At 73.2% G+C, this 57,671-nt stretch carries 28 protein-coding genes and 1 riboswitch (2 of these 29 only partly in view); of the genes, 16 read left to right on the top strand and 12 right to left on the bottom strand.

Features of this window, described 5'->3' with window-relative positions:
* The 6 genes from D7044_RS10530 to D7044_RS10555 all read left to right on the top strand — a co-directional run.
* Positions 1-1,776: the 3' portion of an iron ABC transporter permease gene (locus tag D7044_RS10530; RefSeq protein WP_233564935.1), read on the top strand. Its footprint begins 330 nt before the window's first position; the window shows 1,776 of its 2,106 coding nt (coding positions 331-2,106); its start codon lies off the left edge, out of view; the stop codon is at positions 1,774-1,776.
* A gap of 142 nt (positions 1,777-1,918) precedes the next feature.
* Positions 1,919-2,731 (top strand): TIGR02452 family protein, encoded by an 813-nt coding sequence (locus tag D7044_RS10535; RefSeq protein WP_120674647.1) that lies wholly within the window; start codon positions 1,919-1,921, stop codon positions 2,729-2,731.
* A 229-nt stretch (positions 2,732-2,960) separates the two neighbouring features.
* Positions 2,961-4,151: a low temperature requirement protein A gene (locus tag D7044_RS10540; protein ID WP_120688706.1), complete on the top strand. Its 1,191-nt coding sequence runs from the start codon at positions 2,961-2,963 to the stop codon at positions 4,149-4,151.
* Positions 4,152-4,290: 139 nt separating this feature from the next.
* Positions 4,291-4,385: riboswitch (glycine riboswitch) on the top strand.
* Between the two features lie 266 nt (positions 4,386-4,651).
* The gene (locus tag D7044_RS10545) at positions 4,652-6,400 is read left to right on the top strand and encodes an amidohydrolase (protein WP_120674651.1); all 1,749 of its coding nucleotides are present in this window, start codon (positions 4,652-4,654) and stop codon (positions 6,398-6,400) included.
* Positions 6,401-6,650: 250 nt separating this feature from the next.
* Complete coding sequence (locus D7044_RS10550; RefSeq protein ID WP_120688707.1) at positions 6,651-7,607, top strand: alpha/beta fold hydrolase; 957 nt, start codon at positions 6,651-6,653, stop codon at positions 7,605-7,607.
* A 10-nt stretch (positions 7,608-7,617) separates the two neighbouring features.
* A complete protein-coding gene (locus D7044_RS10555) occupies positions 7,618-8,505 on the top strand; it encodes a thioredoxin family protein (RefSeq protein ID WP_233564936.1) in 888 nt (295 codons plus the stop codon).
* Between the two features lie 46 nt (positions 8,506-8,551).
* Here D7044_RS10555 and D7044_RS10560 read toward each other — a convergent pair whose 3' ends face one another.
* From D7044_RS10560 to D7044_RS10590, 6 genes are all read right to left on the bottom strand, one after another.
* A complete protein-coding gene (locus tag D7044_RS10560) occupies positions 8,552-9,367 on the bottom strand; it encodes an SAM-dependent methyltransferase (protein WP_120688709.1) in 816 nt (271 codons plus the stop codon).
* Positions 9,368-9,585: 218 nt separating this feature from the next.
* The gene (locus D7044_RS10565; protein WP_120674659.1) at positions 9,586-10,272 is read right to left on the bottom strand and encodes an SDR family NAD(P)-dependent oxidoreductase; all 687 of its coding nucleotides are present in this window, start codon (positions 10,270-10,272) and stop codon (positions 9,586-9,588) included.
* 337 nt (positions 10,273-10,609) lie between these two features.
* Entirely contained in the window at positions 10,610-11,281 is a 672-nt protein-coding gene (locus D7044_RS10575) for an acetoacetate decarboxylase family protein (protein WP_233564937.1), read from the bottom strand.
* 182 nt (positions 11,282-11,463) lie between these two features.
* The gene (locus tag D7044_RS10580; protein ID WP_120688710.1) at positions 11,464-12,429 is read right to left on the bottom strand and encodes an ROK family protein; all 966 of its coding nucleotides are present in this window, start codon (positions 12,427-12,429) and stop codon (positions 11,464-11,466) included.
* A 4-nt stretch (positions 12,430-12,433) separates the two neighbouring features.
* On the bottom strand, positions 12,434-13,903 hold the full coding sequence (locus D7044_RS10585; protein ID WP_120688711.1) for a M81 family metallopeptidase: 1,470 nt from the start codon (positions 13,901-13,903) through the stop codon (positions 12,434-12,436).
* A gap of 13 nt (positions 13,904-13,916) precedes the next feature.
* Positions 13,917-15,062, bottom strand: coding sequence for an ROK family transcriptional regulator (locus D7044_RS10590; protein WP_120674665.1), 1,146 nt, complete (start codon positions 15,060-15,062; stop codon positions 13,917-13,919).
* A gap of 295 nt (positions 15,063-15,357) precedes the next feature.
* Here D7044_RS10590 and D7044_RS10595 point away from each other — a divergent pair, with 295 nt between their 5' ends.
* The 5 genes from D7044_RS10595 to D7044_RS10615 all read left to right on the top strand — a co-directional run bounded on the left by D7044_RS10595 (position 15,358) and on the right by D7044_RS10615 (position 21,951).
* On the top strand, positions 15,358-17,157 hold the full coding sequence (locus D7044_RS10595; RefSeq protein ID WP_120688712.1) for a peptide ABC transporter substrate-binding protein: 1,800 nt from the start codon (positions 15,358-15,360) through the stop codon (positions 17,155-17,157).
* A 77-nt stretch (positions 17,158-17,234) separates the two neighbouring features.
* The gene (locus D7044_RS10600) at positions 17,235-18,194 is read left to right on the top strand and encodes an ABC transporter permease (protein ID WP_120674669.1); all 960 of its coding nucleotides are present in this window, start codon (positions 17,235-17,237) and stop codon (positions 18,192-18,194) included.
* Complete coding sequence (locus D7044_RS10605; protein WP_120688713.1) at positions 18,191-19,111, top strand: ABC transporter permease; 921 nt, start codon at positions 18,191-18,193, stop codon at positions 19,109-19,111. The genes D7044_RS10600 and D7044_RS10605 overlap by 4 nt, the downstream gene beginning before the upstream one ends.
* A gap of 12 nt (positions 19,112-19,123) precedes the next feature.
* On the top strand, positions 19,124-21,256 hold the full coding sequence (locus D7044_RS10610; protein ID WP_120688714.1) for an ABC transporter ATP-binding protein: 2,133 nt from the start codon (positions 19,124-19,126) through the stop codon (positions 21,254-21,256).
* Complete coding sequence (locus D7044_RS10615) at positions 21,253-21,951, top strand: copper homeostasis protein CutC (protein WP_120674675.1); 699 nt, start codon at positions 21,253-21,255, stop codon at positions 21,949-21,951. The genes D7044_RS10610 and D7044_RS10615 overlap by 4 nt, the downstream gene beginning before the upstream one ends.
* A 9-nt stretch (positions 21,952-21,960) precedes the next feature.
* On the opposite strand, the gene D7044_RS10620 is transcribed toward D7044_RS10615, so the two are convergent.
* Positions 21,961-24,102 (bottom strand): copper resistance CopC family protein, encoded by a 2,142-nt coding sequence (locus D7044_RS10620; RefSeq protein ID WP_233564938.1) that lies wholly within the window; start codon positions 24,100-24,102, stop codon positions 21,961-21,963.
* 216 nt (positions 24,103-24,318) lie between these two features.
* Between D7044_RS10620 and D7044_RS10625 the strand changes: the two genes are divergently transcribed.
* Entirely contained in the window at positions 24,319-24,888 is a 570-nt protein-coding gene (locus tag D7044_RS10625) for a sigma-70 family RNA polymerase sigma factor (RefSeq protein WP_120688781.1), read from the top strand.
* Positions 24,889-24,966: 78 nt separating this feature from the next.
* The gene (locus D7044_RS10630; protein ID WP_120688716.1) at positions 24,967-25,716 is read left to right on the top strand and encodes a zf-HC2 domain-containing protein; all 750 of its coding nucleotides are present in this window, start codon (positions 24,967-24,969) and stop codon (positions 25,714-25,716) included.
* A 79-nt stretch (positions 25,717-25,795) separates the two neighbouring features.
* Here the strand turns inward: D7044_RS10630 and D7044_RS10635 are convergent, their stop codons facing one another.
* Positions 25,796-26,344, bottom strand: coding sequence for a DUF5872 domain-containing protein (locus tag D7044_RS10635; RefSeq protein ID WP_120674681.1), 549 nt, complete (start codon positions 26,342-26,344; stop codon positions 25,796-25,798).
* Positions 26,345-26,523: 179 nt separating this feature from the next.
* Positions 26,524-28,440, bottom strand: coding sequence for a glycerophosphodiester phosphodiesterase (locus D7044_RS10640; RefSeq protein WP_120688717.1), 1,917 nt, complete (start codon positions 28,438-28,440; stop codon positions 26,524-26,526).
* 176 nt (positions 28,441-28,616) lie between these two features.
* Here D7044_RS10640 and D7044_RS10645 point away from each other — a divergent pair, with 176 nt between their 5' ends.
* Both D7044_RS10645 and D7044_RS10650 read left to right on the top strand, forming a co-directional pair.
* On the top strand, positions 28,617-28,985 hold the full coding sequence (locus D7044_RS10645) for a GntR family transcriptional regulator (RefSeq protein WP_120674684.1): 369 nt from the start codon (positions 28,617-28,619) through the stop codon (positions 28,983-28,985).
* Entirely contained in the window at positions 28,982-29,995 is a 1,014-nt protein-coding gene (locus tag D7044_RS10650) for a hypothetical protein (RefSeq protein WP_120688718.1), read from the top strand. Before D7044_RS10645 ends, D7044_RS10650 begins: the two co-directional genes overlap by 4 nt.
* A gap of 165 nt (positions 29,996-30,160) precedes the next feature.
* On the opposite strand, the gene D7044_RS10655 is transcribed toward D7044_RS10650, so the two are convergent.
* Positions 30,161-31,204: an OmpA family protein gene (locus tag D7044_RS10655; RefSeq protein WP_120688719.1), complete on the bottom strand. Its 1,044-nt coding sequence runs from the start codon at positions 31,202-31,204 to the stop codon at positions 30,161-30,163.
* On the bottom strand, positions 31,201-31,650 hold the full coding sequence (locus D7044_RS32945) for a helix-hairpin-helix domain-containing protein (protein ID WP_411710975.1): 450 nt from the start codon (positions 31,648-31,650) through the stop codon (positions 31,201-31,203). The genes D7044_RS10655 and D7044_RS32945 overlap by 4 nt, the downstream gene beginning before the upstream one ends.
* A gap of 410 nt (positions 31,651-32,060) precedes the next feature.
* On the opposite strand from D7044_RS32945, the gene D7044_RS10665 reads away from it, so the two are divergent.
* Positions 32,061-34,886: a M36 family metallopeptidase gene (locus D7044_RS10665; RefSeq protein WP_233564939.1), complete on the top strand. Its 2,826-nt coding sequence runs from the start codon at positions 32,061-32,063 to the stop codon at positions 34,884-34,886.
* Positions 34,887-34,966: 80 nt separating this feature from the next.
* Here the strand turns inward: D7044_RS10665 and D7044_RS10670 are convergent, their stop codons facing one another.
* Positions 34,967-57,671, bottom strand: the 3' portion of a protein-coding gene (locus tag D7044_RS10670) for a toxin glutamine deamidase domain-containing protein (RefSeq protein ID WP_120688722.1). 7,532 nt of this gene lie beyond the right edge of the window; the window shows 22,705 of its 30,237 coding nt (coding positions 7,533-30,237); its start codon lies off the right edge, out of view; its stop codon occupies positions 34,967-34,969.

The following is a 57,671-nucleotide window of genomic DNA, read 5'->3' on the forward strand; positions in this document are numbered from 1 at the left end:
ACCCTCGCCGTCAACGCCGGCGCCCACCTCGCCATCGTCGCCGTGGCCGCGTTCGGGATCGCGCTGCCCGCGCTGCCGGCTGGCGCCCTCGCCTTCGGTGGCGGCATCGCCGCGGCGGCGCTCGTGCTGGCCATGTCCGCCGGTGGACAGACCGGCACCACCCGGCTCGTGCTCGCCGGCTCGGCCACCGCCATGGCGCTCAGCTCGGTGACCACCCTGCTGCTGCTCCTCTTCGAACAGGCCACCATCGGCCTCTTCGCCTGGGGCAACGGCTCCCTGGTGCAGAGCGACCTGGTCGCGGTCCGCGAACTCGCGCCGGTGATCGGCCTCGCCGTCGTGGCGCTGATGCTGCTCGGGCACCGGCTGGACATTCTCGGCCTCGGCGACGACACGGCCACCGTCCTCGGTCTCGACGTGCGGCGCACCCGGGTGCTGGTGACCCTGCTCGCCGTCCTGCTCTCCGCCGCCGCGGTGACCCTGACCGGCCCGGTCGCCTTCGTCGGCCTCTGCGCGCCGGTGATCGTCCGCCTGCTCGGCCGGGTGGTGCCCGGCGTGCACCGGCACCGGATCCTGCTGCCGCTCTCCGGCATCACCGGGGTGCTCATCGTGCTCGGCTCCGACATCCTGCTGCGGGCCGTGATGGGCGGGCAGGCCGGCGTCGACATCCCCACCGGGGTCGTCACCACCCTCTTCGGAGCGGCCGTCCTGATCTGGCTCGCCCGACGGCACCGCGACGCCGGCCCGACCCGCCGCCCACCCGGCGGCCACGCGGCCGTCCGCAGCTCGACCTTCCACCGCTCGGTGGTCGCCGTGGCCGCGCTGCTCACCGTCGGGGCGGTGCTGGTCGGCATGCTCGCCGGGGACACCTGGGTGCTGCTCGGCGACATCGTCAACTGGCTGAACGGGAACACCGGGCCCGCGTACACCTTCGTGCTGGACCAGCGGTGGCCGCGGGTCGCGGCGGCGTTGCTCTCCGGTGCGGCCCTCGCGGTCGCCGGCACCACCGTGCAGGCGGTCTGCCGCAATCCGCTGGCCGAACCGGGCATCCTCGGCATCACCGCCGGTGCGGGCCTGGGTGCGGTCTCGCTGCTGACCTTCGTGCCGCTGGCCGGCGTCTGGGCCGTCTCCGGCGTCGCCGGGCTCGGCGCCCTCCTCGCCTTCGCCCTCGTCTACGGGCTCGCCTGGCGGGGCGGGCTCAGCTCGGACCGGCTGGTCCTGATCGGCTTCGGGGCCTGGCAGGGCGGCTTGGCCCTGATCACCTTCCTGATCGTCTCCTACGATCCGTGGAACACCGGCAAGGCCCTCACCTGGCTCTCCGGCTCCACCTACGGACGCACCGCCACCCAGGTGCTGCCGGTGGCGATCGCCCTGCTGGTCCTCACCCCGGCCGTGGTCGCGGCTCGGCGGGAATTCGATCTGCTCGCCCTCGACGACGACACCCCCCGGGTGCTCGGCGTCCGGCTGGAACGAACCCGGCTACTCGCCCTCGGGGCGGCGGCGCTGCTCACCTCGACAGCGGTCTCCGCCGTCGGCGTGATCGGATTCGTTGGACTGGTGGCGCCGCACCTCGCCCGGGCGCTCGTCGGTGGCCGGCACGCACGGGTCCTGCCGGTCGCGGCACTGCTCGGCGCGTTGCTGGTCAGCGTCGCCGACACACTCGGCCGTACCGTCATCGCGCCCGCGCAGATCCCCGCCGGCCTGGTCATCGCCATGATTGGTACGCCCTACTTCGTGTGGCTGCTCTGGCGCTCCCGCGCCACCGAGCGGTCCCGATGACGGCGGGGGCGCCTCGCCGGTGAACCGTCGCGGCTGCTCGACGGGGTCCGGGGTGGACGGAATACCGGTTGCCGGTGGGGGATCGCCTGCCTAGCCTGCTGGCTGTGCAGACCTCCACCCTCGCCCTGCGGCGGGCGCACCAGTGAGCAGTCGTCTCCGTGAGATCGCCCGGCATTCGGTGGCGATCGTCGAGTCGGGGCGGTACCGCTCGGGCTCCGGCGTGGAGGTCGACCTCGGCGAGGCGGTACCCGCCGCCATCGCCGGCACCCGGCACCATCTCCCGGACGATGTGCTCGTCCCGCCGAGCGCAGCGGTGGGCGCCGGTGTCGTCGAGGTGACGTACGAGACGACGTTGCAGGCCGCCCGGCGACTCGGGTCCGGCGCGGCAGCCCTGGTGTTCGCCTCGGCGAAGAACCCGGGCGGTGGGTTCCTCGGCGGGGCGAAGGCGCAGGAGGAGAGCATCGCCCGCTCGTCGGCGCTGTACCCGTGCCTGCTCGCCGCGCCGGATTTCTACGCCTTCCACCGGGCCCAGCGGGATCTGCGCTACAGCGACCGGGTGATCTACTCGCCGGGCGTGCCGGTGTTCCGCGACGACAAGGGTGTGCTGCTCGACGAGCCGTACGGCACGTCGTTCCTGACCGCCGCGGCCCCGAACCTCGGCGCGATCGTCCGCAACCAGCCCGAGCACGCCTCCGACGTGCCGGCGGTGCTGGCCCGGCGGGCCCGGCGGGTGCTGGAGGTGGCCGCCGCGCACGGACACCGGAGGATCGTGTTGGGCGCGTGGGGGTGCGGGGTGTTCCGCAACGACCCGGCCACGGTCGCCGGCGCGTTCGCCGAGGCGCTGCGGGCGGTGGGCCGGTTCGACCTCGTGGTCTTCGCCATCCGCGACGGTCTGGCCGGCACCCCGGTGTACCGCGCCTTCGCGGAACGTCTCCCGGGTGCCGCCGCGGGCTAGCCGACCGGCCACCCGGCGGCCCGTCCGTCGGCGGTGCGAGGGCGTCGGCGGGGCCGGCGGCTGCGGGTGGAGGTCCGGCAGCAGCGGACCTCGGGGGTGGGCGGAGGTTCGGACTTTCCGGACGTGCGGCCGTGGGGGAGGGCCTAGCCTGAAGGGCGCCACCGCTTCCTCGGCCGCAGGGAGCGGTTCGGCCGCGAATGGCCGCGACGAGGGCAGGAATGGCTGATCGATGACCGGGGCGAGACCGTCGGGGCTGATCCGGGATCCCCGGTCCTCGAGTCGATCGACGCTCCTGGAACTGCTCCTCGACGTCTTCTACATCGCCACGTTCGCGCAGTTGTCGATGCAGTTGGCCCGGGACCTCTCCTGGCGTGGGCTGGCGAATACGGTAATCCTGCTGCTGGCCGCCTGGTGGACGTGGTCGGTCATCGCGATCGCGACCGACTTCTTCGATCCCCGCGAGCGGGTCATCCAACGGGTTCTCGCCACCGGCATGCTCGGGGTGGGCCTCATGGCGGCGGCCATTCCGAGCGCCTTCGCCGAGCATGGTCTCCTCTTCGCCGGCGCGTACGTCGGCATCCACCTGGCCCGCGGGCTCATGCTGGTGCGGGCGTTGCGCGGGCACTTCGCGCAGCTCCGGGTGAAGCTGTTCCTGTTCTGGTTCGCCTTCTCCGGGCTGCTCTGGCTGGCCGGCGCGCTCACCGATCCGGAATTGCGTCGAGCGTTATGGGCTGCCGCCCTCGCAATCGAATACATCGTCGCCGCGCTGCGCTTTCCGACGCCCGGGCTGGGCCGGGTTCCACTCGAACAGTACGACCGGTTGACCCCGCATTTCGGCGAGCGATACCAGCAGATCGCCATTCTGGTGATCGGCGACCTGGTGCTGGCCTCCACGCTGGTGATCGGCGACCTGGTGCTGGCCTCCACGCTGAAACTCAGCATTCTGGGCTTCGCCACCGCGCGGGTCGTCATCTTCCTGGCGGCTATCGCCGCGGCGCTGCTGCTGTGGCAGATCTACGTGTTCCGGACCGAACTCCTCGTCGAGAGATCGGTGCGCCGGCACCCGCGTCGCGCGGTGCGCCTCGCGCCGTACGTCTACGTCGTTCTGGTGGCCGGGGTGATCGCGACGACCGCCGGAGTGGACCTCGCCCTCGCCGAGCCGTTCGGAAGCACGCACAGCGGTCTGGTCGCGCTCGTGGTCGGCGGCTCGTTCCTGTTCCTGCTCGGACGGGTGATCTTCGAGTACGAGCTCCTCGACCGGCTCTCCCGATCCCGGATCGGCTGGCTGGTGCTGATGATCGCGGTGATGCCGGCGCTGAAGCTGCTGGCCCCGATCTTCGTCGTGATCGTCAACGCCGGCATCCTGTTCGGCGTGACCCGTACGGATGCGTGGCGGGGTCGGCGCGACGCTGCCGCATAGTCCGGAGCCGATCCGCTGAGCGGTTTCATCGACCTGATTTCGTCGTGTCGACATCGAAGGCAGCCGAATCCTTGACTGAGCAACCATGGGACGAGGGTTGACATTCGGCCGCCTTCTGCGTTGGATCAAATAAGCCGTTTGAGGAGCTGCAGGAGAGTCCTCCCCCTGGCCAAGGGGGGCGCCGAAGGAGCAACCTCCCCGGAAACTCACAGGCCCAAGTACTGCAGTTCCGAGGCGCCACTGGAGAGCAGCGGCATGCGCCGCTCACCGAAGGGGGAAGCCGGCGAGAGCCGGGGACACTCTCAGGTACACAGACAGTGGGGACGGAGGGCGCCCGCCGCGTCCAATGGTCAGCCGGCTCATCGTCATGCCTCCGATCCCCCCTCCAGCCCTTCCTCCCGACGCGACTCCGTGACTCCGGGTCGCCGATCGTCCCTGGGCTTGTCGATGACCCGTCAGCGTGGCCGGTTGATCAGCTCTCAATCGAGGAGCGTTGCACCATGTGCGAAACCGATCATCTCGATCCGTCGGGTTACAGCCGTCGGGACCTGCTGGGGCTGCTCGGCATGGCCGGCGCCGGGTTGGCGATCGCCCCCGCGCTGGCGGCGGACCCGGCCCTGGCGGCCGCGTCGGACCTCGCGCTCGACCCGAAGACGATGCCGTCCGATCTCGTCAACTACGAGCCGCCGACGAACCTCGCCGTCGACTCGCAGGCCAAGGATGCCGCGATCTCGTGGATCGACCGCCAGTCGGAGCGGATCGCCGGTCTGAACGACCGGATCTGGGAGTACGCGGAACCCTCGCTGGCGGAGTGGAACTCCTCCTGGGCGGAGGCGCAGTTCCTGGCGGCCAACGGGTTCACGATCGAGTGGGGTGCGGGCGGCATGCCCACCGCGTTCGTGGCCACGTTCAGCCACGGCACCGGCAAGCCGGTGATCGGCTTCAGCGGCGAGTACGACGCGCTGCCCGGGTTGTCGCAGGAGAAGGGGAACCCGAAGCACAACCCGCTGGTCTACCACCATGACCCGTACGCCCCCACGTACGGCTTCGGCCACGGCTGCGGGCACTGCGCGCTGGGTGCCGCGGCTGCCGGCGCCGCGGCGGCGACGGCGGCGGCCATGAAGGCACGCAACCTCGACGGCACCATCAAGTTCTTCGGCTCCACGGCGGAGGAGCAGCTCGTCGGTAAGTCGGTCGCGGTGAAGGCGGGGGTCTACCGGGGGCTGGACGCCTTCGTCGACTGGCACCCGGCCACCAACAACAGCACCAGTTGGAGCTCGGGCAACGCGATGTACAGCGTCGCCTTCCACTTCCTCGGCACTGACGGTCACGGCGGCTCCCCGCTGGAGACCAGGTCCACCCAGGACGCGGTCACGGCGATGGCGATGCTCACCGAGTTCCTCCGCGAGAGCGACATGGCGCACACCGCCCGTATGCACCATGCGATCCGGCAGACGGGTCAGGCGCCGAACGTCTTCCCGACGCTGTCGAGCATCTGGTACTACGCGCGTGAGGGCAGTCCGGCCCGCTCGAAGGTCCTGATGGACAAGATCGTCAAGTGTGCGGAGGCAGCCGCCCTGGCGACCGGCACCCGGATGGAGCACCGCATCATGGGCGGCGTGTGGAACAAGCTCGGCAACAAGCGCGGCGCCGAGCTGATGTACGCCAACATGACGCAGGTCGGCCCGCCGACGTTCTCCGAGGCCGACCAGCGCTTCGGTAAGGCGCTGCAGCGGTCGAACGGTTCGGCGGAGACCGGCTTCTCGGGCACGATCAGTGAGCTTCGACCTCCGTCGCCGGTCTTCATGGGTGGCGGCTCGACCGATGTCGCCGACATCAGCTGGCAGGTGCCCACCATCTCCATGGGCACCGCGCACCAGCCCGGCGGTACGAAGAACCACTCGTGGCACCACACCGCCACCGCGGCAGCGAACCCGGGGCACGTCTCCATGCTGGCCGCCGCGAAGTACCTCGCGGCCACCACCGTCGACCTGCTGACCCAGCCGACCATCCTGGCCGAGATGAAGGAGGAGTTCGACCGACGCACTTCCAAGATCAAGTGGAAGAGCATGCTGCCGAACGACTATCAGCTCCCGCTCTACGAGCCGCCGAAGTGGTTCCTGCAGCGGACCGGACAGTCCTGGCCCCCGCGCGGGGTCAAGTGGCCGCCCCGGCGGATCGTCTCGACCGAGACCGCTCCGGACCTCGGGCCGGACCTGCCTCCGTCGAACCTTCCCCCGCTCGACTAGCGCAACCCGCGCCGCCGCCGAAGTTCACGTGAGCGGCTCGCGGCGGTGACACCTGGTCCGGTGTGGTGTCGGGTCGGCCCCGACACCACACCGGATCGGCCGTCTCCGCGCCGACGCCGGAAAGCCGCATATCGGCTCGCCCGCGCCCGCGCCCTGGTTAGGCTGACCCTGCCATGACCCTCGGTGGCCTGCGGCGTGAGGGGCCGGCGCCTTCGTCGCGCACCGGGTCGCGAGGCGAAAGGAGATCGTCGTGAGCTCGTCTTCGGCGCGGTACCCCGTCGCGGAGGGTCCCGGCACCGTCTCGCAGGCCCCGCAGCTCCCGGCGGGCTTCACCGACACCTTCGCCAGCCACTACGTGGAGGCCGGTGGAGTGCGTCAGCACGTGGTCGTCGGTGGTGCGGGGCCGCCGCTGCTGCTGGTGCACGGCTGGCCGGAGAGTTGGTACGCCTGGCGGCTGGTGATGCCGGCGCTCGCCCGGGACTTCGAGGTCATAGCGGTCGACCAGCGTGGCATCGGGCGTACCGACAAGCCCCGGGAGGGGTACGACAGCGCCACCCTCGCCAACGACCTGGTCGCGCTGATGGACGCGCTCGGCCACCAGCGGTTCGCCGTCGTCGGCCACGACACCGGCTACATCATCGCCTACGCGCTGGCGGCGGACCACCCGGACCGGGTCGAGCGCCTGGTCGTCGCCGAGATCCCCGGGCCGCCGGAGGTGGCCTCCGGACCGCCGCTGTTCCTTCCCGCACCGGTCAACAACAAGGTCTGGCACATCGCCTTCAACCGGGTCGACGACGAGCTGACCGAACAGCTGGTGAGCGGCCGGGAGGAGATCTTCTACGGCTACGAGTTCGCCATCCAGGGCGGGGAGCCGCTGCCGGACCACGCGCTGCGGTACTACTTCGACCTCTACTCCGACCCCGACGTCCGGCGCGGAAGCTTCGGGCTCTACCGCGCCTGGGACGCCACCCTCGCCCAGAACGCGCAGCGGAAGAGCCGACGGCTCGGGATGCCCGTGCTCGGAATCGGCGGAGAGCAGAGCTGGGGTGACCGCCCCGGGCAGGCCATGACGGCTCTCGCCGACGACGTGCAGACCGTGGTCATTCCCGGTGCCGGCCACTGGCTCGCCGAGCAGGCGCCCGAGGAGCTGCTCGCGGCGCTGACGACGTTCCTGGCTCCGTACCGGGGCGGGACGGCCGGCGGATGACGAGATCACGGTGACCGTGCGGCTGCCGCCCCTCGACGTCCGACGGTGGGTGAACTCGCCACCGCTGACACCCGACGCGCTCGCCGGCCGGGTCGTCCTCGTCGACATCTGGGAGTACACCTGCATCAACTGGATCCGCACCGCGCCCTACGTCAGGGCCTGGCACCGCGACTACGCCGACCGGGGCCTCACCGTGATCGGCCTGCACGCACCCGAGTTCGAATTCGGCAAGCACGCCGAGAACATCGACCGGGGCATCCGGGACCACCAGCTCAGCTATCCGATCGCGCTCGACGACGACTTCACGGTCTGGTCGGCCCTCGAAAACATCGCGTGGCCGGCCCGCTACCTCTTCGACGCGGACGGCAAGCGCGTGGCCCGGTGGATCGGGGAGGGCGAGTACGACCGGACGGAGGCGGTGCTCCGGCAGCTCCTGGTGGACCGGGACCCCGATGTCGAGCTGCCCTCGGTCACCCCGGAGGTGGCTACCTTCGCGGCGACCGAACAGCCCTCGTACGCGGGCGTGACCGAGGAGACGTACCTCGGCGTCGACCGGCGGCTGCCGGGCGCCTTCGAGCTGACCGGCGACTGGCGCGGCAGCGGGGACTACGTCGAACTCGTGCGCGGCGCCGGCGAGATCGCGCTGCCGTTCGACGCCGGTGAGGTGAACCTCGTCGTCGAACCCGGATCGTCCGGCCGGGCCGCGCTGCGGGTGCTGCTGGACGGGCGGCCGGTGGCGGACCGCGGTGGCGCCGACGTCGACGCGGACGGGGTGGTGCGCGTCGACCGGCCGGGCATGGTCCGGCTCGTCGCCGGCGCGGCGCGCGGAGACCACCTGCTCACCCTCGTCGCCGAGCAGCCCGGTTGCCGCGCATACGTCTTCACCTTCGGCCCCTGACCGCGAGAGCGGCCGAGGCGCTCAGGCGAGCCTCATGAAACAGACCTTAGGGGACCCGGCCGACGGCACCCAGGCCGGCGCTACGCCGGGGGTCGTCGGCGAAGTACTGCGGGTCGTCCGGGGCGGGCCGCCACAGCGGTAGCCACACCACGCCTGGTTCGACGAGTTCCAGCCCGGCGAAGAAGCGCTCGAACTGCGACCGGCTACGCAGACCGAGCGGGGTCGTGGTGCGCCGCCGGTAGATGTCGTGGGCGACGTCGAGCTCGTCCTGGTCGTGCCGTACCTCGTCGGTGGTCGCGTGCGACATCACGAGGTGGCTTCCCGGCGCGAGCGCCGCGCGCAGCCGGTCGACCGCGCCGTAGGCGACATCGTCGTCGGGCACGAAGTGCAGCACGGCCGCCAACAGCAGACCGACCGGCCGATCGAGGTCGAGCAGGGCGTTGACCTGCGGGTGCGCGAGGATGCTCGTCGGCTCGCGGAGGTCGCCGTGCACGGCGGCGGCCAGCTCGTTGCCCTTGAGGATCTCCTCGCTCTCCGCCACCGCCACCGGGTCGATGTCCACGTAGACCACCCGGGTCTCCGGCGCGATCTGCTGGACGATCTCGTGGACGTTGCCCACGGTGGGGATGCCGGAGCCGACGTCGAGGAACTGCCGTACGCCGGACTCGGCGAGGTGACGTACGGCGCGCCGCAGGAACGCTCGGTTGGTCCGGGCCAGCTGTGGTCCCAACGGAAGCACCCGCATCATCGCCTCGGCGGCTTCCCGGTCGGCCGGGAAGTTGTGCGTGCCGCCGAGGTAGTAGTCGTAGATCCGGGCCGCGGTCGCCGGCTTCGCCTCGTTCTCGTCGCTCGTACCGACCATGCCGGTCCCCTCCGTCGGTAGTGCGCGGTCCTCCGGGTCTCGCCCGCGCCGCCGGGCGTCAGGTCACCGGCCCCGCACGGACGTCCACAAGGGATGAACCGACACCCTACCGCCGGCTGCGTTCCGGCGCAGCCCCCCGGCGGCCGCTGCACCTGATACGCCGAACGGCCGCCGGGAATCCCCGGCGGCCGCTCGGCTCACGGCTGTGTCGACCGGGGTCAGCCGGCCAGGACCCCACCCTCGATGAAGAGTTCCTGCGCGTTGATGCCGCCGTTGCGCAGCAGGAAATCGGTCGCGTCGACGATCTCCGCCATCGTCACGAGCCGGCCGATCGGGGTGCGGGCGACGTGCGGGTGGTTGGGCATGTCGCGCCACTTCGGGCTGTCACCGACGATGCCGGAGTGCAGCGCGTTGATCCGGTACGGCGCGATCTCGACGGCGAGGGTCTTCACCAGGCCGGTGAGGCCGGCGTTGTGGGTGGTGACCATCGTGGAGCCGGGGTACGGGCGGTCCTTGGCGACGCCACCGAAGAGCACCACCGACGCGCCGGGGCGGAAGCGGTCGCGCAGGACCCGCACCGTCTCGGCGTAGCCGACCAGCTTGATGGTCACCGAGGTGATCGCCGCCTCCAGGTCGAACGCGCCGAGGCTGTTCGGGGTCTGGCTGGTGGCGGTGATGACCAGGTTGTCGACCTCGGTGACGTCGCCGAAGGCGGCGGCGATGGTCTCCGGTCGGGAGAGGTCGGCGCCCAGCCCTCGGGTCGCGCCGCCGATCTCCGCGGCGACCTCCTCGGCGCGCGCCTTGTCCCGGCTGGTGATGACGACGGTGTCCCCGCGGTCCGCGAAGTGCTGTGCGATGGCCCGGCCCAGCCCGTTGCTGCCGCCGACGATGATGGACGTGCTCATTGGCCCTTTTCCTCCCACCGGTCATCTCTTGATCGGCAATTACCGACAGTAGCGCGGCGGCGTTCGGGATCCGCTCCGGGATGCCGGGCGAGCGCGCGGTCCCGCGGCCGGTGGTGGCCGGGGTCACACCGACTTCTCGTGGCGCGGCGAGGAGACCCCGGCGCTGCTGGAGCCGCCGTACCACACGCCGGAGGACACCATCGCCAAGAACATCAGCCTCGAGCGGCTGCAGGTGTCGCTGGAGCTGATCGGTTGCGCCACCTACGCGACCGCCCGCTGAACGTTCCGCCCGTGGTGCCGGAGCTGGCGCCACGGGCGGAACCCGGGATTCCGGCGGTCAGTCGAGCACCGACTCTCCGCCGGGATAGGCGAACGACGAGCGCGGCGAGTAGAAGCCCCAGACGACCTCCAGCGGATCGGCCGGGCGCAGCGCGTACACCGGGTGCTCGGGCTCGAGGAACTCCAGCGACTCCACCTCGAAGGGGTCGACCGGCTCCGCCACGAAGGGGTAGTTGCCGCTGACGAAGGCGCCGTCGACCCGGGTGAGGTAGCGCAGCTGCCCCCGGTTCACCGCGTCACCGGTGCGCCCGACCCGGGCCGTCGCCCTGATCACGGGCACGCCGTCCGCCTCGGTCGTGGCGACCAGCCGCTTGCCCCGTACCTCGATGGTGGTGGTCCCCGCCGTCGCGGGCACGCCGCGGGCGGTGGCGTACGCGCGGACGACCGGGCTCGAGTTGAAGTAGTGCGTCCACCAGCGACCGGGAGTGATCCCGTCGGGGGCGTCGACCCCGGAGAGGTCCGGCCCGATGTACGTCAGCGAGTAGGCGCCGAAGCCGGAGGTCTGCCCCGGGTCGTCGACGACGTACTGGTTCATGAAGACCTGCCGGTTCGGTGCGGGCTTCAGCCCGTCGGGCACGAGCGCGGCCACGGCCTCGGGGTCGGCGGGCGTCCACCCGAAGTAGAGCATCCTGCTGTTCACGACGAGCTGCGGAGCGACGAGTTCGGTCACGAGGGGTCCCTTCCGCGTGGCATCGATCTGTAGTCGCGACGCTACGGAGGGGTCACCCGGCAGACAACGACGGATTGCCGACATGCGACGGTCCGGTGCGACGCCGTCCGGCGCGGCTCGACCGGTGTCCCGGCCGGGGCGACGAGCGACGCCCGCCCCGGCCCGGATCCGGTGATCCGCCGTCAGTCGGTGGGAGGCACCTGCTCGGGGGCGCCCCAGCCGTCCGGAACGGGCAGACCTGCCTCCCGTCGGGCCAGCACTGCCGCGCCGATCTGTGCGGCCTGGGCGCCGAAGGCGGAGCGCAGCACCGGTGGCGGCGTCCGCCAGGCGAGGGCCGCCCGGAGGGCGTCGCATACCGGGTCGAAGAAGAGCGCGCCCGCGTCGGCCAGCCCGCCACCGAGCACGATGCGAGCCGGGTCGATGGTCAGGGTGAGAGTGGCCAAGGCGGTCCCCAGGGCCCGGGTCGCGTCGTCCCACACGGTGCGGGCCACCGGATCGGTGGCCACCGCGTCGGCGATGGCCCGACTGTCCAGTCCGGACGTTCCGCCGGCCCGGGCGTAGCGGCGGGCCAGGCCGCCGGCGGAGGCGTACACCTCCAGGCACCCCCGCTGGCCGCAGGTGCAGGGCTCCCCACCCGGGTAGACCGGGATGTGGCCGACCTCGCCCGCCGAGGCGGTCGCGCCGGAGACCGGCACGCCGTGCACCACCACGGCCGCGGCGATGCCGGTGCCCAGCGGCAGCAGCAGGAAGTTGTCGAGTCCGCGGGCCGCCCCGCCCACCGCCTCGGCGACGCCGGCCGCGCGCGCGTCGTGCCCGACCGCGACCGGAAGTTCGAGGTCGTCGCCGATCAGGGCGCGCAGCGGCACGTTGCGGAATTGGAGGTTGGCGGCGTACCGCACCACCCCCTCGACCTCGTCGACGAGGCCCGGCGTGACCACCCCGATCGCGGCGGGGGTGACGCCGAGGGCGAGCGCGTCGTCGCGCAGCCGGCGGCAGAGCGACCGGACCGCCTTGACCGGGTCGTCGTCCGCCTGCGACGGCACGACCAGCGAGTGCCGGATCTGGCCGTCCTCGCCGACCACGGCGCCCTTGATGGTCGTCCCTCCGACGTCGACGGCGAGGACGCACTGCTCTTCGGGTCGGGTCACGCGATCACCCGGTCACCACGGTGAGGTCCGCGGTGAAGTCGCGGTCCAGCGGGAACATCGGCCGCAGCACGTTCTGGTACGGCAGCCGCAGGAGGTCCTGGTCGACGCCGCCCGGTGTGAGGGCCAGTCGCCAGTCGCCGGCCGCGTCGAAGAGTTCGGGCTCGAGATAGCCGATCTTCACCACGACGAGGTCGACCTGGTCGACCGCGATCCCCAGTCGTGCGTAGGAGCTCAGCAGGCGGTACTGCATCCGGCGGGACGTGACGAGGACACTGACACCGCCGACCCGTACGCTCGCGCACCGCCCGCCGTCGGGGTCGTCGGCGACCGCCTCCAGGATCCCGTCGAGGGGCAGCGGCCCCGGGTCGCGGGAGTCGATCCGCCCGCCCACCGTCACCCGGACCGGTGCGCCGAGCGGCTGGTCGGCGATCTGCGCCACCGCCTCCGGGTCGACCAGCGAGGCGAAGACGGCGCGGCGGGAGCCGTCGCGCAGCTCCGGGCGGGCCAGCATCCGTTCGAGGGCGAAGGTGACGTCGTCGGCGCCGCCCGCGCCGGGGTTGTCGCCCGAGTCGCTGATGAAGAAGGGTCGCCGGGCCGGGTCGGCGACCGCGGCCAGGGCGGTGTCGAGGCACTCGTCCATGGTGCCGGTGGGGGCGACGAAGGCGAACTCCTCGCGGGCCTCCCAGAAGTGGCCGCCGATCTCACGCGCCGCCTCGGCGGTGGCGTCGGCGTCGGTGCCGGTGACCACCACCGCACCCTGACAGCGCGGCTGGTCGGCCCAGGCGAACCCGATCCAGATCGCCGCGTCGACGATGCCGTCGCGCGCCTCGACCTCCGGGATCCGCGCGTAGAGTCCCCGGGCCGGCTCCTCGCGGGTGCTGGTCATCTCGCCCGGCAGCAGGATCGGCACGTGGACCAGAGCCTTGTGCGGGCGCTGCCGCCGGCGCAACGCCTCGACCAGGTTCCGGGCGGCGCGCTCGCGGGTCTCCCAGACGTCGACGTGCGGTGCCGTGCGGTAGCAGGTGAGCAGGTCGCAGGCGTCGAAGAGCACCTTCGAGACGTTGCCGTGCAGGTCCATCGCCGCGGAGACGAACGGCTCCGGCCCGATCGCCGAGCGGACGGCGGTGACCAGTTCGCCCTCCGCGTCGTCGAGCCCGACGACGCTCATCGCCCCGTGGATGTCGAGCAGCATGCCGTCGAGCGGGCCGGCGGCGGCGAGCTTCTCCACCAGCTCCGTGGCCCAGGCCTGGTACGTCGCCGGCTCCACCGCACCGCCGGGCAGGGCCCGGGCGTGCACGAGCGGGATCCACTCGACGTCGATCGCCCAGGGGCGGGCGGGGGAGAGCCAGTCGTATCGGGCCAGCAGCGCGCCGCCCCGAGTGACCTCGAAGTCGTCGGCGCTGCTCAGGTGGGGCGAGAAGGTGCTGGACTCGATGTGGATTCCGCCGATGGCGATGCGGAGTGGGCGTGGCACGGGTGGTGGCTCCTCAGGAGAGTCGTACGTCAGCGGTCGTGCGCAGCAGGTGCCCGAGGCCGACCAGGGCCGCGTCCGGGCCCGCGATGCTGGCTTCGATGGTCAGGGACTGGGTCATGGAGGGTAGGCAGCGTTCGTAGAGCATTCCGCGGGTCGCGGCTACGTAGACGTCGAGGCTGGAGAGGGCGCCGCCGATGACGACGCTGTCGGGGTTGAGGAAGTTGACCAGGCCGGAGAGGGCCACCCCGAGCAGCCTGCCGGCGTGGCGCACCATGGTCACCGCGGTCGGGTCGGCGTCGCCCACCGCCGTCACGATCTCGGCGACCGTGGTCGCCGACGACCCCTGCTCGGCCAGCTCGCGGGCGAGGGCCGCGCCGCTGGCGACGGTCTCCAGGCAGCCCCGGCTGCCGCAGGAGCAGTGCCGCTCGCCGCCCTCCGCCACGGGTACGTGGGTGACGTCGCCGCTGAGCCCACGACCGCCGCGGTAGATCTGCCCGCCGCTGACCAGGCAGGCGCCGATGCCGGTACCGGCCTTCACGTAGATCATGTCGCCGGCCACCCGGCTCCGGGTGACGTACTCGCCGATGGCCGCCGCCTTGGCGTCGTTGTCGACGACCACCGGCACCTGGAAGCGGGCGCTGAGGTCGGCCCGCGCGTCGACACCGCTCCAGCCGGGCATCCGGGCCGGTCCGACCAGGCGCCCGTGCGGGAACTCGACCGGGCCCGGCAGGGCGACGCCGACGCCGAGCAGCGGCTCGCCGGGCGCGGACGCCGACCGGAGTCGCGTGACCGTCGCCGCGACGACGTCGAAGACGTCGCCGGGGCCGGCGGCGATGTCGATCGCCACCTCCTCGGTGGCGCGGAGCCCGCCGCCGGGCGCGCACAACCCGACCCGGGCGTGCCGGCCGCCCAACTCCGCGACGGCGAGGAACCCCTCGGCCTCCCGCAGTCGCAGGATCCGGGGGCGACGCCCGCCGGTGGACCGACCCACGCCCTCCTCCAGGATCACGCCCTCCTCGAGCAGCCGGCGCACCACCGTCGTGACGGTCGAGGGGGCGACCTGGAGCGCCTCGATGAGGTCCGCGCGCGAGCTGGCCGCACCGCTGGCCAGCAGGTGAAGCGTCTGATCACGCAGAGTGGCGGAGATCGGTGCTTCCAAGATGTCTCTCCTTGCTCGGGCGGTCCTCCGGCGGCGCTGCCCAGTGTGTCGCAGGGCCAAAGCAAGGTTGCGCTCCGGAGTCCGCGCGGGAGAGCATCTTTCGATGCCTCGCCGACTTCGATCATAACCCGGCGAAAGTCAGCGAATAAAGAGGGAACTTTTCGTTGACTCAGAACTTCGGCATGGATAGATTCTCCGCGTTGATCGTCGAGGATCGGCACCAGGCGGCGGTACCTGTGGCAAAGCCGCCGGCGCCCGGAGACGCGGGGCACGTGCACATCAATCGAGGAGACTCATGAGGAGCAGAATTCCGGGGCGCGCCCTCCGCGGCGCCGTGGCGCTGGCGAGTGCGCTCGCCCTCGGGGCGGGCCTGGTCGCCTGCGGCGGCGGTTCGTCGAAGGACGGCGGCAGCCAGGGCAAGGACACCGTGACCGTCGCCCTCCGCACGCCGAACTGGATCCTGCCGATCTCGGCGCCCGGCTTCACGCAGGGTGAGAACGCCATCTTCGGCCAGGCGCTGTACCGGTCGCTCTACCAGTACAAGCTGGACGGCTCGGCGCACTACAACATCGACCCGAAGCGCTCCATGGCCGAGCCGCCCGCGGTCAGTGACGGCGGCAAGACGCTGACCATCACGCTCAAGGACAACACCTGGTCCGACGGCAAGCCGGTCACCACCAAGGACATCCAGTTCTGGTACGACCTGGTCACCGCGAACAAGGACAAGTGGGCGTCCTACCGGGCCGGCGGCTTCCCCGACAACATCGCGCAGTGGACGATCAAGGACGACAAGACCTTCTCGATCACCACGAAGCAGGCCTACAACACCGCGTGGTTCGTCGACAACCAGCTCAACCGCATCACGCCCCTGCCGCAGCACGCCTGGGACAAGGACTCCGCCACCGGCGCGGTGGGCGACCTGGCGAGCACTCCGCAGGGCGCCAAGAAGGTCTTCGACTTCCTCACCGCGGCCTCGAAGGACCTGAAGACGTACGACTCCAACGACCTGTGGAAGGTCAACAGCGGCCCGTGGCAGCTCGCGAAGTACGTGCCGAGCGGTGAGGTGACCCTAGCCGCCCAGCCGAAGTACTCGGGCGAGGACAAGCCGAAGCTGGCCAAGGTCGTGCTGCGGCCGTTCACCAGCGACGACAGCCAGTTCAACGTGCTGCGCGCCGGTGACGTCGACTACGGGTACGTACCCGCGGCGAACGTCTCCCAGGAGGGCTACCTCAAGTCCAAGGGCTACACGATCTCGCCCTGGTACGGCTGGTCCGTCACCTACCTGCAGCTGAACTTCAACAACCCGAAGACCGGGTCGCTGTTCAAGCAGCCGTACCTGCGGCAGGCCATGCAGATGCTCATCGACCAGCCGACCATCAGCAAGGTGGTCTGGTCCGGCACGGCGGCGCCGACCTGCGGCCCGGTGCCGGCCAAGCCGGGCGCCAACGGCACCGACGCCGCGGGCTGCGTCTACTCGTTCGACCCGGCCAAGGCCAAGGAGCTGCTGGAGGGCCACGGCTGGAAGGTGACGCCGGACGGGCAGACCACCTGCCAGACGCCGGGCACCGGGGCCAACCAGTGCGGCGAGGGTGTCGCCGCCGGCACCGCGCTGAACCTCACCGTCACCAGCCAGACCGGCTTCGCCGCCACCACCAAGATGTTCTCCGAGATCAAGTCGCAGATGTCCAAGCTCGGCATCCAGCTGACCATCAAGGAGGTCCCCGACTCGGTGGCCGTCACCCCGGCGTGCAAGCCGACCGAGGCGACCTGCTCGTGGGACATGTCCTTCTTCGGCTCGCAGGGCAGCTGGTACTACCCGGCCTTCGCCAGCGGTGAGCGGATCTTCGCCACCGACGCCCCGGTGAACCTGGGCAGCTACAGCAACGCGGAGGCCGACCGGCTCATCGAGGCCACCCAGTTCTCCGGCGACGAGAGCGCGCTCAAGGCGTACAACGACTTCCTCGCCAAGGACCTGCCGGTGCTCTGGATGCCGAACCCCGTCTACCAGAACTCGGCGTACCGCTCGGGCCTGCAGGGCGTCGAGCCGCAGGACCCGATGAACCTCATGTACTTCCAGGACTGGTCCTGGAAGTGACCGATCACTGATCGTCCCGGCCCCGGCGGCGCGCACCGCGCCGCCGGGGCCCCGACCGGGGAGGAGGAACCGACCAGGTGGTCCGGTACCTCATCACGCGCCTGGGCCAGGCCCTCGTCGTCGTCGTGCTCGTCACGGTGATCGCGTTCCTCATCCTGCACCTGCTGCCCGGCGGCGCGGCGCGCGCCACGCTGGGCAAGGAGGCGACGCTGGATCAGCTGGCGGCGTTCAACCACGAGATGGGCTACGACCGGCCCTGGATCCAGCAGTACCTGATGTACGTGCAGCGCCTGCTGCACGGCGACCTCGGGTACTCGTACCAGCTCAACCAGTCGGTCGTCGAGGCGATCACCCAGCGGCTGCCGAAGACCATGGTGCTGTCGCTGCTGTCGACCCTGCTCGCCATCGTGCTGGCGATCCCGCTCGGGGTGATCCAGGCCGTACGCCGCAACCGCTGGCCCGACTACACCATCACCTCGCTGTCGCTGCTGGCGTACGCCACGCCCATCTTCTTCATGGGCCTCATGATGATCATTCTCTTCTCGCAGGTGTGGCCGATCCTGCCGCCCGAGGCGCCGCAGGGCTTCACGGTGGGGGAGGTGCTCGCCGACCCGGCGGGGCTGGTGCTGCCCACGATCACGCTCGCCATCGTCACCATCGCGGTCTACTCGCGGTACGTCCGCTCCACGATGGTCGACAACCTGAACGAGAACTACGTCCGCACCGCCCGCAGCAAGGGCCTCTCCGAGCGGCGCGTCGTGCTGCGGCACACCCTGCGCAACGGGCTCTTCCCGGTCATCACCCTGCTCGGCATGTACCTGCCGGCGCTCTTCAGCGGGGCGCTGGTCGTCGAGTCCCTGTTCAACTTCCCCGGCATGGGGCAGCTGTTCTGGCAGGCGGCGTTGAAGCGTGACTTCCCGATCCTGCTCGGGGTCACCGTCATCATCTCGATCGCGACGGTCGTCGGCGCCCTCGTCGCCGACCTGCTCTACGCCGCCGTCGATCCCCGGGTCCGACTCCGCGGGAGTTCGTCATGACCACACTCTCCGAGGCGGGCCGCCCCGGCGCCGCCCCCGATCCGGCCGACGCCGCCGAGGCGCCGGTACGCGGCCTCTGGCGGCAGGGGTTCGTCGTCTTCTGCGAGAACCGGCTCGCCCTGGTGGGTCTGGGCCTGTTCATCCTGCTGGCCGGGCTCTGCTTCCTCGGCCCGCTCTTCTACCACACCGACCAGGTGCACACCGACCTCGCCGCCGTGCACCTGGCCCCCGGGGAGCAGGGGCATCCGCTCGGCACCGACGGGGTCGGTTACGACCAGCTGGGCCGGCTCATGCTCGGCGGTCAGACCTCGATCATCGTCGGGCTCGCGGCCGGGATCCTCGCCACCGCGGTCGGCACGATCTGGGGTGCCGTCGCCGGCTTCGTCGGCGGGTGGGCCGACACGGCGATGATGCGGGTGGTCGACGCGATGATGTCGATCCCGTCGCTCTTCCTCTTCATGCTGCTCGCCGCCATCGTCACCCCGAGCGTGCCGATGCTCATCGTCATCATCGGCGCCTTCGCCTGGTTGGGGCCGGCCCGGCTGGTCCGCGGTGAGGCGTTGACCCTGCGCTCCCGCGAGTACGTCCAGGCCATGCGGGGGATGGGCGGCACGGGCGGCCGGGCGGTGCGCCGGCACATCGTGCCGAACGCCATCGGAACGGTGATCGTCAACGCGACCTTCCAGGTCGCCGACGCGATCCTCTACGTCGCATACCTGTCCTTCCTCGGCCTCGGCGTCCCGCCGCCGGCGGCGAACTGGGGCGGGATGCTCTCCGACGGCCTCGCGGACACCTACAGCGGCCACTGGTGGCTGCTGTACCCGCCGGGAATCGCCATCATCCTCATCGTCCTCGCCTTCAACTTCATCGGCGACGGGCTGAGGGACGCCTTCGAGGTCCGCCTCCGTCGCCGCTAGCAGGAGCACGAAATGAGCGAATCGACCGAACCGAAGGTCCGGCAGCACCAGGCGGCCGGGGACGGGACCGCCGTCCAGCCCCTGCTGGAGCTGCGCGATCTCGACACCGACATCGCCCTGCGCCGCGGCACGGTGCACGCCCTCGACGGGGTCAGCCTCGAAGTCATGCCGGGGGAGACCCTCGGCGTCGTGGGCGAGTCGGGCAGCGGCAAGACGATGACCGCACTGTCGATCATGGGCTTACTGCCGCAGGGCGGCCAGGTGACCGGGGGACAGATCCTCTTCGAGGGTCGGGACCTGCGATCGCTGCCGGCCGACGAGGTACGCCGGACTCGTGGGGTCCGGATGGGCATGGTCTTCCAGGACCCGCTCACCTCGCTCAACCCGACGATGCGGATCGGGTACCAGGTCGCCGAACCGCTGCGGGTGCACGAGGGAGTCGGTAAGGCGGAGGCCCGCGAGCGGGCCGTCGAGATCCTGCGCCGGGTGGGAATGCCCCGCCCCGACCGGATCGTCGACAACTACCCGCACGAGCTCTCCGGCGGAATGCGGCAGCGGGTCGCCATCGCGATGGCGCTAGTCTGCTCCCCGCGCCTGCTCATCGCCGACGAGCCGACCACCGCGCTCGACGTCACCACCCAGCGGCAGATCCTCGAACTCATCGACGACCTGCGGGAAGAGTTCGGGATGGCGGTCATCCTGGTCACCCACGACCTGGGTGTCATCGCGGGCCGCGCCGACCGGGTCGCCGTCATGTACGCCGGACGGGTGGTGGAGACCGCCGCGACCGCGGAGCTGTTCCGGTCGCCTCGGCACCGCTACACCGAGGCGCTGATGGAGGCGCTGCCCGAGACCGCGGTCCGGGAGGCCGGCAAGGAGGCCCGGCTCTACAGCATCCCCGGCCTGCCGCCGGACCTGTCCCGGCCGCTCACCGGCTGCCGGTTCGCGCCGCGCTGCCGACACGTCACCGACGAGTGCCGGAGCACGGACGTCGCCCTCTCCGGCGGCGAGCACCAGTTCGCCTGCCTGCACCCGGTCAGCGGGACGCCGACCGGGCCGGTCACGCTGCCCGCCCCGGTGGTGCGCGAACCGGCGCCGGTGGAGGCGGCGGCCCCGGTACGCGTCGAGTCGACGGCGACGCCCGTCCTGTCGGTGCAGAACCTGGTGAAGAACTACGCCGCGCACGGCCGGGGCCTGCTGCGCCGGAACGCGGGCCAGGTCAGCGCCGTGGCGGACGTCTCCTTCGAGGTCGCCCCGGGGGAGACCTTCGGGCTGGTCGGCGAGTCCGGCTGCGGGAAGTCCACAGTGGGTCGGCTGGCCGTGGGGCTGGAGCGGCCGAGCGCCGGCCAGATCCTGCTCGACGGCACCGACCTCGCCGGGCTGGCCGGGCGGGAGCGCCGCCGGATGCACCGCCAGGTCCAGCTGATGTTCCAGGACAGCTACGCCGCGATGAACCCGCGGATGCGCGTCGACGCCATCCTCGCCGAACCGCTCGAGATCCAGAAGGTGGGCGACGGGGCGGCGCGGCGGGCGCGGATCACGAGCCTGCTCGACCAGGTCGGGCTCTCCCGGCGGGTCCTGGAGCGCTACCCGCACGAGTTCTCCGGCGGTCAGCTGCAGCGCATCGGGCTGGCCCGGTCGCTGGCCCTGCAGCCTCGGCTGATCGTCGGCGACGAGCCGGTGAGCGCGTTGGACGTGTCGATCCAGGCGCAGGTCCTCAACCTCATGCGGGACCTGCAGCGCGAACTCGGCCTGGCGTACGTCTTCATCAGCCACGACCTGTCGGTCGTCGACTACATGGCGGACCGCATCGGCGTGATGTACCTCGGCAAGCTCGTCGAGGTGGGGCCCGCCCGGGAGGTGGTCCGGGCCGCCCGCCACCCGTACACGCAGGCGCTCATCGACGCGGTACCGTCCATCACCCCGAGCGCCACGGCGGCCCGGGACGGTGTCACCATCCAGGGCGAGCTGCCCAGCGCGCTGAACCCGCCCACCGGGTGCCGGTTCCGGACCCGCTGTCCGCTGGCCCAGGAGATCTGCGAGACGGAGCCGCCGCTCGCCGGCGACCGGCACCAGGTGGCCTGCCACTTCCCGCTGCGCCCGGAGGCGGATGCGGTCTCCGCACAGACCGGGACCGCCGCATGACCACTGTGGAGATCTGCGTCAGCGACGTGCCGACGGCCCTGGTGGCCGAGACGGCCGGGGCCGACCGGCTGGAGCTCTGCGCCGACCTCGGCCAGGGCGGCACCACGCCCAGCCTCGGCACGGTCGAGGTCGCCCTGCGCACGTTGCGCAGCGCGGGGGTACGGATCATGGTCCGCCCCCGTGGTGGGAACTTCCGGGTGACCGAGGTCGAGGAGCAGGTCATGCTCGCCGACATCGCCGCGATCCGCCGGCTGCCGAACCCGCACGACCTTGCGGTCGGGGTGGTGGTCGGCGCGGTCGCCGCCGACGGCCGCCTCGACCTGCCCGTGCTGGGTCGGCTGATCGCGGCCGCCGGGCCGCTCCCGGTGACCGTGCACAAGGCCTTCGACGAGGTCGACGACCAGCTGCGGGCGATCGAGGAGATCATCGACCTCGGGGCGGACGCCGTGCTCACCTCCGGCGCGGCGCCCAGCGCGCTGGCCGGTGCCGCCCGGATCACCGAACTGCGGCAGCGCGCCGGCGACCGGTTGCGGGTGATCGCCGGCGGCGGCATCCGGTCGCACAACGTCCGGCAGGTGCTCGCGGAGACCGGGGCGCGGGAGGTGCACCTGCGGGCGCCGGTGCCGCGCGACGGGCGGGAGGCCACCGACGGCGACGAGGTCCGCCGGGTCGTCGCCGCCGTACGTACGGGCTGACCGGGGCGCTCAGCCCACGTCGATCGTGTACTGCGCCGTGTGCACCGCGCCGTCGACCTGGAAGTCGAGGAACGCCCGGTAGCGGCCCGGGCTCGGCGGCGTCAGCCAGAACTTGACCGCCCCGTCGACGAGTTCCGGCTCCGGATGGACGTGCACGTAGCCGAGGTCGCCCTCGCGGACGACGACCAGGTGCCCGTACGCGCCCAGGTAGCGCTCGACCGGGGCGGGCGTACCGGCGCGGGTGATCCGGAACGAGGTGGGGGACATCATCCCCACCGTGGGCGTCCCGTCCATCGACACCGTGAACGGCCCGGCGGTCGCCTGCGGCTGGGGCGGCGGCAGCGCGGTCGGGGTGTGCGCGCCCGGCACCTGGTGGTCGACGCCGAGGACGAGCGGCAGTTGGGTGCCGGCGGCGGTGGTGACCGAGAAGTCGGCGTAGACGCGGTAGCCGCCGGCCCGGGGCAGCGTCAGCGGGATGCTCCAGGTGCCGTCGGCCGCCATCGTGGGATGCAGGTGCTGGTATCCGGTCAGGTCCCGACCGACCACGATCAGGTGCAACGTCTTCTCGTGCACGACCGCGAAGCGGGTGGCGGCCCGCCGGTCGGCGCCGATGATCTGGAAGCGGTACTCGGCGGCGACGCCCGCCGGCTGGGACCGCTGTTCCGGCTGGAGGCGGTACCCGCCGGCGCTGACCGTCGTGCCGGACACCTGGGTCTGGCCGGCGCCGCCGTCGCCGGGATGGCTGTGCGGGCCGGTACCCGCCGGGTGCTGGTGTCCGTCCATCGCCGACATCGCCTGCCCCGCGACGACGGGCGCGCCGGCCGGGCTGGTGCCCGCCCGCGCGTCGGCGCCGGTCCGGGGGTCGCCCGCGCCGACGCGTCCCAGCCCGAACCCGGCGACGAGCGCCACCACCAGGCCGCCGACGAGCAGCGCGAGACGCGCGTTGCTCAGTCGGGGCCGGAGCGTCGCGGCGGCCGCCGCACCTTCGGGCGAGCCGCCGGGACCGGTTGCGGGTCGCGGGTCGTCGTCCGTCGCCGGGCCGGCCCCCTGCTGCCTCGGCACCACGGATCCGGTGGCGGTTCGCGGGCCGCTCTCCGTCGTGGCGCCGGCCCCGCGCTGCCTCGGCACGGCGGACCCGGTGGCGGTTCGCGGGTAGCTCTCCGTCGTGGCGCCGGCCTTGCGCTGCCTCGGCACCGCGGACCCGGTGGTGGCGGTGACGGTCGTGCCGCCCCTGCGTGCCGCGGGGACGGCAGCGGGCCGCCCCCGGTTGCCGGAGGCCGGCTTGGTGACCTTGGCACCGGTGCCGGTGCGACGTCCGGCGCCGCCGCCTGCTTGGGCCCGGGCGCTGCTGCCTGCTCGGGCCCGGGCGCCGGTGCCCCGCCGGGCGGCGGCCCCCGCGGCGCGGGCCCGACCCGCGGTGCGGTGCCGCCACACGGCGAGGAGGATCAGCGCCACCGCCGCCACCGCCGAGCCGGTCCACGCCATCCAACCGAGGCCGCCCTCGTCGTCGGCGCGGTCGGCCGCGGCGGCCGCCGGGGGCGGGGACGACGCGACGGCCGGCGCGGCCGAGGGGCTCTGCGGCGTCGCCGAGCCGGTCCCCGGGTTGCCGTGTTGTTCGGTGGCCGCGATCAGCGCCGGGTCGGGCTGGTCGGTGGGGGGCTGCCAGCCCCGCGGGGCCGCCGTCGTCGCTCCGGTGTAGCGGAAGGTCGTCGCGCCCCGGACGGTGTCGCCGTCGGAGGCCACCGTCAGGTAGCTGATCGAGTACTGCCCCGGCCGCGGCAGGTGGGCGATCCGGACCACCGCCGGAAACCCGGTCGAGTACTCGCGCGGCTCGAACTTCCCGTCTACCAGGAAGTACTCCCGTACCGGCTGCTCCAGTGGCTTCGGTTCGCCGTTCGTCCAGCCGTCGTCGACCCGGCCACCGCCCGGCGCGGTGATGGTGAAGTAGGCGTTGGCGGCGACCCGCTCGGTGAAGTAGAGCCGGACCTCCGCCGGCGGTCGGCTGACCGCCGAGCCGTCCGCCGGTGTGGCGGTCGCCAGGGTGCCGTGGGCAGCGGCGGGCGGGGTGGACGCGAGGACCGCGATCGCCGCCGCGAGGACGAGCGCGAGCAGGCCCGAGACGACGCGCCGGAGAGCCGGGGGGAGAGGCATCATCGCATTCTCACGACCGTCGAGCTTCAATCAAGACTTCGATAACTTTTTATACGTATGGCAAAAGTTCTGCCCCGACCGACTCCAACATCGAGTCGGACGGTACGAAACTTCCTACCTTGTACGGCGCGGCACCGGATGGGATACGCTGCCCCCGGGCTACTACAGCGCGTCGTAACTGCCCCGGGGGATCCGGCGGCGTGACCGGAGGTGGAGATGGCGGACGACGAGGCGGAGATCACCGGCTGGGCGCTCGCCGCCGCCAAGGGTGACCGGGCCGCCGCCGCGCGGTTCGTCCAGGCGACCCAGCCGCAGGTCCGGCGCTTCCTCGCCGCCCTGACCGCCCCCTCGGAGGCGGACGATCTGGCGCAGGAGACGTTCCTGCGGGCGGTCCGGTCCCTCCCGTCGTTCGCCGGCCGCTCCTCCGCCCGGACCTGGCTCTTCACCATCGCCCGCCGGGTGGCCGTCGACCACGTCCGCGCCACCGTCGCCCGTCCCCGCACGGTGCCCGTGCCGGACGGGTACGACACCCCGGACCTCCACCGCAGCGGGTTCGACCGGCAGGTGATCCTGGAGCGGCTGATCGCGGAGTTGCCGGCCGAGCGGCGCGAGGCGTTCGTCGCCACCCAGGTGCTGGGCCTCTCCTACGCCGAGGCCGCCGAGGTGTGCGACTGCCCGGTGGGCACGATCCGCTCCCGGGTGGCCCGCGCTCGGGAGGATCTCCTCGTCGCCATGGACGCTCGGCCGGGATCGGGGGCGCGTCGTGGCGGTCACGAGGTTGGCTGACGCCCGCGAAGCCGCTGTGACCTGCGTCGGGGCGAAATTCGCGGGAACCAACGCCGCCGCTGCCACGACTATCGGTACATGAGGTGTGAGCAGTGGCGCGAGGTCCTGTCGGCGCAGCTCGACGGCGAAGAGACCTCCGCCGAGCGGACGGCCGCCGAGGCTCATCTCGCCGGGTGTGACGACTGCCGGACGTGGTTCGACCGGGCAGCCGCGGTTTCCCGCCGGGCCCGCCTGTCGGTGCCGACGGCCGGACGCGATCTCACCGACGTGGTCCTGGCGGCGCTGCCCGCGCCCGAGAAGCGCCCTCGGCGCAACCGGTTGCTGCTCACGCTCCGCAGCGCGCTGGGCCTGGTCGGCGCCATGCAGCTCGTCCTGGGGCTGGTGCAGATCGCGCGCGGAGCCGCCGACGGGCACACCCATCCCGCCGGGGCGCTGGCGGCCGGCCACCTCTGGCACGAGTCCGCGGCGTGGAACGTCGCCGTCGGCGCCGGGTTCCTCTTCGTGGCGGCCCGGCGCACCCCGCCGACCGGTCTGGTGCCGATGCTGAGCGCGTTCGTCGGCACCCTGGTGCTGCTCTCGGCCAACGACGTGGTGACCGGTCGGGTGGAGGTCACCCGGCTGGTCAGCCACGGATTCCTGCTCGCGGGGTACGCGATGGTCATCGCGCTCTCCCGGCCACGACTGCACCCGGACGGCCCCGCCACCCGGGGTCGCGGCGACGAGACCCAGTGGCGGCTTCCGGTGGAGGAGGAGGCGGCCCCGCCGACCCTGCGACTGCTGCCACCGCACCCCGGCTCGGCGCACCATCGGGACCGTACCGCCGCCTGACCGACGCCCGGGGGCGGCTGTCCGGGTCGCCGGCCGTGCGGCGCTTCCCGAGGCCGGGTGCCCGGCCGGCGGGGGGCGGTCAGCGCCGGTCGAGCTCCGATTCCAGCCGCCGGACGAGCGTCTTGCGGCCCTTGCCGCCGCGCTCGCGTCGCAGCGCCGTCCTGAGCTGGCCCGTCTCGAGGTGGGGGACCTGCTTGACCGCCTCGGCCACGCGCAGGTCCAGCAGCCGGTCGACGGAGGTGGCGGCGCTACGCGCCCGTTTGGCCGGTCCGGTGTTCGGTACGAACTGCCTGCCGGAGCGCGACGCCTTCCGCTTCTTGACGTCGGTCGCGCGACGTTCCTCGGGGGAGAGCTTCTCCCAGGCCCGTTTGGGCAGGTAACGGCTGGTCTCGCCGTCCTTGCGCGCCCGCGTGCCGCCCTGCCTGGTCTGCCACTGCTCGTTACCCCAGCGCCGCAGGTTCCGTTGCCGCTCGTCCCGCGGACCCTGGTAACCCCCGCCGCGCTTCTGGTACTCCTTCGTCAGCAGCTGCGACTTACGCGCCGACCACTGTCCCGGCCGCCCGCCCTTGTCGGAGGCCTGGATCTCGTCCTTGAGCTTCTGTCGCAGCTCCGGATCCGTGTACCGCATGGCGAAGGGCTACCCGGGCCCGAGCGGCCTATGCGTGGCCGCGAATCGTCGACGGAGGGGCTCGCCGTGCCCGGTGCGGGGCGGCGGTCGCCAGGGCCGGCCGCTCCCGGGGTCAGCCGGGGGAGGTGACGAGGAGCCCCGCCGTCGGCCCGGACGGCGGGGGCTCCACAGTGCGGGGACTAGCGCAGGGCGAGGGTCCGGGCGTCGGCGGCGATGACGCTGGCGACCTCGGCGGGCACGGTCCTGCCGGCCTGCCGGTCGACCCAGCTGGCCAGCTGGGCGTACTGGCCGTGTGCCAGCTTGACGGCCATCGTGTCGACGGCGGACGGGTCGGCCCCCGAGGTGAGGATCAGGTAACCGAGCCCGGCCTGGCTGACCGTCACGGTGAAGGTGCTGGTCGCGGTCGCGGTGCCCTCCGGACCGGTCACCTCGGCGGTGACCGTGTGCCGGCCCGCCGTCAGCTTGGCCAGGTCGAGCTTGCGCCCGGCGGCCGACTTCTTGCCGTCGAGGGTGACGGTGACGGTCTCCGCGTTGGTCGCGGCGACCGCGATCACCGGGGACTGGGCGCGGTCGAGCCGGGCGCCCTCGGCCGGCGAGGCGATCTCCACGGTGGGCTCGGCGGAGGCGCGCTGCGTGAACGCCGAGTTCCAGCCGACCAGCTCGGCCGCGCGGTTGGTGATGATCGCGTCGGTGCCGATCCGCTCGAGCCGCTGCCAGAGGCCGGCAGAGTCCATCGTCCAGGCCATCACCGCGACTCCGGCGTCGTGCAGCGGTGCGATCACCTCCGGCTTGGCCAGCAGCGCGTTGCCGTCCGGGTTGTACGCGGTCAGGTGCAGCTCCTTGGAGATCGCCACCGGATCGGCGTCGAGGCTGCTGCGGAGCAGACCGAGCGGCAGCTCGGGGGCGAGTTCGTAGGTGTACCTGAGCGCGTCGACCTCGAAGCTCTGGACGAAGACCCGACCCATCATCTGCTCGTCGCGGATCACCTGGATGATCGTGGCGACCTCGTCCTTCGTGTGCTTGCCCTTGATCTCCAGCAGCAGGTTGCCGCCCCGGGTACGCAGGTCGGCGAGCTGCTCGGCCAGGGTCGGCACCCGCTCGCCGACGTACTGCGGAGCGAACCAGGAACCGGCGTCCAGGGCCTTGATCTGCGCGGCGGTCAGGCTGCGGATCTTCCCGGTTCCGTCGGTGGTCCGGTCGACGGTGTCGTCGTGCAGGATGAACGGGACGCCGTCCTTGCTGGGCTGGACGTCGTTCTCGATCCAGTCGGCGCCGCCCCTGCGGGCGATCTCCTGCGCGACCAGGGTGTTCTCCGGCGCGGCGGCGGAGGCGCCGCGGTGTGCGATCACCGTGAACGGGCTGCCCTCGGGGCGGATGTAGCCGTTCGGCGGCAGCTCGGTGACGACGACGTCGTCGTAGGAGACGGTGCCGCCGTTGACGAAGAGCGCCTGGACGCCGTCGGTGGACCGTTGGAGGCTGCTGGTGCGCATCATCTCCCGCCCGTCGAAGATCCAGCGGGCCTGGCTGCCGTGCACCTCGACGGCGACCCGCACGTCCCGGCCGGTGCCGGCGGCGTACGGGGCGGAGGCGGTGTTCGTCACCACCCAGGCGTTGGCCGTGGTCCGCTGGGCGAACTCGAGACCGTTGGCGGCCGTGGTGCCGCTGCGCATGGTGGCGATCCACCACGGAGTGGCGCCGTCGGCCGGGACGTCGATGCCGAGCGAGGCCCAGCGGGTGGCGGCGGAGACCGACTCGAAGCGCATGGTCGCCTCGAACCGGAAGTCGTTCAGGTGCCGACCAAAGGTGATCTTGTTGTTGGCGCTCGCGCTGGCGGAGGTCCCGTAGAGCCGGCCGTTCTCGACCTTCCAGGCGCCGTCGACCGCGTTCCAGCCGGCGGGCAGCGTGCCGGAGGAGAAGCTCTCCGAGACGACGACGTCGCCGGGCTCGGCGGCGGCGGGGGACGAGGTCGTGATGGCCACCGCGGCGACGCCGCCGGCGACGGTGAGCGCCGCAGCGGCGGCGACGGCCCGGGTACGCGTCAGCACGGACCCCGTGGCGGCGCGGCCGGACGGCGATGATGCGGAAGGGACAGTCATGGCCGGGACGGTACGAAGCGGCCCCGAATGCGTCCTCAATTGAGCGTGGCCGTCGCCGGAACGTCAGATGTACGTGCCCGGCCGTCGTTCATGGGGGCGGTCGAGCGACGGCCACTCTGGACGGCCGACTACGAATCGCCCGCCGCATGCTTCACTTGTTCTAGTAGTATGCGAACATGTTGTTCAGTGTGGTGCCGGAGAGCGGGATGCCGCTCGCCGAACAGATAGCGGCCAGTGTGCGCCGAGCGTTGGCCGACGGTGCGGTGCGGCGCGGCGACCGGCTGCCGGCCGCCCGGGAACTCGCCGACACCTTGAACGTCAACATGCACACGGTGCTCCGGGCGTACGCGGCGCTGCGCGACGACGGGCTGATCGAGCTGCGGCGCGGCCGTGGCGCCGTGGTGACCGGGGCGGTGCCCCGGGAGCAGGCGCAGGTGATCGAGTGGGTGCGGCGTCTGGTCGCCGATGCGAGCCGCGCCGGCGTCGGCCTGGAGGAGCTCGTCGGGATGGTACGTAAGCATTACGCGAAGGAGATGGGCGGATGAGGAGAGCACGGTGGATCGCCGGGATCGGGCTCCTGCCGGGCGCGTTGCTCGCGGGTGCCACGGCGACGACGCTCGCGTGGCGGGGACGCCTGCCGGACCGGCTGCCCAACCAGGGCGGCGTCGGCGGCCGACCGGTGGAGACGACGATCCCGGTCGACACCCTGGCCGCGCTCCTGATCGGAGTGGCCCTCGCCGCCTGGATCGCCGGGCTCGTCGCGTTCCTCGCGGCCGGTTGGCTGCCCCGTACGCCCCGGCACTGGCTGCGCGCGGGCATCCAGGTCGCGGTCGCCGCCGTCGCCGGCGCGGTGCTGACGATCCTGCTGATGGTGCTGAACGCCGCGCTCGACGCGGCCACCGCCGCCGACGTGCGGATCTCCTGGGCCTACTTCGCCGCGACGATGGCGACGCCGGCCGGGGTGGCCGTCGTGTCCGGTCTCGTGGCGCTGCTGCTGGCCGGCCGGGCACCGGCGCAGCGCCCCGATCCACGCCAGCCGACCGGCGTCGCCGCGACGGTGGCGACCGACCGGCCCGCCCCGGCGGGCGACGGTGAGCGGCTGCTCTGGTGGGAGTCGCGCTCGCTGCGGCCGGTGGTGTGGGCGGCGGCAGCGCTCGCGATCACCGGACCACTGCTCGCCGCCCTGCTGGTGCCCTTCGTGGGCGTCTCCGGCTGGGCGGGGCTGGCACCGACCGTCACCGCGCCCATCCTGCTTCCGTTCACCCGCTACCGGCTCGCCATCGACGCGCGCGAGGTCCGCCTCGCCTTCGGCCTGTACCGATGGCGCCTGCCGCTCACCGCCATCGCCTCCGCGGAGGAGGCCCGACTGGACGCGTCGACCTGGCTCGTCCGCGGCATGTTGCGCGGCGCGACCGACCCCACGCTGCCGCTGCTCCCCGGCCGGGTGCTGGCCCTCCGGCTGACCGACGGCACCCGACGGCTCGTCACCTGCCGGGACGTCGCCACGGCGGTCGAGGCCGTGAACACCCTGCGCGCCCGCGTCGCCGCCGGTTGAGCCACCCGCCGTCGGGAGCCCGCTGCCGGGCTCCCGACGGCCGACCGCGCTCACCGACCCCGCCCCCGCGCTCACCGACCGCGCTCACCGACCGCGCCGCCGACCGCGCGAACCGACCGCGCGAGCCGACCGCCCCCGCCGGGCGGTCGGCTCGCGCAGCCGGCCTCAGGTGCCGTCGTCCGTCGGTGGAGGCGTCGCGGTGACGACCAGTTCGACCCGCCGGTTCTGCGCCAGCCCGCCCGCGCTGGTCTCGGCGACCTTGGGACGGGTCTCGCCGTACCCTTCGGCGCTCAGCCGGTCGCCGGCCACGCCGTGCCCGGCCAGGAAGTCGTGCACCGCCTGAGCGCGGGCACGGCTGAGGACGAGGTTCGACTCGGCCGAGCCGGTGGAGTCGGTGTGGCCCTCGATCCGGATCCGCGCGCTCGGATTGGCCTTCAGGATCCGGGCCACCGTGACCAGGCTCCTTCGGGAGGCCGAGGTGAGCGAGTCGCCGCCGCTGTCGAACGTGAGCCGGGGCAGCTCGCCTAACCGCCGTCGTACGTCCGGGACCTCGATCCGGTCGTCGACCACCGCCCCGGTCCGCCGGGCGGCGCTGAGCACCGCTTCCCGGTACAGCTCGGAGGGGGCGGTTCCGGTCAGGGTGAGCGTTCCGCGGTGCAGCTCCACCCGGGCGTCGGGACCGTCGCCGCCGAACGCGCGGAGCACCCCCGGAAGGCCGGCCAGCGCCGCGTCGCCCACCTCCGGGTCGACCGTGAGGTCGTCGTCGACGGCCCCGGCGCCGTAGGTGGCCACCGCCGCGTCGACCAGCGCGGTCCGGGACTCCGCGGTGGGCACGGTGCCCCGCAGGGACGCGCCGCCGTGACCCAGGGCCACCGAGACGGTGGGCGGTACGCGGAGCGGCGCCGCGGGGATCTCGGACTCGACGGCCCGTACGCCCGCCAGGGCGCGGACGACGCCGCGGGCCCGGTCGGCCTCGGCGGCGGAGCCCGCCCTCAGCTTCCCGTCACGTCCGGTGAAGGTGACCCGTACGTCGGAGAGGCCGGCCGCGTGCAGCGCCACAGTGGAGCGCTGGGTCAGGTCGGCCTCCATCCGGTGCCGGTTCGGCAGCTGCTGGGCCGTGCCGAGTACGGCCAGACCGAGTATCGCCACGATCAGGGCGACCAGCGGGCTGAACCGGCGCTCTCGCCTCGGGGCAGGAGTCTTCGTCATCGGGTCCGCCCCACCGGCTGCGCCTGCGCCGCCGTCTCGACGTCCCGGCCGGCCACCAGCCGCTCGGTGAGTTCGCGGAATCCTGCTTCGTCGCCGTCGGCGAGCAGCCGGGCCTGGCGGCCCCAGGTCACGAGACTCGGCGCGAAGGTGAGCCCGGCCGCCTCGATGGCCGTGCGCCGGGTGTCGTCGTCGGCCTCGGCGAGCTGACCGAAGGTGTGGATGCCGGCGGCGCGCAGGGCGGCCGCCATCTTCGGGCCGATCCCCTCGATCCGCTCCAGGTCGTCGGGACCGGTGCGGACGGGCTCGGTGGGCAGGGGCGTGGCTGCGGCGGTGTCGGTCGCGGGCGGCGCCGGCCTCCGGCTGCCCCAGACGAGCCAACCGACGAGCAGCCCCAGCAGGAAGGCTGCCAGGATGATCAGGAGTGACTGGTTGATGAACCAGGCCATGCGAGGCCTCCGAGAAGAAGCGTACGGGGATGGGATGCCGCAGCTCGGACGGCATCGGACGCCTCGTTCGAGGTGAAGGATGGCGACCGGCGTGGACGTGGCCGCCAGGGCCCGTCCCGAGCGCGGACTGCGCGACATCCTATGTGGACGATCGACGGCGGGCGGCAGCCGGAAGCGGCGAGGCGGCGAGCGGTCGGGCGATTCCGGCCGCGACAGCCGTAGGAGTGATGAGTGTGAATGTTTCGCCACTCGTCGGATGAACGGCGCGGGGCGGCACCGTAGCGTCGATGCGTTTCGTGCCGGCACGGTCGCCGCACGTGACCGCCGGTTCGGCGCCGCGGGAGCTGGCGGCGCGGGGCTGCGGCCCTCGTGCGACGGCCACCCGGCCCCAACTCCCGAAGGGAGCATCGGTGCCCCGACAACTCTCCCGTGGGCGACGCCATGCGGCGTTGCTACTCTCCACGGCGCTAGTCGCGTCCCTGACCCCACTGGTCGCCCGACCCGCGTGGGCCGAGCCGGAGGGGGCCGGCCCGGCCGCACCGGCCTTCCTCACCGGGCCGAACGAGGGCGCGCCGAACGAGATCGCCCTCCGGTACCTGCGGGCGCACCCGGCCGAGTACGGCGTACTCGCCGCCGACCTCACCGACCTCGCGGTGGCGTCCAGCTACACCAGCCGGCACAACGGCGTGACCCACGTCAACCTGACCCAGCGTCACCAGGGCCGGGAGATCTTCGGCGCCACCGCGACCGTCAACGTCGCCCGCGACGGCAGCGTCGTCTTCGTCGGCGACACCCTGGTCACCGGGCTCACCGAGCCGGCCCCCGCGGCCGCGCCCCTCGACGCCGTCGAGGCGGTCCGGGCCGCCGCCGACGCCCTCGACCTGGCCGAACCCGCCACCCCACGAGTGATGAGCCGCAGCGCCGACCCGGCGCAGCGCACCGTCGTCTCCGGCAGCGGCATCTCCGAACAGCCCATCCCGGCGCGGCTCGGCTGGCAGCCCACCGAGAAGGGCCTCCGGCTCGCCTGGCAGTTGGTGATCGACGACTCCACCGACGTCCACCTCTGGAACGCCACAGTCGACGCCGCCACCGGCGATCTGCTGGGCGCCGACGACTGGACGCACCAGGACGCTCCCGCCGAACTCGCCGCCACCCTGGGCCGCCGGGAGGCGCCGACCCCGGCGATCGCCACGACGAACGGCCACACCCGGCGGATCACCCCGCCGAACCCGGCCCGCGACGGATCCAGCTACCGCGTCTTCGAGTTCCCCAAGGGGGATCCGAACGACGGCCCGCAGAGCCTCGTGCGAAACCCGGCCGACGGGACCGCCTCGCCGTACGGGTGGCACGACACCGACGGCGCGCCGGGGGCCGAGCACACCACCACCCGGGGCAACAACGCGCACGCCTACACCGATCAGGACGCCAACAACCAGGTCGACCCGGGCAGCCCCGCCGAAGGCGGCGCCGGCCTCACCTTCAACTTCCCCGCCGACCTGAACGAGCACCCGCAGACGTACAACGACGCCGCCGTGGTGAACCAGTTCTACTGGTGCAACGTCGTGCACGACCTGACCTACCGGTACGGCTTCGACGAGGCGTCCGGCAACTTCCAGGTCAACAACTACGGGCGGGGCGGCAACGGCGGCGACGACGTGCAGTGCGAGGCGCACGACGGCTCCGGCCAGAACAACGCCAACTTCTCCACCCCGGCCATGGACGGTGGCCGGCCGCGGATGCAGATGTTCCTCTGGCCCGGTAACCAGTTCGGCCTGCCGAACACGGTGACGATCGACGCGGGCCCCGCCGCCGGCACCTACGAGGCGGAGTACGCGCGGTTCACCCCCGCGCCCACCAGCGCCGGCTTCGCCGGCCAGGTGGTGCAGGTGGACGACGGCGTCGACGCGGTCGGTGACGGCTGCACGCCGTACACCCTGCCCGCCGGCGCGATCGCCGTGCTGGATCGCGGCAGCGCCTGCAACTACCACGCCCAGGTGGTCAACGCCGAGGCGGCGGGCGCGGTCGCGGTGGTGGTCGTCAACAACGTCGCCGGCGCACCGGCCGCCATGAACGGCTCCATGGACCCGGAGGTCGGCATCCCCGCCGTCATGGTGAGCCAGGCCGACGGGGCCGCCATCAAGGCCGGCCTGCCGGCCACCGGCCGGGTGCAGCGCAACCTGGACCGCCCCGCCATGCGGGACGCCTCGTTCCGCTCGGAGACGATCTTCCACGAGTACGGCCACGGCGTCTCCAACCGGCTGACCGGCGGCCCGACGATCAACTGCCTGACCGGTGAGGAGCAGATGGGGGAGGGCTGGAGCGACTTCCTCGCCATCGCCTCGCTGCTCAACCCCGCCATCGACGACCCGGAGCAGGCCCGCGGCTACGGCCAGTACGCCCTGTTCCAGGAGAGCCGGGTCGGCCCCGGCATCCGGCCGCGGCCCTACTCGCGGAACATGGAGATCCAGCCGTTCACCTACGACAGCATCAAGACCGGCGGTTGGCTCGACGGCACCTCGCTGGCCGCGCCGCACGGCATCGGGCACGGCTGGGCGGCCGTGCTGTACGACATGACCTGGGACCTCGTCGACCGGCACGGGTTCAACCCGAACGTCTACGAGTCGTGGCGCACCGGCGGCAACAACCTCGCCCTCCAGCTGGTCGTCGACGGCCTGAAGTTGCAGGGCTGCGGCCCCGGCTTCGTGACCGGCCGCAACGCCATCATCGCCGCCGACGCCGTGCTCACCGGCGGGGAGAACGCCTGCACCCTCTGGGCGTCCTTCGCCCGACGCGGCCTCGGCTACAGCGCCGTGCAGGGCACCACCGGACGCAACGACAACTCCGAGGCGTTCGACACCCACCCGTCCTGCCGGGCCGACTTCATCGGTCGGGCCGCGCAACCGGCCCTGAACACCGTGACCGCCGGCAGCGCCGTACCGATGAAGTTCCAGCTGCCCCGCAAGCGCGGCCTGGACATCCTGGCGAGCGGCTCGCCCTACTCACGGCTCGTCGACTGCGACACCCTGCAGACCGTCGGGCCGGACGGCGCGATCACCCCGCGACCCCTTCCGGTCGCCGCCCGCAACCCGGGTGGCTCGCGGATGACGGTCGACGGCAAGGGCCGGTACAACTACCCGTGGAAGACCGACCCGGCGTGGGCCGGCAGCTGCCGTGAGTTCGTGCTGACCCTCGACAACGGCTTCCAGCACCGCGCGTACTTCAAGTTCCGGGACTGACCCGGCGCGTTCGAGATCGGCGGGAGCGTCCCCAGGTGGGGGCGCTCCCGTCGACCGTTCCGGCGGCGACGGACCGGCGGTCAGGCCGGCTCCGGTTCGTCCTCCCGTACCACGTGCCCGGTGGGATCGATGCGCAGGCGTTCCCGGCTGCCGTCGGTGAGGGTCACCGTGAGATGCACGTACCGACGCAGGTTGTGCGCGATCAGCCGGGCGGTGAGCACCGGATCGTAGGTCTCGGGGGCGAACCCGTCGGGCGGGGTGAGCGCGGCGTCGTACTTCCGCACCAGGTCGATCAGGGCGGCGGTGCGGGTGCGTACCGCCTCGATCTGCGACGGCGGCGGCGACGCGATGCCGGCCATCTGCCACATGAGCTGGTAACGGGCCTCCCCGCGCTGCTGCCGCAGCCGCTCGGCCGCCGCGGGATCGTGCGACGTGAGCTGGTCGATCGCCCACTCCTCGACGACCAGGTACCGCTCGTAGACCTGACGGGAGACGGAGGCGGAGAGGACGACCTGGTTGGTGCGGGCGTGGCCGCGGATGTAGCGGGAGACCTGCTCGGCGACGGTGAGGCGGTCCCCGCCGAGCCGTAGCGCCCCGCTGAAGAGCTGGTCGAGGTTGTGGCGCGGGGTGTGCGCGTCGGGCCGGGGCCACCTGCTCGGGTCGGTCGCCGGGCCCGACTCCGCCGCGCCCTCCAACTGCTCCAGCAGGTCGACCACCTCGTAGCCGAAGAGCTGGGCGTAGACCGGACCGACGATCGGGTCGCTGACGAACCTGCCGTTGGGGATGGACTCGACGCCCTCCTCGACGCGTTCCGCCTCGAGGTGGCCCTTGAACCGCATCTCGACCGCGTAGAGCCGCCCCTGCTGCTTGAGGTGCTGCTCGTAGCGGTAGTTGACGGTCTGCCCGATGCCGTCTCCGCGCGGTGCGACCCGAGACTGCTCGGTGTTCAGTCCACCGCTGTGCGAGTGCGCCGGGTCGGTCGGCGCCGCGGCGTCGTTCACCCCCAGCGGCAGGTTCTGGTTGACGCCGCCCACCACTGCCCCGCGCAGGTGACTCCGGTTCGCGCTGACGCTCGTACCGGCCTGGTCCTTCGCGTACCGCCCGGTGCCGCTGCCCTCGATGGGGTAGAGCACCTTGAGGTGGTAGAGGTCGCCCACCAGGTACAGGCTGGCCCGGGTCCGGGAGTGGCCGGGCAGGAAGATGTCGTCCGCGAGCTTGTGGCGTCCGCCCGCCACCGCCTTGTGCAGGAAGTTGCTGAGGTGGCTCGGCGAGAGCAGCGGTGGCAGGGTGACCGACGAGCGGAAGGTGGCGTCGTTGGCCTCGGTGCCGAACATCCGGCCCAGCAGGTCCCACCCCACGGTGAGCGCGTCGTCGAGCCGGGCGCTGACGATGTACTTGTCGCCCGGCAGCCGCGTGAGCGGCTTCAGGTTCCCCTCGTCGATGGAGTGCGGCAGCCGGCGGGCCTCGACGATGCTGTGCGGCAGCCGCAGCACCAGCTCGCCGTCGAAGCCGCGCCGCACCGGCTCGTGATGCCCGGTGACGTGTCGGTAGATGTCGGTGAGCAGGTTGTTCACCGGCCGGTTGGGCATGTTGAGGCGGGTGACCTCGACGTCGAAGGAGACAGCCGAGCGGGCGAGGTAGTGGGCGACCCAGTCGTAGACGGTCTGCTCCTCGGTGCTCTGGTGCGACTGGGTCACGCCGGAGCTGGTGCCACCGGAGAAGTTGGCGTCGACGGCGCCGCTGGTGTTCGAGGTGTTCCCCGCGCCGCCGAACTCGGTCTTGGCCGGCGAGAAGCCGTACGAGATGCCCTTCGACCGGCCCTCGCTCTGCCCGCTGTGCGCGTGGCTGTAGTTCTCGATGCCGAACCTGTTGACGAAGTCGAAGATCTCCGGGCGGGACTTCAGCGTCAGATTCAGTTTGATCTCCACCACGTCGGCGAGGAGCGGACCGACCCGGTTGGCCAGGAGCAGGGTGGTGCCGTGCAGTTGCAGGAGGTCTTCGCTCATCGGCTGCAACCGGGTGCCGGAGAAGAGTCCGTCGATCATGTCGAGGCCGCCGACGAGCTGCCCCATGACCACCTTCTCGCCGACGACGCGGCGGTACCACAGCTCCAGACCGCTCCGATCCGCCTTGTTCGGCGTCCACTGCGTACGGTGGGCGCCGAGCAGCCCGGGCGCCGCCGTCTCGATGGCCTCGCGCAGGATCTCGATCGGGCGGATCGTCGGCCGGTCCGGGGTCGCAGCCTCCGCCGGGGCGGGCGTGGTCGCCGGGCGGGACGGGCCGGCCGGGGTGGGCGTGTCGGTCGCCGGGGCGGGCCGATGGAACTTCAGCGATTCGATGCCGCTGTGCCCCAGGGTGACCGGGCCGCCCGGCTCCAGGTAGTCGGGGATGTTCAGCTCGTCGGCGCTCGTCAGCCCGAGTTCGAGGAGCCGGTTGCTGAGGGCGTCGTGGGTGGGGTCGTCCAGCAGGAGCCGCAACGCCGCCCGCTCGTCCCGGTTCGGGTCCTCCGCCAGCCCCTCGGCCTCCCGGTCCAACCGGTCCAGCACGGTACGCACCACCCGTGCGTCGAGTTCGAGCCGCTCCTCGGGATCCCCGTTGCCGTCCTTCCAGCGCCGCAGCGCGTCCATCACCTGCCCGTGGTCGACAGGCAGGCGGCCGTCACCGAACCCCTCGAGCGCGTTGGGCTCCGGAAGCAGATAGACCATCGGACGCTCGCCCACGTGCTCCGCGTCGGGCCGGTCCACCCCCGTGGGCCGGAACTTCCCGTGCGACTCGCGGACACCGCTGACCGTGAGGTCGACGGTGCTCACGAAGGCGTACGCCCGGTGGAAGCTGAGTTCCAGGATCTCCTTGCCACCGGTGCGCGACATCGACTTCGACTTGTTCCAGCCGAGCCTGAACCAGGCGGAGCTCTGGCCCGCGATCGAGGAGAGGTTGTCGACGTCGGACAACGGGACCTTGAGCTTGTCGTCACCGGAGACCTTGATCCCGTGACCACTGCTGCGCGAGTGGGAGGTCTGGGAGAGGAACAGCTTGATCAGACCGGCGACGAACTTGTCGGGCGTGGCGCCGACGAAGGCGCTGGGGCCGAGCGCGCCGTGCACCCCGAGCGCACCCTGCTTGTGGCCGAAGAACCCGGACTTGAAGAAGTTCTCGGACCCGTACTCGTCCTGCAGGATCTCCTTCAGGTACGACCGCACCGAGACCGTGCTGACGAAGTTCGCCACGTCCTCGTCGCCCGGCCGGCCGGGACCGGTCAGCGTGGGCTGGAGGTCGCGCGCCGCCCGGAGCAGACCGGTGGCGTCGATGTAGTAGACGACCGCCTGCTCCATCACGCTCGGGTCGGTGGGCTCGCCCGTCGGCACCGTCTCGAGGTGCTGCGTGTTGATCGCTGGTATCAGGTGCACGGTGGACGCGCCGTCGACCGTGCCGCTGTTCCAGGTGCGCCCGCCACCGCGGAACCGACGGGCCGCCCCGTCCGGCCCACGCCGGCGGGTCCAGTGGTCGTACTCGACGCGGGCCCGGAACCGGCTCGGCAGCCGGTACTCGTTCGAGGCGCCCGGATACTCCAGCAGCTGAGGCTCGTTGAGCACCCGCCCGGCGGTCTGCGACGCGCCCTTCGTGTACGCGTACTCCAGCCCGATGCCCCAGGTCTGCATCAGCCGCACCCCGGCCGAGAAACGGGGACCGACCGAGAACGTCCGCGACCCGCTCGCCGAGTACGAGGCGGCGCTGCCACCGATCGACAGGTTCACGAGGTGGTACTCGTTGGTCCGCCGCTGCAGGTGGGCGGAGTTGTTGTTCTCGCCGAGCCGGCCCAGCTCGGCGGGGTCCTGGGTCGCCTCCAGGGTCACCCGGGCCTGCCGCAGCCGCCCGTCCTTCGGGTCGCCACGCAGGGTGAAGGAGAAGCCGTCCTGGTGGAGCTGGTCGTAGTAGGCGGAGAAGGCGTTGCTGGAGACGAACTTGTTGACGTCGGAGAGGTTCGCAAAGCGGCTGTTGCGGCCGATGTGCACGTCCGTGCCGAGCTTCGGGTTCTTCGCGAACGGATGCCGCGAGCGGTGTGGAACGTACCCGGTGCGGCGCAGCTCGGCCAGGATCTGCCGCCGCAGCTGGGCGGCGACGTGGTCGTCGACCTTGGCCAGCCCCATGCCGATGCCCCGGCCCCGCGCCACGTGGTGCGGCAGGATCGCGTCGTGCAGCTCGCTCGCCGGGGTACTGCCGTCGTCGATCAGCCCCGGCGCGTAGGGGACGGCCGACGTGCCGGGTGGCAGCGGCTGACGGAACGAGGTGAGGTCGACTGGATACCGGTGCGTGAACGCCTCCACCACCGGCAGGCGGAGCATCGCCGTGCCGGTCACCCCGGTGATGCGCCGCGGCTCGGCGTCGGGCCGGCTCGACGCGCTCAGCTCGACGTCGTGCCGCAGGTCCTCCTGGTAGGCGGCGGTCGGGCCGGTGTACCGCGAGACGTGCACCCAGATGCCGGTTCGCCCGGCGTTGATCGCGTCCTGGTTGGTCCAGCTCCAGCCGAAGCCGACGTTCGGCCCGAGCACCAGCCCCGGCAGGGGTACGAGATTCAGCTCGCCGCTGGCTCGCAGCTCGCTCTGGTTGGCGAGACCCGAGTTTCCGCTGTGCGCGATGATCGCGGTGCTGACCCGCTCGATGTGCGACTTGGCGCTGGTGGCCCCCTGCCGGCGGGCCGTGCCCGGCACCCGGCTGGTGTGCACGTTCAGCTGGGCGACGACGTTGCCGTGCTTGTCGTGCAGCGTGATCGGGTAGCCCTCTTCCCGGTCGTTGATCGCCGCGTCGAGGTTGATGCCCAACTTCCACAGGGTCTGCCGCAGCTCGCGGCGCTCCGGGCCGTCCGCGGCGAGCTCCAGGCCCATCTCCCGCAGCCCGTTCACGATCTGGTGGTAGAGCTCGGGTAGCCCGGTGAGCCCGGTGGCCGAGTAGGTGTCCGGGATCCGCTGTTGCCGAGCCTCGAACTCCGCGCGCAGCCGGTCGTCGGTGGGCGGCGCGGCGACCACCTGCGGCTTCCCGTCCTCCAGGTAGTGGTCGGGGATCCAGACCTCCATCGGCTCCTGGCCGGTCGGATGCTCGGCCGCGCTGGACCACTCCGGTGGGAGGTCCGCCCAGGCCGGCGCGGTGTCTCTGCGGGCCCAGGGCACCGACGGCGAGGCATCGTCGCGTACCCGTAGCGTCCAGTTCGGGGTGTACGAGACCAGCGTCGAGTCGATCCGGTTGTCCTCCACCCGGCCCGACTCGGCGTCCTTGACGTTGGTCGTGCTGCGGTCGACCTTGTTGGCCGTGCCGGCGACGCTCACGCCGAACCGGACCACCTGCAGCAGACCCGGCGCGATGCCGACGCCGACCCCGAATCCGAGGCCGGCGCGCAGCGCGCCCGCCTGTCCGGAGTTGGTGTGCGAGGTTCCGCCCGTGTTGAAGCCGCCGGTCGTCGCCTGGTTCGCGTGGTAGATCTTCTTCGGGTCGATCGCGTCGGCGCGACCCTTGCCCTTCTCGTTGGTGCCGGTCGAGCCCTCGTCCTCGGCGTCCCAGTCGTCGATCGCCGGCCGCGCCGGCTGCGCGTACCCGGGATCGGGCGCGAGCGCGGCGTCGGTCGGGTCGAGCCGGACCAGCAGCTCGACCGTGCCGATCTGTACGAGGTGGCCGCCGCCGACGAGTTCCCGGTAGTTGCTGAGCAGGCGGGAGGCCAGCACTGTGCGGTCGTTCTCCGGCACCTGCACACCGCGCGCCTGCACGGCCGCCACGATCCGGTCGACCACCTCGTCGAGGTAGGGCAGGGTCCGGTGCGGAATGCCGATGGTGTGCACGATCGAGTCCGGCCTCGGCGCGCGTACCGTCGCCGGCTCGCTGCCGGAGGCCTCCGGCGAGTTCTCGTCGGGCTTCGGCGCCGCGTCCGCGGGGTCGCCCTCGACGTCGGCGGGCCGGCGGATCGCGTCATGCCGATCGGACGCCGGCACGGTGGGCATCACGTGGCCGTCCGCGGTCACCACGAGACGCAGCACCGGTGCGTCGGTCAGGTCGAGGGCGGCCGTGCTGTTGCGCGGCACGACCTGGACCCCGCCGGGGTGGACCAGCTCCACCCGCACCCCGAGCACCTGCGCGAGCACCTGCGCGATCCGCCGGGGCGTGTGCGCGGGCAGGTCGGCGCCGGGCGTGGCGAGGCTCCTGATCCACTGCAGAACGTTGTCGCGCCGGGCCCCGAGGACCTGCGGCGAGAGGCCCAGCAGGGGAGCGGTGGTACCGCCGGTGGCCGCCAGGTCGGCCTGCAGCAGCGTGGCGAGGGCGTGACGCAGCGCGGGCGCGGTCCAGCCGGCGAGCCCGGCGAGCCCCGGCTGGCCGTGCGCGGCGGCCTGCAGCAGCGCCTCGAAGAACGCGTCGGGTCCGGGAGGGGTCCACACCGCGCCGGCGCCGGCCTCGGCCAGCCGGGCGGCCTGGAAGTCGGTGAGCCGGTTCACCGTCGTCGAATCCCGCGGCAGCACCGCCCAGCTCGCCGGGTCCGGCGCGGGGGGCGGCGTGGACGCGGCAGCGGCGGCCCGGGTCCGGCTCAGCAGGTCGGCGAGGGTGCTGCCGGTCGCCGGCGCGGTCCCGGCCAGCGCCTCCGGAAGGGATGCGGCGGCCGTGTCGGGCGCCGGCAGGGGCACCTCGGCGCCGTCGCCGAGCACGCTCTGGAGGAACAGGTGCAGGACGCCGAAGGAGGCGACGTCGCTGGGCAGATGCCCCGCCGCGCCGGGATCCTGCGTGACCAGGACCTGGTCGGCGTCGGCCCGCAGCAGCGCCGGCGCACCGCTGCGGGGGGCGGTGGCCAGCAGCTCGCCGTCGTCGGTGGCGACCAGAAGCACGGCTCCCCGCCCCTGGTCGGTGGGGCCGCTGAGGATGGTCTCCCCGTTGGGGAAGACCATGGCGATCGGGCGCTCGATCAGGTTGGCGGTGAGCGTGAGCATCGCCTGGAGCTTCCCCTCCGCCCCGTCGTCGAGGTGCAGCGCGGCGAGGATCGCCCCCGGCACCTGGTCCGACGGCAGGCCGTTGCCGATCCAGGTGGTCACCTCGCGGACGGTCGCCTGGTCGGTGTGGTCGAGGCCGATCCGGGGGCCCGGCGTCTCGTCGCCCCGCAGCTCCGCCAGGATCATTCCGGCGATGGTGGCCGGCCACGCGTCGGGAGGCTGGCGGGTGAGCAGGTCACCGCCGGGCAGCTGGTAGTGGGTGAGGGTGGCGGCGATCGCGGCGAAGATGCTGTTCTCCTGGGACACCACCGCGCGCAGCCCGAAGTTGTCGAGGACGTCCGCGGTGGGGCGGGCGAGCGCCCCCGGCCGGGTGGACCAGGCGAGGGCGTCCGCCACCGGCGGTTCCGCGACGGGGCCGGTCAGGGCGGGTAGCGCGTTCGTTCGGAACGCCTGGTAGGCGTTCAGGGCGCCGTCGGCGTCGGCGGGGGCGAGCGTGCTGGCGGCCGGCAACGCCGACGCCGCGGAGCGGGTGGCGTCCGCCGGTGGCTGCGCGGAGCCGCCCTGGCGCGGGGAGTCGGTCACGGTCGGACGCGCCGCCGGCCGGGGCGTGCGCGGTGCGCCGCCGCGCGAGCCGGTGGTGCCACGCGCGGTGACCTGCCGCGCCCGGCGGCCGCGACGGCGTCCACCCGACGGTGGCCCGTCCGTGCGGGCCCGGGACGGCTCCGTCGCGACCGTCTCCTCCGGAGTCCACGGATCCCAGCGCTGGTCGCCCAGCCCGTCCCGGCCGGGCTCGCCGGCGCCGCCGAGGCGACCGGGTTCGCCCGCCGGCACGCCGACCCAGATCCGCGCCCAGTCCCGGGCCGGACCGCGACCGAACGGGCCCGCGCCGGGCAGCGGCGTGGTCACCACGCGGCTGGTGAGCGCCACCTCGCTTCCCGGCCCGGCGTGCCGGGCCAGCAGCTCCTGGAGGGTCGCGGTGAGGCCGGCCGCGCGGGAGTCGGCGATCCGCCGGCCCGGCCCCCGGCGGGTCCCGTCCGAGCCGGGAAGCGCGGGCAGCACCTGCTCGACGAGGCGGTCGACGAGCCGGCCGCTCTGGCCGGGCCCGACCTCCACGTGCAGGCGCAGCGGCGGCAGTCCCTCGTCGGCCCGGCGGGCCGACTCGGCCGCGATCGAGCGGACGTAGGCGTCCAGCTCGGCCCGGTTCGCCCAGGAGAGCTCGATCGTGCCCGGGTCGAAGACGAAGGTGCTGTCGAGGTCGCGCCGGAACGGTGGTGCGGGCAGCGGCGCGGGACCCTCCCGCAGGAAGCGGTCGATGAGGTCGCCCGCCAGGCGCTCGGTCTCGTGCCGCTCCAGATGGTCGTTCGTGCGCAGCAGGTCCACCACACGATCGACGAGTTCGGTGCGCCGCACGGGGGCGAGCGTGCCGACGGTGGCGGGGACGCCCGGTTGCCGCTGCCGCTCCGCGATCACCTCGTCCGCCCACCGCCGGTACGTGCGCAGGTCCGCCGCGGACATGGTCGCCAACCGCTGCCGCACCTGCCACGGCTGGCTCGTCGTCGCGCTGAGCGGCGTCACCTGGCCCGGGTCGGTGCGGGTGCGCCGGGTGGGCTCCAGGGAGGTCAGCGCGGGGGTGTGGGCGCGCCGGTCCGGCACGTGCCGGGGGCCGGCGGCGCGCGGGTTCGCCGCCGGTCGCGGATTCGGTTTACGGAGGACCCGTCGCCGTCGCGGCGCGGGCGGGTCGGCCGCACCGGTACGCCGGACGTCGCCCTCCCGGGCGGAGGTCTCCGACGTGGTGTCGGATCGGCTGTCGATCGGGGTGTCGAACCGTACCGTGGTGCGTCTCTCGGGCACGGTGGAGCGGCTGTCGGGCGGAACGTTCAGGGTGTCGGGGATCGAGGCGGGCGGCTCGGCCAGCACCGGCGCCGGTGGCGGTGTCGACGCCATCGCCGCCCCCGACGCCTCCGGCCCCCAGATCTGCGAGCTGGCGGGCCACGGCGCGCCGATGCTCGGCACCTTCGCTCCCGGTGCGACGACCGAGGTGACGTGGGCGCCGACGCGACGAACCGTCGTCACCGGCGGCACCACCTGGTTCTCCTGCGTCTGCCAGATCCGCGTCAGGTAGCGCACCGCGATCAGCTCGGACCGACTGTTCGGGAGATACCCCATGAGGGCCGGGCTGTCGGTACGCGCCGGCGCCCGCTCCACCGCCGAATCCTGGTACGTCGTGGCCGAGGGGTGCGCTGCCGCGCTGCGCCTCGGCACCCCGAAGATCCGCCGCTGCTCCGGCCCCGTGCCGGGGAGGGACGGGTACTCGTCGTACAGGCCCAGCAGGTGCAGCATCTCGTGCAGCAGCACGTCCTGCACGAGCTTCTCCGTGGCGGCCGGGTCGTCGCCGGCCAGCAGGCTGACCGGCCAGTTGCCCGAGTCGGCGTTCGCGGAGCCCGGCAGCGATTTCGGCACGGCGATGACGTGGTGGGCCCAGTCCTCGGCGGTGAACACCACCTGCACGTGGAGCTGGTCACCGCCGGGCAGGTTCAACCGCTCGTTCAGCCGGCGGACCGCCTGCTCCGCGTGCCGCTGCAACTTCGTCACATCCGACCAGGACACCCCGCTCTGCGGCTTCAGGTGCAGGCGCAGCCGCAGGACGCGCACCGGAGTCGACGACAGGAGGGCACCGTCCGGGTCGTGCTGCTCGACCAGGACGCGGGCCGCGTCGTAGCGCACCGTGGAGCCGGACCAGCTCAGCATGCCGTCCCCGCGAATCGGGTCGGTGACGTCCCTGACCTCGGTGTCGACCGTACGGAACGATTCGCGGGGCAGCGCCGAGACGACCGTGTCCAGCCCGGCCGCCGGCGAGCCGGCCCGCCACCAGCCGTCCTCCCCGACCAGGGCGCTGCTCGTGTTCCAGGCGCTCAGCAGGTCCGGAACCGGGCCGGCCGGATCGTAGATCGCCGGTGGCAGCCCGGGCGGCACGAACTTGATCACCACGGGCGAGGGCTGCGGCGCCGAGCCCGGCGCTGTCGTGCCCTGCGGTGCCGCGCGCATGCCGGTGGCCACGACCCGCTCCACGATCCGGGTGACGGACTCGGTCGTCGGCGGCGGGTGGCCCGCCCGTCCGGCCGCCGCCGCGGCGGCGATCTCGTCGGCGTCCGGCGGCGGATCATCGGCGTCCCGTGCGTCGTGGAGCCGGTTGACCGCCGCCATCGCGGCTCGATCGGCGGCGTCGTTCGTGAGCGCCTGCCGGACCGCGTCGTGCAGCTCCACGACGAAGGCCTGCCGGACCTCGTCGCGCGCGGCGCGGGCCGCGTCCTCGTTGCCGAGGCTCTCGTCGTACTGCCCCAACAGCTCGATGCGGGGTGGCCGGGCCGCGCTCCGGTCGGCCGTCACGGCGAGCGGCGCGACCTCGGCCGCGATCTCCCGCGCGACCGCGCGGACGCTCTCCGCCCCGCCCGGTGGCGGCCACGGCAGGTCCAGTTGCCGGGCGCGGACGAGGCTCTCCCGCTGGCCGGTGAGCGTGCGCGGCTTCGGAGGCGCCACCGCTTCCCTGCGGTACGCGAGCTTGACCCAGTCCGACTGCTTCGACCAGGTCGCCGGCGGCTGGAGGGTGAACGAGACCCGGGCCTGCGGCACCGTGGCGTGGCCGTTGCGCTGCGCCCAGCGAACGAGGCGCAGGTTCGCCTCCCGGTTGAGCACGGCGGTGAGCCACTCCCCGAGCGTTTCGAGCGTGGCGGGATCGCCGTGGGCGGCGATGGTCAGGTCGAAGGCGAGCCGCTCGTCGGCCTTCGGCCCGCCGGGCCAGAGCCGGTTCAGCGCGGCGTCGCTCGTGGCGACCTCGGCCCGGGCCCGGATCCAGTCCACCGTCTTCTGCGTGGGCGCCCCGTCCGACGGCAGGTCCGCCGACGGGTCGTCCGGCGGCAGCTCGTCCAGCTTGTCGCGGAGCGCCTCGCCGAAGAGGGGCGCGGTCGCGTCGGTCGGCTCGACGATGCGCGCGAGTCCGGCCGTACGCAGGGTGTTGACGGAGGAGGCCGGCCGGGACCCGAACGGCCGGAGCTGCCGGGTCAGGGGCGGAGGCGGTGCGGCCAGCTCCGTGAGCACGTCACCGTCCGGTGGGGACTGTGCCGGCGCGCCGGGGAGCGGGTGCGGCAGCGACCCCAGCGTCTCCCGCTCCCGGGCCTGCCGGTCACGGTCGCCGCCGGGCGTCGGCGCCACCTGCGAGCGGGCCGGCGATTCGGCCGGCCGGCCGGCCTGCGGTGTGCCGGCCGGTGGTGGTTCGTAGGCCGGCGGGTCGACGTAGCCGGGTGGGGCCGGCGTCGGGGGGTTCTGCCGGCCGGCGCCAGCGGTCTCCAACCGTAGGTTCCCGTTGGCGTACGCGCGGACCCGCGGCCGGTCGGCCACGATCGCGGCCAGGTCGACCAGCTGGTAGCTGCGCCGCTGACCGTTGGCGAACTCGACCGACACGTCCCGCACGTAGCGGCCGGGCACCGCGATCCGGGTCTGGACGTACCGCTCGTCGGGGTACAGGACGGCCAGCTCCTGGTGGCGCAGCCAGCCCTCGGCCGTCCGCGCGCCGGCCTGCCCCAGGGTCGCCGGCAGGGGCAGCCAGCGGGGCTGGTCGGTCACCGGCACCGGGGCGGTGTCGAAGGCCCGGCGGGCCGCGGTCAACACCTCGGCCGCCACCGGCGTCTCCGCCTGGGCGAGCGCGTGGACCGCCGCCTCGCCCGAGTACGCCCGGCCGCCCGGTCGCCGGCCACCGGTCAGGTCGGTGAGCAGCGTGGCCAGGCTCGACCGGCGGATCTGGGCGACGCCGCGCTGCTCACGGTTGGTCCAGACCGCGTTGCCGCCCTGCCGGGCGGCCCAGTGCTGGTCGGTCTCGCGCCCCTCGACCCTGCGCTGCTCGCGACGCTGGGAGACCACGATGGCGTGCTGCTCCAGCGCCTGGTGGAACGGGGTCTCCGGCCAGGCGATGTCACCCGGTGGATAGGGCAGCACCACGATCGGCCGGTCCTGACCGTCGCCGGTCGGCGGCAGCATCGACTGCACGTACTGCTCGGCGGTGATCCATTCACCGTCGGCCGTCGACCGCAGCAGCGTCCCGGGTGGGTGACCGTCGACCGTCTGGTCGTTGAGCAGCCCGGTCTCGACGCGGACGCGGCCGAGCGAGTCCGGCGGGATGCTGTCGAGCAGCAGAGCCCGGACGGCGGCGTGCGCCTCCGTCGCCACCAGCTGGCCGTCGGCGTGCTCGTTCACCCAGAGGTCCAGCTCGTGCCGGACCGGCTGACCCTCCGCGTCCGGCACGGTCAGGAACTTGGGCGCCAGGACCACCAGGTGCTGCTCCGGGTCGCGGCCGGAACGGGGCAGGGTGACCGTTCCGCCGTGCAGCCCGTCGGGCAGCTGCACCTCGACGGTCCGCTCGCCCGGCCCCGGCACCGGCCGCAGCACGCCCAGCCGCAGCCAGTCGCGGACCCGCTGGAGCCGCTCGGCGGGGTGCTCCGCGTCGCCGATCGGCACGCGTACCCGGGACCCGAACGGCCCACGGTCGGGTGCGGCGAGCGGGAGGGTGGCCGAGTAGGTCGGCAGCACCGGGTACTCGCCGTCGTCCAACCCCTGCTCTGCGGCGAGCCGGGCGGCCAGCGACGCGTCGGTGTAGCCGTACCGGTTGGGCTCGCCCCGCAGCCGGGCACGGACCTCGGCGTGCAGGTCGATAGGTGGTGGTGTGGTCGACCGGGCCATGGTCAGCGCCGTGGGCAGGTCCTCGTAGAGCGACCCGTGCAGGATCCACCGTGGCCCGGACCGCCACCCGACCCAGTCCCAGACCGACGGCGCGGCGGGCGCCGACACCAGGACCGCGGCCGGAACGGGCTCGCCCCGGCGACGTCGGTCGTCGATCACCGCCTGGAGGTCGCGCGCCGCCGTCGCCGACCGGTTCAGGTCGGCGTCGTGCAGGTAGAGCAGCAGCACCTGGTCCGTGCTGCTGGGGATCAGGTCGTCGAGCAGCTCGGAGACCTCGACCAGGCCCGTCTGACCGGTCGTCGCGAAATGCGGCGGGTCCATGTCGAGGGAGGGCAGCACGGCCGCCACCACGGTCGCGCCCGGCGGGGCGGTGAGGCGTGCTGCTGCCGCCTCCAGGTCGGCCGCGGTGACCGCGCCCTCCGGCGGTGGCGGGAGCAGCCGTACGCCGCCGGCCAGCTCCCGGGTCCAGCTGGGCTTCGGGTGCAGCGGTTCGGTGGTCAGGGCGCTCTGCGGCGGGCCAGGGAAGTCGTCCAAAGTGGCCGTGGACGGCGGATCCTCGGCGGTCGAGCCGGTGCTCGCGGGCTGGAACTGACCCAGTTCACCGTTCTCGTCGAGGACCAGCTGCACCGTGCCGCCGAACACCGCCGGAAGCGGCTCCCGGCCCGACAACCGGTCGTCGAGGCGGAAGGCGGTGAAGGTGTTCCCCTGCCGTGGCTGCGTCTCGACCTGTACGAACCGGTCTTCGTCGAGCCGTTCGACCAGCACGACGTGCATCAGGTCGTTCGGGATCGACACCCAGACCGCCGTCACCCCGCCCGGGCGCAGCTCCGCCAGCCGCTCCAGGTCCGAGTCGCGGAACCGGCCACCGAGCTGGCCGGCGATCGTGTCGACGTCCCGCTGCCCCGACTGGTCGTCCCGCTCGCGGTTGCGGGCGCCCAACGCGGTGAGCAGGCCCCGTACCCGGGGCGCGCAGTCGGCGCTGGTGCCGTCCCACTCCGGCAGGGCGGTCACCGCCGTCCGCACCGCCTGCGACACCTCGGCGGAGGGGTCGGCGGCGACCTCCGGCCCGTCCGGGGTCATGCCGGGGTAGCGGCGCGTAGGCGGGTCGACCAGTCCGTGGGCGGCGCCGCGGGGACTGTCCGCGCCCGGCGACGCCGGCAGGACGGCGCCGGCCCGGTCGGCGGCGGTGTGCAGGGTGGACCGGAGGTCGGCCGCGTGACGTTGCGCCTGAAGCAGGTGGTGCGCGACCTCGGGGGCGGGCGTACGCAGGTCGCTCAGCCGGTCCAGGAGCACGGTGAGCTGGTCGGCCGCCATGCCGACGCGGTCGCGCCGGCGCGCCGACGTCGCCGCGAGGTTCCCGTCCGCCGCGGTGTGCACGCCGACCAGGACGGTCGCGGTCTCCTCCGGCGACAGCAGCGGCGGCCTGTCGTCGGAGGCGCCCAGTCCGAGCAGCGCCTCGATGTTGCGCACTGCGGCGAAGAGGCCGTCGAGCCGGCCCTCCGAGGTCGCCTCGTCCCACCACCGCGTCGCGTCCTGCACCGCCTCCAGGTGCTGCCGCCGATCGCGGGACTCCCCGAGGCTCAGCGCGCTCAGGTCGGTCACCAACTGATCGGCGAAGTCCCGCCGGGCGAACCCGTCCGGCGACGGCGTCGTACCGGAGTCCGGCGCTGCGAGCCAGCGCGGCGACCGCGGTGAGCGCGGCAGCAGCGGCGACGCCGGCGAGGGCGGCGCGAGTCCCGCCGGGCGGCCGGACCGGCGCGGCGTGTCCGGGGTGATCGGCGGGCTGTCGAGGAAGCGCGGCCGGCGCGGGGTGGTGGCCGAGCCGAGTGCGGTCAGCGGCGTGTTGCCGGTCCGCCGCGGCGCGACCGTCACGGGTCGGGACAGCTCCGCCAGGCGCCAGCTGCCGGGCGGATCCTGACCGGGCTCCTCGACCAGGCCCAACCGTTGCCGGACGACCGGCGGCAGGTCGAGCACGTCGACGTCGACGGGCCCGTCGGCCTGCTCCGGTGGCACCAGGGTCCGGTCGGTGACCGTACGGACCCGATCGGCCAGCTCGGGGGTCTCGAGGATGTACTCGACCACCGCCTCCCAGGCGGCGGCCGGGTCGGGCAGACCGTTCACCACCGGCGCCACACCCGTCAGGTGCAGGTCGCCCTCCCGGTTGTGCAGACCGCGGACGAGTGTGGCGGTGACCCGGGCCAGCACCTCCGGCACCTCGTCCGGCAGGTACGCCCGCTGCGGATCGAACGGGCGCCGGGACATCCAGCTGTTCGCCGCGCCCATTCGGAGCTGACGCAGGTGCGGCAGGTCCGGGAAGGGCCTGCGGTGGCCGACGTCCTGACTCAACCGTGCCAGGTTGTCCGGGCCGGTACGGCTCATCACCGAGTGCCGGCGGGGTCGCAGCGCCGGTTGGCGCACCCACGTCTCCGCCGCGTCGCGCCGTTCGTCGTCCGGGACCGGCAGCAGCGTGCGTTGGGTCTTGCCGTAGTTCTCCTCCAGACGCTCCAGGTAGCGCCGGAAGAAGGGGTGGCCGCGGGAGGAGAAGAGCGACGAGTTGCCCACGAGCTGGCGATCCGGCTGGGCGTGTACGGCGTACCCGTCCTCCTGGAAGAGGGTCATCACCTCGTCCAGCCAGGCCGGGGTGCTCGTCCCGTCGTCGAAGTGGAGCACCGCCCGCGACAGCGAGTTGTCGCCGTCGGTCGGCCATCCTCCGAAGAGGACCGGCAGCAGCACCTTGACGATGTCGGCCGCCGCCGCGTAGCCGCGACCGTGCTGCTTGTTCAGCTCGGCCAGCAGGAAACGCTGGATCGGCAGGCCGAGTTCGGCGTGGAAGACCTCGTGCACGTTGATGAGGCGGATGTTGTGCCGTTGCGCCCACACCAGCATGTCCCGGACGGCGTCGAGGCGATCGTTCTCCGTCTCCTCGACGCTGCGGAACTCCGGCATCCGGGCGGCCGCGAGGAACTCGGCCCGGGTGACGTCGGTGAAGAGGTTGGTCCGGAACCCCGCCCGGCCGGTCCGGCGGGCGAAGGCCTCGATGTTGCGCCGGAAGTCGTCGGTCGCGGCGGTGCCGGTCAGCGGGCCGCCGAACCAGATGGCGTGCCCCATCAGGGGCAGCTCGATGACGTCCGGCAGCCTGCGTAGCTCCTCGGGCAGCCGCGAGGTGTTCGGGGCCCACCGCCGCCGGTCCGGGGTGCCCTCCTGCGGGTTCGGCGCCCGTACGTCCTGCCAGACCGTCTCGGGGTAGGCGGGCAGGTCCTCGGGCCGGACCTGGTAGCCCGCCACCCGGTCGGGCTGCGTCATGTCGAGGAAGTCGAAGAACGCGTAGAGCTGGTCGGTGTACAGCTGGTCGTAGGAGAAGCCGTCGGCCAGGAAGTCCGGCATCGGCGCGGGTTCCAGCAGGCCCAGCAGGTCCGGTCCGAGCACCCGGTCGGTGGGGTGCGGCGGGGGCGGCGGCTGTTCCCAGGCGTACAGCTCGTTCAGCAGGGCTGCCGCCGGCCCGTCCACCGGCGGCAGCAGGCTCCCGGCGCGTACCGGGACCGGCGGCACGACCAGCGGCGGCAGGGTCGGGCGCAGCGACCCGGACGTGCCGCGCCGCGTGCCCGGTCCGGAGCCGGAACTGCCGGGGACCGGACCGGACGGCGTGCGGCCGTCACCACCGGTGTCGTGGCGCTGCGCGTCGTCGCGGTTCTCGCCGTTGCCGAGGGTGCCGGCCGTGCCGCTCAACTCGGCCGGGTCGACCGTCGCCGCGCCCTCCGGCCGGGCGACGTCCCCGCTCAGCGGGAGGAACAACAGCTCACCGACGTACGCGGGCATCCGGGCCAACCCGCCGTGCTGCCCGTCGAGGAAGACCACACCGGTCTCGTCCCGCAGCACGTTGAACGCGTGCGACGTGCCGCCCAGACCGGCGGCCGTCACCGGATCCCGGACGAGCAGCACCCCCCGCGTCCCGGGCGGCGCGGCCGCCATCGCCGCCCGGACCGCCCCGACCTCCGTCCGGTACACCGGCGGCGCGGCGTCGTCCGGCAACCCCAACCGCTGCCGCTGGTAGTTCAGCAGGTGCTCCTCCGGCTGGGCGAGCTCCGGCGGCGCCTGCCAGCTGGAGTTCCGGCCCTCGGCCGCGTTCATGTCCGAGACGATCACGGTGAGCACGCAGTTCGTGTCCGACCTGCTCGGGTTGACCAGCGCCAGCCAGGGGTACGCGGCCCGCGCCGCCGCGTCGTCGGCGAACCGGGACGGGATCACCCGGGCCGGTCCACCGCCGGGACCTCTACCACCGCCCGTTGCGGGCCCCGCACCGCGACCGGCCCGACCCGCGTCCGGGTCCACCACGCTCTCCGGGGCGTTGTCGGGGTCGCCGAGGTCGATGAGGGCCGGCTCCGGGGCGATCTCGTCGATCCGTCGCACGAGATCGCCGACGAGCACGTCCAGCTCCGGAATTCCGGTCCGCAGGTCGGGATCGGTCGTCGCGGCCGACCGCAGGGTCTGGGCGAGGACGTCCAGCTGTTGCCGGACCGCCGGCAGCTGCTCCCGCCACGCCGGGTCCAGCGGCTCGGCGGTGAGCCGGTCGAGGCTCGCGCTGAGCACGTCGTGCGGCCCGTCGACGGCGCGCCGGTGCGCGAAGGGCAGCCGGAACGGGTTGTTCACCGCCTTGAGCAGCGTACGCAGGTCGTTCGCGAGCTCGGTCGGTTGCTCCCGGTCGGTTCGGCCGACCTCCGGCGTCGACGTCGAGCTGTCCCGGGCCGCCTCGGGGCGCGGCGGTAGGGGCGGGCGGTGGGACGCCGGGTCGGGGGAGTCGGACGCCTCCAGCACCAGGTCCGACAGGTCCACCACCAGCCCCGACCCGTCGAAGTCCGGGATCGCGTCCGGGTCGTCCGGCGCGGGCGGAGCGAACTCGGCCGGGTCGTTCTCCCCGGTGAGCGCGGCGTCATCCGGCTCCGCCGCCGTGAGCTGGTCGGACTGCACGAAGTGGCTCCAGCCGTCTGCCGGACGCTCGACGAAGGTGATCGGAAGCCGGGAGGGTACGACGAACCGCAGCTCCGCGTCGGAGTCCCCGACCACCCAGCTGTACGAGTCGACGATGGCGACCTCGTAGCCGGGCGGGACCTCGTCGAACTCGGTGCTCTCGGCTCGCAGCAGGAAGCGCTCGCCGTCGACGATCCGCGCGGCCGCCGTGGCGGGCAGCATGACGAAGTTGCGGCCCCAGACCCACTCCCCGGGCCGGCTCAGGACGGCGTCGGTCGCGTCGCGTTCGTAGCGCAGGTTCTGCGCCATCCGTGCGTTGGTATCGGCGGAGTGCTCGTCGGGCATCCGGTCGAGCAACGCCGAGTGCAGTGCCCCGTCCGACCAGGTGTCGACGGGCGCGGCGACGACCTCGACGGTCTCGTCGCTTCTGCGCACGGAGGTGAGCGGGGCGACCGTGCTGCTCTCCTGGATGTACGCCAGCTCCCAGAGGTAGCGGGCCGCGATGATGTCCGGCCCGCCGGCCCGGCTGACGTCCTGCATCAACGCCGACGGCAGGTCGGGTCGGCGGGGGCTGCGCCAGGTCGGCGGATCGCGGTACGCGTTCCGGAAGACCGAGGCGGTGCTGTGCACGCCCTCCGCGGCCCCGGCCGCCAGGTACTCGTCCGGCAGGCCCAGCAGGTGCATCACTTCGTGCAGGACGGAGTCCCGGATGCGCTGCGTGTCTTCCTGCGGGTCGGGCGGGGCCACCTCCGGGTCCGCTTCGGCAGGTCGTAGGACGGTCACCGGCCAGATGCCGGAGGTCATCGAGCCGGTCTTCGGCACCTGGATCACGTGGTGTGCGGCGTCCGCCGTGTCGGTGAACTCCACGACCAGGTGGAACTGGTCGCCGTCGGGGAACCGGAAGCGGCCGTTGATCTCCTGGGCGATCGCGGCGCGGGCATGCGCCATGAACGACTCGACGTCCGCGTCGGCGACGCCCTCCGCCGGAAGGAGATGGATCCGGGTACGGAAGATCCGGACGGGCTGTGACGTCGCCGGTCCACCCGACGGCCCGGTCTCTTCGACGGCGACGCGGGCCACGTCGTACCGGACGTCGGCGCGGTAGTAGTCGAGCAGCTCCGGGTTGCCACGGGATTCACCCGCTTCCGCCGACTCGGCGCTGACCAGCCGGAACGCTGACTCCGGCAGCTCCGCCAGGATCTGGTCGACGTCGGGGACGGCGGAGTCGGCGCGCCACCAACCGGGACCGGCGGTCGATGCCGGGCTCAGCCGCCAACTGCTCAGGTAGTCCATCCGCGGACGCTGCTGGTCGTCCACCGGCGGTGGAGCCGGGGGGAGGGTGTACTCGACATCCACCGGCTGCGGGTGCCGCTGACCCGGCTCCGCACCGGCGACCGGGCGGGCGCCGTAGCTGTACCCGATCCTGGAGACGACCTCGCTGACCTGCGCTGCCGTGGCCTGCTCGCCGGTCAGCTCGGCGATCCGCCGGTTCACCTCGGCCTCCAGGCTCCGCTGGAACCGCTGGTACACGGTGAGAGCGTCACCCACCCCGTCGTCGGGGTGCCCGTCGAGCTCGTCGTACCGCCCGACCAGGCGCACCTGCGGCGCGGGTAGCTGCGGGGCCGCCCCGATCGGCTCCACGGACCCGGCGAACCGGTGTCGTCCCACCGCCGCGGCCGCGACCTCCACGGCCAACGCGTCGATCGCCGCGCCGGCCTCCTCGGCGGGCTGCCCGGTGGACGGGTCTCGCCGCACCTCGATCGTCCGGCCGCCGCCGATGAGCGCCCGCTGACCGCGGGACGTCCGGGGTTTGGCGGTCGCCGGCACCTGCTCGACGGCGCGGAGGCGGACGCGGTCCACGGCGGGGGCTCCGTTCGTGGCCGCGGCTTCCCGCACCACGGAGAAGCGCACCCGCGTACGCGGGATGGCCGGCGCGTCGCTCTGACGTTGGCTCCATCGGGTGAGGCCGAGGGTGAGCTGCAGGTTCACCTGGCTCGTCAGCCACGCGACGAGGTCCGCCTCCCGCGCCTCACGCGCGGTGCGGTCGGCCGTGGTCTCGCCGGTGGGGACGGGCTGGAGGCCGAGCTCGACCTCGACGGTGAGCGGCCGTGGATTCGTGGCCGGCCCGGTGCCGAGCAGCGCGGCCATGGCGCTGTCCGTCGTGGCGGCCCGGGCCTGGTCCCTGATCCAGCGGATGGTCCTGGTGGCCACGGCGGCGCCGCGATCCGGTGCCGGATCCTCCCCGTGCGCGCTGCGCGCCTCCCGGACGTGCTGTGCCAGCTCGCTGCCGGAGAGCACCGATCCGTCCGGCCCCGCGACGATGTCGAGGAGACCGGCCTCGTGCAGCTCCACCGGATCGGTCCAGAGGATCGGGCCGCTCGGCGCCGCCTCCGCGTCCGGCGCGGCGGCCCCGGCGTCCGTGGCGGGCCCGCTCGCCGCCTGCGGGTCGGGCGCGGCGGTGCTGGCGTCCGTGGTGGACCCGCTCGCCGCCTGCGGGTCGGGCGCGGCGGTGCTGGCGTCCGTGGCGGGCCCGCTCGCCGCCTGCGGGTCCGGCGCGGCGGTGCTGGCGTCCGTGGTGGACCCGCTCGCCGCCTGCGGGTCCGGCGCGGCGGTGCTGGCGTCCGTGGTGGACCCGCTCGCCGCCTGCGGGTCCGGCGCGGCGGTGCTGGCGTCCGTGGTGGACCCGCTCGCCGTCGGGGGCGGCGGTGGGCTGGGCTGTGCCGGGGCCGGGTGCGGCAGTGGGGGGCGCCGATCGCCGGGAGCGGACGCCGGCGTCGACCCGTCCGTCGCGGGCGGCGTCGGGGAGAGGCTCGGGTGCACGGTGACGGCCGAGCGCTGCTCCGGGGGCGGTGACAGCGGATGCGGCAGGGGCCCCAGGAACGCCCGGCTCCGGGCTGCCCGGTCCTGATCGCGCCGACGCGCGCCCTCGGCGTCCTCCGGAAGGATCGTGCCCGGGGTGACCGAGTCGCTGTCGGACTCGGGTGACGTGCCGCTCTCCGGGGCGGACGTGCCGGGCTCCGGCGGAACGACGGTCTCCGGCGTGGAGGCGGTGGTGTCGGCGACGGTGCCGGGCGCGGGTGGCGGGAGGGTGCCGGGTGCGGGCGCGTCGGACTCCGACGGCGCGACGTCGGCCGGCGTCGGCGTGGCCGGCCCGGGCGGTACGACGTCCGTGGCCGGAGCCGGCGGCCCCGGCGGTACGAGGTCCGTGGCCGGGGCCGGCGGTGGCTCCTGCGCCGGGCGGCGGGTGAACTCCTCCGGCACGAGCCGACGGTTCTCGATCGTCCCGCCCGACGGGTCGATGAGCAGGACCCTGGCGTTTCGCGGATCCCGCTCGACGGGAATCCGACCGTCGGAGGCGCCGTCGGGATCGGGGGTCAGCCACGCGTCGCCGGTCTCGTGCGGGTCCGTCCAGAGGATCCGGCCGTCCGCGGTGTGGTAGACGGCGAGACCGCGCTCGTTGCCGTCGCCGTCGGTGTCGAGGACGAGCGCGGTGCTGCCCGGCCCCGACCTGCGTACCGCCTCGGAGACCGCGTCCCAGGACGGGGTGTGGCTCCAGTGCTCGACGGTGGAGAAGTCGTCGGGCTCGGGCCGCTCCCCGGTGACCAGGTGTTCGGCGTCGGGCAGCGGCCGTACCCCCGCCGGGTACAGCTGTCCGGCGAGAGCGCCGAGCACGGTCAGCTCGTCCGCGTCCGGCCCGGCCTGCTCGACGGCCCGGTCCGTGGCCTGGAGCAGACGCGCGGCGGTGAGCATGCGCCCGTTCACGACGAGGCCGTCACGGCGCGGGTCGTCCGGACCCAGCAGGGCCTCGGGCGAGCGTTGACTCTGCCCGTACAGGCCCTCGGGCGACGGCACGGTGACCGTCCGGCCGTCCGCCAGGTGCACCACCAGCGTCAGCCCGTACTGGTAGAAGGTGTGCGGGGCCTTGTACTCGGTGTTGCGCTCGGCGATCTCGGCCAGCTCGGCGGTGAACTTCTCCCCGGAGTGGCTGCCCGCCTTGCCGCCGAGCCGGGCCCCGGCGGATCTGGTCTTCCCGCCCGGCACGGCCGCCGCGTCGACAGTCACTCCCGCGTCCCAGCCGCGCGAGGAGCCGCTCTCCACGACGGGCTTGGTCTCCTCCTGGGTGTACCGGCGCGCCTTCTCGGTGGGGTTCACCGGCATGCCGTTCTCGTCGAGCAGCTGCGCGACGTCGGTCAGGACGATGCCGAGCCGGACGTCGGTGCCGGGCACCCGGTACCGGTGGTCGAGCAGCTGCTGGATCCGCGGGCGCAGGTTCGTCTCCGCGATGAACTGCCCCGGGTCGACGAGGACGTCCCCGAGGGCGAACCCGGTGAGCCCCAGCAGATGGCGGAAGACGAGCTGACCGAGCAGGTTGGTCGGCGCCACCTTGGCGGAGAGCTGCGTCTGCGAGCCGCCCGGCTCCAGCGCCCGGATCAGGTCCCGGCCGAGCTGCTCGGTGATCGGCAGGGCGATCGGGATGAAGGTGGGATCGGTCGAGACGAGGTCGTTGAGCCCCACGTCGCGCGGCGGTGACTCACTCCACGTCTGCGTGCTGATCGGCTCGTCGTCCGCGAGCAGCGGCTCCCATCGCTGCGAGTTGTTGTCGGCCGGCCCGGTCAGGAACGCGGGGAGCAGCCGGCGCACCGATCCCGCCTGCGGCCGCGGATCGACCATCTCCCAGGCGTTGCGCTGCGGGTCGATGAGCGCCCGGAGCGTCGGGAAACCGGTCGTCAGGGGCATCAGCAGCGACCGGACCGCGTTCCCGACCACCTGCAGCTGCAACGGCATCTGATGCGTGTAACGCATCTCCACGGTGAAGTGGACCTGGTTGGTCAGCTCGTGCGACCCGGAGGTGCCGTACCGGAAGATGTCCTTGGTGGCGTGCTCCTCGCCGTGCTCCCGCGACGAGGACCAGTCGTAGTCGACCCGTCCCGTGCCGCCACCGACGCCCGCGGCCCCGGCCCCGCGTCCGCGACCCACGAAGCCGACCTTGGCCGACCAGCCCGACGACTCGCTCTCCTCCGTGGAGTCGAACCCCTGACCGCGCAGGGTCAGGTTCACCTCCGGTCGCGGCCGGTCGGAGGTGACGGTCCCGAGGGACGCGCTGACCCGGACGAAGAGGTAACCCGTG

The sequence above is a fragment of the Micromonospora musae genome (assembly GCF_003626635.1).
Taxonomy (GTDB): Bacteria; Actinomycetota; Actinomycetes; order Mycobacteriales; family Micromonosporaceae; genus Micromonospora; species Micromonospora musae.

Coding starts and splice junctions, on each gene's coding strand:
- D7044_RS10540 (WP_120688706.1), top strand. CDS start 2,961: ATGACCGGGGCGAGACCGTCGGGGCTGATCCGGGATCCCCGGTCCTCG.
- D7044_RS10545 (WP_120674651.1), top strand. CDS start 4,652: ATGTGCGAAACCGATCATCTCGATCCGTCGGGTTACAGCCGTCGGGAC.
- D7044_RS10560 (WP_120688709.1), bottom strand. CDS start 9,367: ATGGTCGGTACGAGCGACGAGAACGAGGCGAAGCCGGCGACCGCGGCC.
- D7044_RS10565 (WP_120674659.1), bottom strand. CDS start 10,272: ATGAGCACGTCCATCATCGTCGGCGGCAGCAACGGGCTGGGCCGGGCC.
- D7044_RS10595 (WP_120688712.1), top strand. CDS start 15,358: ATGAGGAGCAGAATTCCGGGGCGCGCCCTCCGCGGCGCCGTGGCGCTG.
- D7044_RS10605 (WP_120688713.1), top strand. CDS start 18,191: ATGACCACACTCTCCGAGGCGGGCCGCCCCGGCGCCGCCCCCGATCCG.
- D7044_RS10610 (WP_120688714.1), top strand. CDS start 19,124: ATGAGCGAATCGACCGAACCGAAGGTCCGGCAGCACCAGGCGGCCGGG.
- D7044_RS10615 (WP_120674675.1), top strand. CDS start 21,253: ATGACCACTGTGGAGATCTGCGTCAGCGACGTGCCGACGGCCCTGGTG.
- D7044_RS10620 (WP_233564938.1), bottom strand. CDS start 24,102: ATGCCTCTCCCCCCGGCTCTCCGGCGCGTCGTCTCGGGCCTGCTCGCG.
- D7044_RS10625 (WP_120688781.1), top strand. CDS start 24,319: ATGGCGGACGACGAGGCGGAGATCACCGGCTGGGCGCTCGCCGCCGCC.
- D7044_RS10630 (WP_120688716.1), top strand. CDS start 24,967: ATGAGGTGTGAGCAGTGGCGCGAGGTCCTGTCGGCGCAGCTCGACGGC.
- D7044_RS10635 (WP_120674681.1), bottom strand. CDS start 26,344: ATGCGGTACACGGATCCGGAGCTGCGACAGAAGCTCAAGGACGAGATC.
- D7044_RS10640 (WP_120688717.1), bottom strand. CDS start 28,440: ATGACTGTCCCTTCCGCATCATCGCCGTCCGGCCGCGCCGCCACGGGG.
- D7044_RS10645 (WP_120674684.1), top strand. CDS start 28,617: ATGTTGTTCAGTGTGGTGCCGGAGAGCGGGATGCCGCTCGCCGAACAG.
- D7044_RS10650 (WP_120688718.1), top strand. CDS start 28,982: ATGAGGAGAGCACGGTGGATCGCCGGGATCGGGCTCCTGCCGGGCGCG.
- D7044_RS10655 (WP_120688719.1), bottom strand. CDS start 31,204: ATGACGAAGACTCCTGCCCCGAGGCGAGAGCGCCGGTTCAGCCCGCTG.
- D7044_RS32945 (WP_411710975.1), bottom strand. CDS start 31,650: ATGGCCTGGTTCATCAACCAGTCACTCCTGATCATCCTGGCAGCCTTC.